The following is a 45,072-nucleotide window of genomic DNA, read 5'->3' on the forward strand; positions in this document are numbered from 1 at the left end:
CGTGGATCTGCAACGAACCCTCGACCAGCGAAGTAAAACCATGTCTTTCTCGGAGAAGGTACGACGGCTGCTGGAGGAAGATCCTGGAAAGCGGAGTAAAGACTGGGTCGCGCACGAGCTGTCGATATCGACGAGCACACTCAAGCGGCGTCTATCCGGGGAGGGGACCACCTTTCGCGAGTTGCGCGAATCATTTCTGCGTGACCGTGCGATGCTGCGGCTACTCGACCGATCGATGTCGGTGAGTGAGATAGCTGCCGATCTCGGATATAGCGACCTCGCGAACTTCTCGCACGCCTTCAAGCGATGGACCGGTCGCTCTCCCAGCGAATTTCGACACGAATAGGACCACCCGTCCCGTCGTTGGTGGATGGAGTCTGCGCGAACTGGTGCAGATCGGTTGGGGCTGGCCCCAGGCAGGAACCCGCTGCGGCATACGACAAAAACTCGCGACTTTGCCGAAACCGTGCAGAACTTTGCCGAACTCGTTGCTGCAGCCAACGGCTATCAGCGGCGTAGCCAACACCTAACACGGCGAGTAGTGAGTCGGCACCGGTCTGAATGATCTCAGCGCGTTGCCACCAGGATCCTGTCGGTGACGGCTGCGCATGAGATGGACGGAGTCGAGTCTCTCAATCGTGAAGCACATCGACTCGGTTAGCCAGCCCTAACTGGTCCAGTTGCGATGCGATGCAGGACTGCAGCACGAATCGATCGTGCCCCGCATCCAGGGCCGGTGTTGACGAGAAGGCGACGATCGGTGCCGAACCGACAGTCTTACCCGCTAGGTGGAGGGGATCGCCGGTGAGCTGGGTACTTGATCTTGTCGGCCTGCTTCGAAGCGGCTCACCCGTTATCCACGGGCGGGTATTCGGTCACTGGCACTGATCGGCGGTCGGTCCGTTTCCGACCGCGACCCTTGGGTGGGTAGCGAGAAAGTTGTCGACCAGTTGGGTGCAGTCGTCATGATCGATGGTGCGTAGTCCGGTGAGGCGCGCGAACACGATCGGGCCGAGGAGTTCGATGATGGCGAACGTGGTGTCGAACTCGCCGAGCATCGCCCGCGCGTCGGGGCCGGTGAGGATCCGGTCGAACGGCTGGCGATATTGCTCGATGACGCGGGCACGCAGCGAGGTTACCGCTGCCGGGTCGGTGTGGTCGTCGCCGATCGATCCCATCGCCAGCCAGGCCAGCGTGGTCATCTGCACTGGGGCTTGTTCTACGAGGTCCGCCTGAGTAGTGAGTAGCGCGATGAGTTGATCGCGCACGGGCCCGTCGCCGGTCGGTGTGTCGACATGGGGAAGCAACCGTTCGAAAGTTGCCGCGAGCAGTTGGGTGGTGCTGCCGAAGTGTCGATAGAGAGTGGCGCGCGCGACCTTCGACACGCGGGTGACGGCATCGACTGTGACCGCTTCGACCCCGCCGGTGGACAGCAGATGACTGGCCGCGTCGAGCAACCGGTTGCGGGACCGCGCCAGCCGAGGATCGGCCTGCTCGTCGGCTACGGTGCGCGGATCGGCCGCGGCAGAGTCCGGCTCTGTCATGGCCGCCCCTTCCTCGATTCGTATCGCTCAATTTGATCGTGCGTGGACGTCATCTCGCTCGCCGACCCACTATGATACTAATAGTCTCACACAGAGACTATCGATCTACAACGGCGGGAGGTGCACCGGTGAACACTTCCCGGACGGGCGCTGTCGAGATCGCCCGGTGGACCAGGGCCCAATACTGGGTGCTGGCAGTATCGTGCCTGGGGGTGGCGCTGGTCGTCGCGGCCATGGCGGCGTTGTACTCGGCGTTGCCTCAGATTGCAGTCGCGACCGGGGCGACCCAAGCCCAGCTCACCTGGATCGTTGACGGCTACACACTGGTGCTGGCGTGTCTGGTGTTGCCCGCCGGAGCCATCGGTGACCGCTATGGGCGCCGCGCGGTGCTGGTGGCGGGACTGGCGGTGTTCGCGGCCGCCTCGGCGTTGCCGCTGGTGCTGACCGACCCGGTGTGGCTCATCGCGGCACGCGCACTCGCCGGTGCTGGCGCAGCGTTAGTGATGCCATCGACCCTGTCGATTCTGACCGCAGGCTTCGCACTAGCTCATCGCGGCCGAGCGGTGGGGGTATGGGCGGGCGTCGCCGGATCCGGAGCTGTTCTGGGGATTCTCGGTGCCGGGATGCTGCTTGAGCGGTGGTCGTGGCAATCGGTATTTGTCGGGCTGACCGTGGCGGGGATTGTGCTGGCCGGGTTGGCTTGCACGATCGCGGAGTCTCGCCAACCCGAGCATCCGCCGGTGGACGGAATTGGCGCGGCGACGGTGGCTGTCGCGATCGCGGCGATCGTGTTCGCCGCGGTCGAGGTTCCCGCACGCGGCTGGGCCGACCCGCTCGTCGCTGTCACCGCCGGTGTCGGAGTCGTGGCGGCGGTGGCGTTCGTGGCCGTGGAGCTACGGATCTCGGCACCACTGTTAGACGTGCGGTTGTTCGGACGCCGAGGCTTCGGTGCTGGCTCCCTGTCCGTGACCATTCAGTTCCTGGTCACCTTTGGGGTGTTCCTACTGCTGGTCCAGTACCTACAGCTGATTCTCGGATACGGGCCGCTGGCGTCGGCCCTGGCGCTGGCGCCGATGGTGGCGCCGCTGGCCATGATTTCCGTGATCGCGCCTTGGCTCTCGAGCATGGTGGGATTGCGGGTGATGACCGTGACTGGCCTTCTCACCATCGCTGCCGGGCTGGTGCTGGTGAGCCGGTTGGACCTCGCCGCGAACTACCTCGACCTACTGTGGCCGCTGCTGATCATGAGCGCGGGCCTGGGATTGTGTACCGCCCCGGCGACTTACGCCATCGTCGCCGACACCCCCGAGGCCAAACACGGGGTCGCCGCGGCGGTGAATGATGCCGCCCGCGAGATCGGCGCCGCGATCGGGATCGCCGTGGCCGGCAGCGTGCTGGCCGCCGGCTATACTCAGCGTATCCAGCCCGCCCTACCCCGCCTGCCCGAGTCCGCTCGCGAACCCGTTGCCGATTCCCTGGCCGCCGCCCTGCAGGTCGCCGAGAAGGGCGGACCAGCGGCCCAGCCGCTAGCCGAGTACGCCAAGGCCGCGTTCGTGCACGGCAGCGGCGAGGCCGCGCTGGTGTTGGCTGCTATTACCGCCGCAGGCGCGATCGTGCTGGCTGTGCTTGCACCCGGGCCCACCACTCGCCGATGCCGCGCACAACCCTCGTGCACGATGGCTCCTGCCTCTCGCACGTCCCCTACCCGCGAAGGACGCCCGGCATGACGGCCTATCGCACGATCCTTGTGGATACCGATGGATCCGATCGCTCCTACCGCGTGGTCGACCGCGCCGCCGAATTGGCCCACGCCACCCACGCCCGACTGGTTATCGTCGGCGTCCGCCACCACATCGACGAACGCACACTCGGAGTTGACCTCGACCGGCTGGGACCCGAGGCCTACCGGCTGCGCGGCACCAACCCGGTCGAAGCGATATTGCGCACGGCCTGCCAGCACGCCCTAGCGCACGGCGCCATCGACATCGACACCCGCATCTTGTCCGAACCCACTTTGCGTGCCCTATTGCGCCTTGCCGCCACTGCGGCGCCGGACCTCATCATCACCGCCGACTTGTGCCGGTCGAGTCCGCTGGCCCGGCTGCTGTCCAATACACCGACCGAGCTCGCACGCAGAGCTCACTGCGACATCCTTATCGCCACCACCCAATGACACACATATGCAGAAAGCACCCATGAGCCGCACATCCGATACCATAAGATCCGTATCGTCCGAGGCCGAGGAGAGTACGCCCCTCTTCCCTGTGGTTCCGCCGGAATGCCAAGACTTGCCGCCCCATCATGATCATTGCCTCGGTTGTGGGCCAGCCAATCCGCACGGCCACCAGTTGAGCGTCCGACGTGACGCGGAAGGTGTCTACGCCCGTCACACGTTTGACTCCCGCCACGTTGGCGCCCCAGCGATCGCCCATGGCGGCGCAGTCGCCACCGTCCTCGACGACCTGTTCGGGTTCCTCCTCTACACCGTGGGAGAACCCGCCGTCACCCGCCACCTCTCCATCGACTACCTCTCCCCGGTTCTACTCGACACCCCGTATATCGCCCGCGCCCATCTTCATTCCCGCCAGGGTCGCAAACTGAACCTTCGGGCCACCATCGAAGACGACCATGGCCACATGGTTACAACCGCTACTGCCCTCTTTCTCGTCGTCAACATCGACCACTTCTTCCTGGCCTCACAGCGTGCCACCTCTTCAGACGTGCCACCAACGGCCTAAGCGGCGATCACGTACTGTGGCCGGCGCGATCAGGCGATGAGGACGACTTGGGTCGGGACCGCTATGCCGCCAGCGCACTCTGGGGTGCAGGCTGCTGTGGGACGGTGACCTACGGGCTTCGCTCACGAGTATGCGCTGTCTGACACGATCCGCCAAAACACTACGCACAGGATGCGGCTGTTATGACTCTAATGGGCACGCACGGTCCGGAAATCCCGGAAACGCCAAGCTTCGGTGGCCTCGTGACCACCGATGACATGGTCGCTGCTCGGAAACGATTAATGGAATTCACCGATGAAGACGAGGCATTGCTGCGGCAGTTTAGCGGAGTCGCGACACCCGGTATGGCTGAGATCGTCGACGAACTCCGCGCCTACCTAAACGAACACCGGGACACTGCCGCACTTCTTTCTGGGCGCGACACTGAGGAACAGGTCGAACATCTTCGAAGCGATCACCTTTCCGGTTTGACGGCGGGAACCGTCGATGCTGACTATCTCATCGAGCGTATGCGTATGGCCGCGCGTCACGAGCGACTCGGCGTGAAGCCGACATGGCTTCTCGGCGCGTACAATCGGTTTCTTTGCTCTGCTGCGAGCCGGATCTGTGAATCCAGCTCATCTTCCGATCCCGAGCGTGCGTTGGCGACGCTGCTGGCGCTACAAAGGCTGGTGTTCCTCGATATCGGCCTCGCCGCCGACATCTACCTCGCCAAACGCGAGCACTCGAATCGCGAGCAGCAGAGGGCGGTGAGCGAACTCCCGACTCCGGTACTGCAGTTGATCCCAGGGCTTCTGGTGGTCCCGATCGTAGGAGAATTGGACGATCGCCGGGCTCTCAATTTGACCAATCAGCTGATGGCGCATATCCGCAATTCGAGGGCGCAGGCCGCCGTCGTCGATATCACCGGACTGCCGTCGATCGATCTCGACGTTGCTGCCCATCTGATCACAGCAGTAAAAGCATGTGCGCTTTTGGGTGCGGAGGTTATTTTCACTGGGCTTTCCGCCGAAGTCGCCCGGACGCTTGTCGACATCAGTCCACAGAAAACTACGCTCATTACATTTGTCGACTTGCAGAGTGGGGTCGAGCATGCCACACAGACACTTGGGTACGAGATGGTGATGACGTGGCCATTACGCAATACCTGATTTGGCGAAGTGCTTGGCCAGTTGCGCAGTCCCGGCTGCGGTGGGCGATCCGGCTCACCAGCCTGTGTACGTGCCGACGCGGTGCTGATTGCGAAGTAAGTCCGCCGTCGGTGAAGATGCTCAACAGCAACGTTCGCGCGCACCGCCAAACATGCCGCGCGCAGTATCTGCGGTGGGCCACCGCTGGTATCGTACGGAGCTTCGGCGGCATTCGAGTTCGGGTACCGGTCCTCATAGCTCCTAGCGTGAATCTGCATGTGTCACCGAGACACGTTGCGATGCAGGAAGTTTCGCAGCGGACCTATGTGACGGATGATTGTGGTGGTTAGCGAACCGCAACTCCCAGTGAAGCCGCCGGGAATAGCCAGCCCTCACCACACAGCCCGAGGTTGGTGTTCAAGGGGGAGTGGGGGAGGGCTGTACGTGCTGTCGGGGGCCGCTCATTCTCGGGTTCGTGTCCGGATGACCTTCTGGCGCAGGCTAATAGCTTCTGTCGGTGCGGTTGCTGTGCCGTCGCCATCAGATCAGTGCGGCATCGAGATTCAGGAATCCGTAATGGATGTCGATGCGGCGTGCCCACCGGATGGCCAGGCGCCGGTACCGGGGGAGCGGGCGCAAGTCTGCTCCACGATCCACCGGCCGCAGTGACTTTGTCCCGGGTTCCGCGGCGGGATGTAATTCGACGCAGTAAATCCCCTTGCCTGGACGGCCGAGGCCACTGGGACGGCGGATCGATAAAACTATCACCGACACGGGTTGCGAGCATGTAGTCTGTACGCCGACCTGCGACAGCGCCGGGATCGACGGCCCATTCCCATCGCGGAACCCGAGACAAAGGTCACCGCCAGTCGGCTAGTCGTGGAACAAACCATGGCCCGACCCCACCAATATCGGCGAACGGTGATCGATGGAACGCCGCATCGACATCCACTATCGATTCCTGAATGTCGGTGCCGCAGTATCAGACCGCGACGACTCAGCAACTGAACCTGACAGGAGCTCCTAGGGCACAGCGTGGTAGTCGGATAGGGCGAACTGAGTCATTTGGCTACGGAATTGTCGAGCCAAGCCCGGGAAAGCCGCGGGATTAAAACCATCTTCCCCGACAGGCCAAGTAACGCATCCAGAGTTCCAAGTCGTGCGAGCCAAGTGCCGTTGAACAACCGCGTTGAATCGGTCCTGCGCTGACTTTCGTACATCAATATATCGGAGCCCCCATCGCTCCAGCGTCCGCACCGACTCTACGATGTAATCTATCTGCGCCTCCAGATAGGCTAGGGCTGTGTAGAAATACGGACCGGAGTTCGGTCCGAAAGTGAAATGTAGGTTGGGATACCCAGAAACATGTATGCTCTTGTACGCGTAAACTCCTTCGACCCATTCTTCCTGGAGGAGTCGTGCGCCACAACCACGAACCGGGAATGGTACTCCAGCCTCGCCGGGTGCATCGAAAACGATCGTATCGAAGCGGCGCTCGACGCCATCAACCGTGAGGATTCCGTGCTCCGTAAGCCGAATGATCGGGAAGGTGAGGAGTCTGCAGTTGTCCCGATCTAGAGCCGGTAAGAAATCATTTGAGATGAGCAATCGCGGACGGCACGCCCGGTTGTCCGGTGCGAGCTGCCGTCGCGCCCATCTATCTTTGACCTGAAGCCTCAACTGGATTTTAGATACCTGTTCCAGCGCGGTGGTGAGACCTGTTGTTCGAACCAAACCGTATCCGATAGACTCGTACGCCCAGAAGTGGGCACTCCGGGCTAGATCCTCGGCCAGCGGTAGTTTCTCGAATAGCGAACGTCTCCACCCTGCCGTCCCGTACTGCGGGTGGGGAAGAACCCATCGCGGTGCACTCTGAAATACGGTGACGTGGCGGGCTCGGTCCACCAACTCCGGGATCATCTGGACTGCATTGGTGCCGGTACCGACGACTGCCACCGTCAGTCCGGTGACATCGATACCGGCGTCCCATCGGGTACCGTCTATCTTGTGGCCACGAAAGTCGTCGGCGCCCACGATCTCGCGCCTGCTTGCGTTCGAGAACGGCACAGTCGCCACCACGACCGAGCGGGCAGTGATGCTCTCCTCCTCGCCACTGCTGGTCGAGACACGCACATGCCAGGTCCCTCGAGCCTCGTCGAAGTCGAGTCCGTTTACGTTGTACCCGTAGCGAATCCGTCCATCGAGACCATGCCGGGTGATCACGCCGCGCATGTAGGCGCGGACGTCTACGCCCGGCGTATACCTATGGCTCCAGGCGGGATCCCGCGTGAACCAGAACGACCGCAGTACTGACGGACGACCGCAGGATGCGTCCGGATGAACGCTGTCGCGCCACTCACCGCCGGGCTCAGGTGCGCGCTCGAGAACCACGACGTCCTCGATCCCCGCGCACCGTAATCGGATCGCGGTGCCGATTCCCGAGAACCCGGCACCTATGATCACGACTCGTGTGGGACCGGGAATTGTTTGCCCGGGGTCATCGTCTGTCGGCCGCCCCTCGTCGATCATGCTGCGGCCACCGGTTGGTAAGTGAGCTCGTTGATCCAGGAAGGAGTCGAACCGAGCCATTGTTTAGGGTAGTGCTCAGTGATCGTCAACAGGGCATTGCCGAGTAGTCGATGATAAGGGTGCGACTGGTCCATGACCATTTCACCGTAGTACTTGACGAGTTGGTAGATCGGATTGCGGCGGGTGGCGACGCTCCGGTCACCGATAATGCCGAACTTCCGAATCGCGTCGAAGAGCTTCTGTTCGTCGAGTCCCATCGCGATGATGCTGTCGTGCATACGGGTCAGCAGGGGCAACCCGGTGAGGATGCCGATGAGTAGGGATGGGCGCAGCGCGGCGCCGGCGGCTTCGATCAGCAGTCGGTGTATCGGCCCCGCTCCAATCATGTCCAGCACATGGAAATCCACAGCTAGGTGACGGGACTCATCGGCATTGATCCGCTGAAAGACCTTGTGGCACAGGGGATCCTGGATCTCCTCAAGTAGGAACTTCAACAGTGCTCCGTCGAGTGCCACCTCGAGCATCGGAATCGCTGAGCCTAGTACGGACAGCGGCAGATCATCTGCGTAGCTGTCCAGCCATTCTATGGCTAGTCGGATATTGATATTCGGTTCTGGGATCTCGTCGTCATCGAGCATTCCCCAACGGCGCATGAGGGCCAGCTCGGCGTTTGCGTGCTTTTGTTCCTCGGCCTGGAAGTAGCGGTAGATCTCAGCTAGCGTACTGTCCTTGGTTTGACGGCCGAGCGCGACGAAGGCGCGCGAGCCGACCTGCTCGATCCAGACCAGATCGGACATGAATTGCTTGACCTGCGGGAGCTGCTCGGCCGTTATCGTGTCCGCGCCGGGCTCCGCCCAGTCGAAGTCGCCGAGTGCCCATTGGCGTTGTTTTATGATTTCCAAGGTGTGCGGCAAATCGATTGACATCGCTCTACTCCTTCGCGAATATGGACACAAAATCTTGGCCTGGTGTCCGGAGGCCGTGCATTTCGCAGCGGTAGCCGCTCACGTGTGGCATTGTCGGACAAAACTCTTGGAACTCGTTCCAGTAGACGAAAACGCTCGTCGCTGGCGCATGCTGGCCGTGAGTAATCCGGCGCCGGGCGAAGGCCGCGGCGCAGCGGGGTCTCCTGAAATCGCGGGCCCGTGCGCGCCATTTGCGTCCGTTAGCGAGGTCGAGGCCGGCGAGGGGGGAGGTGTCAGGCGATCGCAGCTGCGATTAGGCGTACGTCCTGGCCATGAATCGACGGGCAGAGGCCCCGCCTCGGGTACTCCGCGATGGCGATTTGAAAGCCGTCTAATCGCGTGGCCGACCACCGACAGGCACGCCATCCATGGTCGTGCGCACCAGGAGAGCGACACCGTCGGGGCGTTCGGCGCACGACCGAGGGCACCGGGAAACGCAGATCGTGCGGAGAGCTCAGACGTCAGTCTGCTGTGGGCGGGCAGTGAACAAGCCGCGAGCGTAGCGGCGTGAACGCAGGGGAGTGTAGGTCCGCAATGCTTGACACCGGGAGCGTGAACTGCGCCACCAAGTGAGCAAGCAGCCCCGAAACACGTGCGCACAAGCGAGACCGCCGACGCCCACACCGCACTTCGGACACCGCTTCCAATGATGACTGTTGCAAGGCCAGAGCACTCCCTCTCCGATAGGGCCAGTCCCGAGGCGACGACATCCGACGATGAGGACCCGCGCGTGTTGGTCCTCATCCATTCGTTCGTCGTCAGCCCGGACTTGCACCGGGGCGCCCCGTTGCGTACCACAGGAACGATGGTACTCACCTAGTATGATCGTTTCAATGCCCACGTCAGGGGTTTGAAAGTATGGCGTACGGAGGTTCATTGGGTGCATACTCAACGGTCGACCAACGACCCCTGCCCACATGACACCCGGCGACGTTGCCCGGCTCGAAGGATCCGATCACGACGATGAACTACACCAGGTTGCTTCTGAAGGCCATCGCGGTGATCCGGACGCCGTCGCCGTCTGGGACCTCGGAACGTATCCTCGACGCCGGGCTAAGGCAATTCGAGGTTGTCGGGATCAGCCGCACACGTATCGAAGACATCGCTCGTCGCGCACGGCTGGCACGTGTGACGCTGTACCGACACTTCCCGAGCAAGGGGCGCATTGTCGAGGCGGTGATTCTGCGAGAACTCGCCAGGTTCCTCGTTGAGTTGGAAGCAGAGGTGTCAAATCATCAGGATCTCGAGGAGAAGATCGTCGAAGGATTCGTTTTCACGCTGAAGGCAGTACGGGGGCACGCCCTGCTCAACAGGCTGTTGGAGACCGAGCCGGAGTCACTACTGCCGTTTCTCACGATCGAGGCAGGGGGTCTTGTCGCGACCGCGTCGAACTTTCTGGCCGACCAACTCGCGCAAGAAGTTGATGCTGCCCGCACGGATGTCGAACTTCACGTGGTTTCCGAGCTGACTGTCCGCGTGATCCTGTCGTTCGTGCTGACCCCATCGACCCGCATATCCCTCGATACCCCTGAGGGTGCGCGCCGATTCGCGCGCCGCCACCTCCTGCCTCAGCTGCGTGACGACTCAGTTGGCGGTAGCGCGACATAATGTCAGATCTGTATCGCTGCCCGGCCGCAGAGATGCGCACCGGTAGAGGACAGAGGGGGATGCGCTCCTCGACGAAGTAGCGGCATACTCGTTGTGGTGACGACGAAATCTGCACGTCGCGGCGCGCGATTCTCGGCCCTGGGTAGCACCCGGGATGCCCTACTTGATGCCGCAGAGTTCTGCTTCGAAGAGGTCGGATTCTCGGCGACGACGATGGAGGACATCGCTCGGCAGGCCGGCGTCTCTCGGGCCACCGTGTACCGGCACTTCGCGAACCGTGAATCGGTGGTCTCGGGCGTCGTCCTGCGGACGGCCGGCCGCTACCTCGACGGGATTGGCGGGCCACTCGCCGGACAGCCTGATCTCGCATCTGCCGTGCTGGTCTTCGTAGAGACCACTGTTCACGCCGCCAGCCGAGAGAAGTCGATTTCCGCTCTGTTCGTCAGCGATGATCGCCTCGCTGGAATCGGTCTGACAGAGTCCACATCGGTCGCCCTCTTCGAACTCGTCACCGAGTTCCTGCGACCGGTATTCACCCGTCACCGCGATGACCTGCAGCCGGGGATCTCAGTGGACGACGCCGCGGAGTGGATCCTGCGGACGATCCTCAGCCTGCTCACCGTGCGCGGCCCGAGACGGCGCAGCCCTGAGGGCCTACGCGCGTACCTTTGCCGCTGCCTCCTTCCTGCCATCGTCGTACCAGGGTCTACCGAATTGGATCGGCACCGCGGTCATGACGAGCGTGCAGATCGCAATCCAGGTGACACAAATCTGCAGTAGTGTCACCTTGGGGCAGGTCAACGCAGAGACGGAGGAGGCTCCGATGGAATTCCCGCAGTTCGACCCCCAAGTTGCTGGGCAGGTGCTCGGCGCGGCAACGGATGTGGGCGGCATCTCGGCATATCTCGGATTTCGTCATGCTGAACTGAGCGCCGGTCGGTTGATCGCCGAGATGGAGGTGCGAGACGAGCTCCTTACCCCCTTCCGTACATTGCACGGTGGCTGCCTGTCAGCCATGGTCGACCATTGCCTGGGTGTTGTCTTTTATCCGGTGATCCCGACCGGCTGCTGGGTCGCGACAACCGAGTTCAAGATCAATCTTCTGCGGCCGGTCACGGCTGGGGTATGCATCGCCACGGCAGATATCATTGCCCTGACCAGGCGATCGGGCGTCGCACGCATCGACATCACCAACGACGGCAGGCCAGTGTGTGCCGCTCAGGGGACCGTTACGATCGTCAGCGACGGGGGCGGCAGCTCGTGACGGAGGGCATGATCGAGATGCAGGTGCTGGCTCGTGACGGAATCACGCTGGCAGCCGACTACTATCCCCATGGTTCCAACCATCAGGTTGTGATCCTGTTGCATGGAGGTGGGCAGAGTCGTCACGCCTGGACCACCTCAGCGCTCCGCCTGCGCGATCGCGGCTACACAGTAGTTGCATACGATGCACGTGGGCACGGCGACAGTGACTGGGCCCCCGACGGACGATACGACGTCGAGCACCTTGTCGATGACCTGCTCATGGTGCGAGAACGATTCTGCACCGAGGACGCGCCCGCGGTCGTCGGAGCATCGTTGGGCGGGATGACCGTTCTTGCCGCGCACCTGCTTGCGCCACCCGAGTTGTGGGGAGCGGTGGTGCTGGTCGACGTGACCCCACGGATGGAATTCGATGGCGCTCGACGCATCGTCTCGTTTATGTCTGCGCATCCTGACGGATTCGCGAACCTCGAAAACGCTGCCGACGTCATCGCGGCATACAACCCGCACCGCGAACGACCGGTGCGGCTTGAAGGCCTTCACAAGGTACTGCGGCAACGAGCCGACGGTCGATGGGTGTGGCGATGGGATCCCGCCTTCATCACCAGTCGTTTCCAGGCGTTGCAACAGGACGCGTCCGCCGGTGCCGAGCAATTCGAGACGCTTGTAGAATTGCTCGTCGCGGGTGCGGGTCGAGTCGTCGCGCCGACTCTGCTCGTGCGCGGTGCCCTGTCCGATCTGGTATCGCATGAGACCGTTGCAGAATTCCTGGAAATTGTGCCGCACGCGGAGACGACCGATGTCTCCGGAACTGGCCACATGGTGGCAGGAGATGACAATGACGCATTCACGCAGGTTGTCACCGACTTCCTCGGACGCACCCTATAGGCCCGATCGCCTCCGGGAGTTGGGTGCTGGTCATGGCGTCTTTGCGCGACACCATTGCCAAGGGATCGACTGCTGACGGGCTGTTCTCTGATTGCAAGAAGGCACACCGCGACTTGCAAGGCCAGGCGGCTGAAGGGTGAGAGGCCCATCGGCCGCATATGACACCGGCCAGAGATAACGGGAGAGGCGCGGACTCCAGGTCGCTAGCGATGGCCAACTGGCGATACCGCGCGGCCTGGGCAGCATTGAATGTGCTCTCCGTTCGTGCTACTTGTGCTGGCACTAGCCTTGCCCGTTTAAGCCCAGTTCGGACAGTTTATAGACCAATCTCAACTGTGTCACAGAATGATGCAGGGCCGGCGGCGAACCGCCCCGGGTTGAGTACCGCTTTGGGCTGTCTCGGAATTCTGTCCGCTGAGTTGTGAGATTCCAACCGTTCGATGGAAGGATCTCCGCTCGTGCCGATGATGTACTCACCGCAGTTCCGTGAAAGCGCTGTCGCTCTGGTCGTCGATGAAGGAAGCAGGGTCGCCGACGTCGCCCATGATCTGGGAGTCACCGAGGCCACGCTGTAGCGGTGGAAACATCAGGCCCGCGGTGAGGCCCACGGGACGTCCACGGTCGAATCGGCGCAACTGAGGGATGCGCTGAACAGGATCAAGCAACTCGAGGAGGAGCTGCGAGCGACTCGGCTGGCCGCGAAGGTTTTCGACGACACCACGCTCGGCTCAAAAGGCGGTTCCCGGCTGTCACGACCTTGACCGGGCAAGGAATCAGCATCCGCACCGCCTGCCGTGTGCTCGGCGTGTCCGAGCGCGGCTACCGCCATCACGGCAACCGATTACCCAGCCAACGCCGACTGCGCCACGAGATGCTCGCCGAAACGATCCGGTCTATCCATGCGGCCTCGCGCGGCTGCTACGGCGTGCGCCGCATGCACCCCGAGCTCACCATCGGCATGGGTATCGAGGTTGGCTCTGGACGGGTGCGCTCGATCAAAGCAGCCAAACGTTGGGCTGGTGTGTCGCAGTCGAGAATTTTTGTGGACGGCCGGTGAGCTCCTCAGCGACCTCGCAGTGCGCATTTGGATTGTAGATGCGTAAGTCTATTCGTCGCGGCAGGTTCTGCCGCAGAGTACCATTAGTGTCTTCGTTGCTGTCGCGCTGTCGCGCTGTCGCGCTGTCGCGCTGTCGCGCTGCCGTGCTGCGCCGGGATCGGCGAAGTAGACGCGAATGTCGGTGGCCATGGGAAAGGATCGGTGCTCGGCTATCTCGGCATCCTGGTCCCGAGTCGCGGTGCGGTGGAGGGTCGCGGGTAGTTCGGTGCCGGCGGCGATGAGGCTGTCGCGGACGACTTCGGCGGTCCGTTCGGCGCCGAGGTGTCCGAGGACGAGATAGCGCTTCAAAGTTTCTGGATCGAGGAGCCACGAACCGGGCCCTGCCGCGGCCGCGGGAGTTTCGCCTGATGTCGGCTATCGGTGGGTTCACCGGGCTGGAGGCTCGACGCCGCGCCCGACGCCACGGGTGTGTATGCGGAGCAAGACGCGATGTTCGATACCTCGAGCTCTTCCGCAACCCTGTCAGCGGCGTCACAGCGGCATCGGAATGCTGACCTCGATGGAGTACGAGAACGCAACCATCGTGGCGTGAGGTCCACGACTCCGTGAAACCAGGGTAAGACCAGACCTAGAAGACCGGCCGAGCCAGATTCCAACATGGCTGGCGGAAGCACTCGCGTCAGCCATGCAGTTAACTGTGGTGTTGCTGCCACTATCTCGGTCACCTTGTGCGAGTGGTGATGGGCCAGGTCTTCCCCGGACCGCTCTCCCGGCAGATTCTGTTGTGTATGCATGGAGACGGCCCGAAAATGGAGTTACGGGAAGGCTTCGAGACGGTCGGGCGGCGACGAAGGGGCATATCGCGGTCGGTCAGACCGCGCTGATGGGTCTGGCGTGTCGGCGAGCTTGCATCCGGTGGAGGTCGCGAGCGACTCGAAATCCATCGCCAAGCGGCGATCGTCGGATCGAATCGCGAGTTTGCGGATCAATTGCTGTCACGCATCCGTTGGAGTCTGATGGTCTATTGACAGGGTGTGACCCAGGACGCATACTCGTACCTCAAGTATCTAGTACTTGCCGTAGCACACATGGAGGTGTCGTGGTCGTGATGGCGCACTTGGTCACAACTCAGCAAGGCACAGCTTTCCGGCCAGCACCAGCCGAGCACGTCGAGTGCAAGATCAGCCGAACCGATGCGTTCTTTGCGCCCGCCGCGACGTCGGGCAACGATGCGAGAGACGAGATGGGAATCTGCCGTGGTGCCTGCGCGTAGTGAGTTGTCGGCGTCGGCCCGAGTAATTCGCGAGAATTTATCCGGAACAGTGGTCTCTGGCCTCCGAACGTTTGGTCGGACTACGCGGATGGCGTATTCAGCCGTGCTGGGTGCCGCGAGTGACATTGCCGGATCTAAGTTTCAATGGCGTGAGGCGCTGTATCAATCCTGGTACTTGATTACTGTTACCGCAATTCCGGCAATCCTAATGGCCGTGCCATTCGGGGTTATCGTCTCGGTTCAGGTCGGGAATCTGATCCATCAAATCGGCGCAGATTCACTGCTCGGTGCAGCTGGCGGTTTGGGGGTAATTAAACAGGGTGCCCCCATGGCGACAGGATTGTTGCTGGGCGCGGCTGGCGCGGCCGCGATCGCGGCCGACTTGGGCGCCCGCAACATCCGTGAAGAGATCGACGCCATGCGAACAATGGGCATAAGTCCTATGCATCGCCTCGTAATTCCTCGGATGGTGGCGATGATTCTCGTTGCACCGATGCTCAATGTCTTGATCATCTTCGTAGGGGTCGTGGCGGGATATGCAGTCGCGGTCGGTCCTCAGGGGGTGACGCCCGGAAGCTATTGGGGAACCTTCGGATCCTTCACCGTAATGGCGGATATCGGCGTGTCGATTGTCAAGTCTGTCCTGTTCGGCTTCATCGTCGTGATGATCGCGTGCCAGCGGGGTCTTGAGGCCAAAGGTGGTCCACGTGGAGTAGCGGATGGCGTGAACGCGGCGGTTGTTCTCTCCGTCGTCTCTGTCGCTGTCGTGAATCTATTGGTCACTCAGTTGGTCTCAATGTTCCTTCCAACAAGGCTGGCATAGATGTCGGAGATGAAGTACACCCCCCCGCGGCTAGTGAAGGCCCGGCGAACTGCGACGTCACTCGGGCACCGTGTCGTTCCGGTGGAGCTCCTAGGTTTCGTCCTCAATTTCATCTGGCAGGCATTGTCGGCGATACCGTTCACGCTCAAACGATATCGAGCGGAGACAATGCGCGCGATCACGGATATGACGTGGGGGCAAGGCTCGATCATCGTGGGCGGTGGAACGGTCCCGATGCTGGTGGTGCTGGGACTGGTCATCGGCGGCTCGGTCGGCGTCGAGTCATTCGCGACTCTGGATCTCATCAGTATGGGGCCAGTGTCAGGCATTGTCTCAGCCTTCGCCAACACCCGAGAGCTGGCGCCGATCGCGGCAGGAGTCGGATTCGCCGCACAAGCTGGGTGTCGTATAACAGCGCAAATTGGATCGATGCGGATCTCAGAGGAGATCGACGCCATCGAATCGCTTGGATTGCGATCGATACCTTTCGTGGTAACGACCAGGATTATTGCCGGCGCGGTCGCCATCGTTCCGACTTTTCTTATTGCTCTAATCCTCAGCTATGCGGCGTGCCGGACTGTGATCGTCCAGCTGCACGGCCAGGCCGCAGGTGTCTACGATCACTACTTCTATCAATTCATCAGCGGGTGGGATATCACTGCTGCGGTGATCAAGGTTCTTGTATTCGGAACGGCTGTAATTTTGATTCACAGTTATCAAGGGTTCTTCGCGACAGGCGGTCCGGAAGGCGTCGGAATTGCGTCCGGCCGCGCCGTCCGGGCAAGTTTTGTGGCGATCATCAGTCTGGACATGGTATTGACCATGCTCTTGTGGGGTGTCAACTCCGCGATCGAATTCACAGGGTGAGCGCCGATGTCTCGATATGAAATGCCGGGAGTATCGGCAACAAAGCGATCGTCGATTATTGTCGGTATGGTCGCCGTGCTGACGGCACTGTCAGTAGCGGCCGCTTGGACAGTTGGCAACGCGGCCCGCGGCGACAACCGAATGCTTGTGGTGTTGCGCACCGAGAAAATCGGAGACGGCGTCGGGGTGGGTACGCCGGTGCAGTTCGACGGTGTCGGCATCGGTGCCGTCACTGCCATCGGTTCAGGTGATGGGGCGAAACAGGTGACTTTGATGCTTGATCGAGCAAACTCGAGCGGGCTCACCGACAGCCTTCTCGTAGACTACTCGCCGTCTAATCTTTTCGGTATCAGCGAGGTTGCGCTGAAACCGGGCGTTGGGGGCGCGCCCCTGCGAGACGGCGTTGTTATCGACCTGACGGGTCCTCGATCTGACAGGCAGCGAGATGCGACCATGGGTGTACTGATTCGGACAGTCGCCGAGACCACGGGAAGCCTTCTTACCCCGGAACTCACCGACGTGCTGGTGCGGGTTGCTACAGCGGCCCGCCAATTCACGCCACTCATGGAGGCGATTGTGGTATCCGGCCGGAACGTTGCTGAGACACGCTCTGTGCCGGTATCGGAGTTGCTGGAACAGTATGGCTCGATGCTTGTCGGCAGCGCATCGATGATCGACGGCACGGTAGGCCTGATATATCGGCTCACCACCATCGAGATTCTGAATAGCCAACGCGAGCTATTCGACGCCACAGTCAGTGTTGTAGGCCAACGCTTCTTCCCCGCCCTCGCAGGAACGCTATTCACGGCGCAGGCTCATCTGTCAGAGTACGCGGTAATGCTCACGCCGGTTCTTGCAAGTGGCAGCCGAATGGTTTCGACGCCTGGTGTTTCGAGCATGCAACTCTCCGAGATACTGTCGCGTCTGGATCGGTCGTTCACGTCGACACCTAGTGGCCCGGCACTGAGTATCAAACTGATTCTCGATCTAGTGCCCGCGATTGCGGCGTCCTCGCCGGGAACGTTCGTTCCGTCACCGTATTCCGGAGGTGGTCGATGAACAGGCATGGCAGCCTATTGGTGGTAGTCGCGAAGCTCGCGGTTTCTGTAGTCGTGATCGCAGTGCTGCTCGCAGCAATCGCGCAGACTGTGCAACGCCCCGTCTCAGGAGGGACTAAGCAGTTCTCATCGGAATTCGTCGATGCGAACGGTCTCAAGTCCGGAGACGATGTTCGGATGAACGGTGTCCGCATAGGCAAAGTGCTTTCGATCTCACTTGAGGATGGTCGCGCAATCGTTACGTTCATGGTCGAACGCGATCGGAATTTATACGAGAACACCGTCCTGGCGATACGATATCAGAGTCTGGTGGGCCAGCGTTACGTCGATGTTCAACAATCATCGCCAGTCACGGCGGAGTTGGCGGCAGGCAGTAGGATCGGGGCTTCCAGAACCATCCCGTCATTCGACATCACAGCCCTATTCAACGGGCTGAAACCGGTTCTGAGCGAGTTGTCGCCAGCAGCAGTAAATAAGTTCGCTACTAACATGATCGCCGCTATAGAAGGAGACGGCTCGGGTATCGGTTCGGTTCTCGACTCTATCCAGACGTTGTCCAGCTATACGATGGACCGACAGGCAGTGATTACCGCATTGGTGGCTAATCTGAAAAAGATATCTGACCATCTCGGCGGTCGATCCTCACATCTGGTGCAGCTTGTTTCGGAGCTGTCGGTGGTTGTCTCAACGCTACGTAGCAAGGTGGATGGAATCGTCGAATTCGCTCTTATGGCTCCAGACGTGATCGCGCCGCTGAACAGCCTCCTCGACGCGATTGGGTTGACTCCTGGTAGCAATCCGGACGCCGATACGCTGCTGCGGGCGATATTTCCAGATCCTCAACAGGCAGTCGAAGTACTCCGAAAACTGCCAGCGATGCTCCAGACCCTGAATAGTTGGATTCCGTCCGATAGTCCTGTCGTGAACCGAAACTGTTCGAACGGGAACGTAGACAGTCCGGATCCTTTCCAGGTGATGATCACGGGACAAAGGATATCGATATGCAAAGGATGATAGCCAAACTAGTAAGGATAGCCGGGAGATTCGCTGGCTGGGCGCCAACGGCCGCCTCATCACGTGATTTGCGGGAATTGCGATGGGGCTTCGTCGGAGCGTTCCTGATGGGTGTCGCGTTGCTAGCGAGCGTTTTGGTGTACGTGGTGCCATTCGGCCAGTCGACGTACTGGGCCGAGATGTCGGAACTCGGGTCCATAAAGGTCGGCGATGACGTCCGTATCGCCGGTGTTCCGGTCGGTGCCGTGAAATCGATTGAGCTGCGTCGGAAGGACGTCCGCGTGAGCTTTACGATTGACGATGATATTTTCATAGGCGATCAGACAAGTCTCGACGTCCGAATGTTGACTCTGATCGGTGGGCACTATCTCGCCGTGACATCAGCAGGGACTTCATCGCTTCGCGCCCCGATACCTTCTGACAGAGTGCATCTCCCATACAGCCTCGGTCGGACCTTTCAAGATGCAGCACAGCCGATCGCGGATATCGAGGGCGACACCTTACGGCAGAACTTGACTAACATGAATCGCGCGATCGCCTCCGGGCCGGCAGGGATCCAGCGAGCAGTCGATGCGTTCACATCGCTCGTCGAAATTCTCGACCGTCAGAGTCGGGACGTGTCGGAAACGCTTGCGATGGCCGACGAGTACATCAGTGCGATCAATAACTCGAAGGCGATCCTCGGGGAACTAATCGCAAGTGTCAACCTTATGGAGACGGTGGGGCTCGGCAAAAGGGCTGAGATTTTCGAGGCAGTCCGGTTGATGGAACAGCTTCTGTCTCGGATCGCGGCACTCGAGCCGGTGTACCGGTCAAGGCTGGATTCCATCGCCCGAAGTCTGGCCGAGGTCATACCCGAACTGAACCGTCTGGGCGAAGGTATGGGGCAGATCATCACAAGCACTCGGGACTTGATGTCGAGACTGCAGCCGATCGCTTCCTCAGAAGATGGCGTCGTTGTTGACCAGTCTGCATCAGTTGTCGTTGCGCAATCGGTTTGTATTCCCGTCCCTGGAAAGGACTGCTAAGGATGAATAGGATTCTGGCCTCCCGCGGTCTCATATCCGTCCTGGGCGTCGGGGCTATGTGCACGATATTGGTTGCTGGGTACTTCGCGGTACTCAATCCGCCCAAGACGATGCGGCACTACTGTGCAACGATGCCGGACGCAATTGGGCTGTACACCGGAAACCACGTCACCATTCGTGGCGTCAGAGTTGGCACGGTGACGCACATCGAACCCCGTGGTGATGCGGTGCAGGTTGGTTTCGAGGTGGACGCCAACTATTCGCCGCGTGGTGAGGTATCGGCCACTACCCTGTCAGACACCATCGTTGCTGATCGCTCCCTTGCTATTCTCGACAACAGCGAATCCGATGCTGAATGGGATCCCCGGAAGTGCATTTCCCGTACATTGACTCCGAAGAGCATGACACAGACACTCGATGCGTTGGGTGCCCTCGCAGCAGAAATCGACAATGGGAGTGATCCGGCACAGCGAGGGCAGCTATCCGAGGAAATCGCCGCACTCGACAGCTCGTTGTCCGGCACCGGTCCGAGAATGAACGAAATAATCCGCACACTCGATCGAGCGCTCGGCTCTTCCAGCGCTGCCGCCGGACACCTCGGGGCACTCATAGATTCGCTGCACATCTTGATGAATAGTGTCGCGCGTGGATGGGGAGATATCGAATCCATGATCACCCGTTTGGCGCCGGGGCTGGCGGTGATCGACCACGGAATCTTCGCGCGAACAGTCTCGATCATCGACTCATTGCGAATTATCGTGCCATGGCTGAACGAAATCACCACCATGTTCGGTGACCAAATCCTCCAAGGTCTCGATGCGACAGTTCCCCTCGCTCGCCTCGCTAGCGCGAATATCGGTACAATGAGGGACATTGTCGACATGGCGCCGCCGCTGCTGCAAGCCTTCGTGGACGTAACCGACGCGCACAGCGGTCGACCCGTTCTGACGTATGCAGCACCTAGGGTGGCCATGCCCCAAGCTGATGCTGACCGAATATGTGCTGCGATCGGCCTTGTCGCACAGGGCCGTTGCGATACTGCCGAGGACGGGTTGACGAATGTGTCTCTGATTCCCTTGGTGCTCGGAGTGGCAGGTGCGCGATGATTAATCTGAGAGTACATGCGGTGGCCATTCCTTCCCGGACCTGCCTGACGCAATTCGTGACCGCGGCCGCTGTGGCACTTGTATGCCTTGTCCCCGGCTGCGGATTCGATCCAGCTGCGATTCCTGTCCCTGGGACTGGGATATCGGGGGACCGCTATGGTATCCGAATCGAGTTCGCCAATACGCTAAACCTGCCGTCACAAGCACGAGTGACGGTCGACGGTCTACGTGCCGGAATTGTCCGCGATGTTGCGGTGATCGATGCCGGGAAAGATAACGACGGATACGTCGTGGTCGACGTGGAAATCATCGAATCGGTGCGGTTGCCTGTTGGAACTACGGCTGAGCTCCGCCAGCCGACCATATTGGGTGACGTCTCCATAGCGTTGATCACGCCGGAGGCCGACGGAGGTGGCCTCATCGCGCCGGGCTCCACAATCGATCGAGGACAAACTAAGCCGTTGCTTCAGGTTGAGGACACCATGAACGTCTTGGCGACCTTTGTCCAAGGGGGTGGAATACAGCAGGCTCAGGAGATCATCAACCGCGTGAACTCGGTGCTTCCGGCGGATACACGGGAGACTGCCTCGATCTCGGAGGTGCTGGGTGCCGATATCGAAGACTTGGCACAGCACCTGGATGCTGTCGACGCCTTGCTGGGTGGACTGCGGGCCAGTACCGATGCTGTGCTGAGCCGAACACCCGAGTTGGAGTATCTGCTTACAGATTCTGGAGTGGATCAGGCGGCTGCGTCGATGACGTCCATGATCGGTTTGATCTCACTGTACGATGGATTCACGCTACTGGCAGATTCCCTCCGATGGATCGGTCCACTGGCGCAGTCAGGCGACGCGGCTGCCCGTGCCTTTATACCACTCCTTTTCACGTCCCGGCCGTTGGACCTCTCAGCCCCGTCGAACTTGAACAAGATCATTGCGTTGTTGCGCGAAAAGGTCATTCCATTCGTGGAGCACGGACCGAAGGTTAATGTTATCGGCCTTGAGACTGCCGAAGGCTCTCCCGGATCCGAAGCCGACCGGATCGCTGGGATTTTATCGGCATTGCGTATGATCGGAGCAGTGCGATGAAACTGAGTTCGGCACTATCCCTCGTTGCGATCATGTCGGTTTTGACTCTGGGCGTCGGTTATCTCGCATTCGGTGTATTGCGAATAGATGTCTTCAGCGACTCGATCAACGTGACGTTGCGTGTTCCCCAGGCGGGAAGTCTGCTGGTGGGTTCACCGATACTTCTACGTGGTGTGAAGGTGGGAGAGATCGCGTCGATAGAGAAAGTCGAACGTGGTGTCGAAATGCAACTAGCCCTCGAGTCGAGATACCGAATTCCGGCAACGGGGACCGCGACAGTCGAAGACCTATCAGGTCTCGGTGAGCCGTATATCGAGTTCGTGCCCAAGAACGGCGCCGGTCCCTACCTAACCGATGGCCAGCGCCTCGACGCGGTACAAGTAGTACTGCCCCGTTCGATTCCAGACGTGGCGCAGACTGTTACGGGGCTGCTTGAACAACTGAATCCACAGGCGATCAGCAACATCGTCAAGACGTTGGATCAAGCGCTGACGGGAACAGACACCGTTATGCCGAGGCTGGCAGCCTCGACGACACTGTTGTCGGAGACGATTCTGAGTAGGTCGCCCGCCATCCGCAGCATCCTCGTCGATCTACAGACGATGGGCGCGGACATGGCTTGGGCCGGGCCCGGGATGGAAGCCGCTGGTCCCTTGTGGGACGAGGCAGGAATGTGGGGTGCTCTCATCGCCGATTCCATCGCCCGGCTGGCCCGTATCGGCACCATGCCGGACGACTACTTGCAAGGCAACGGCGTCGTACCTTTCCTCGGCGAGGTCACGGAATATCTCAGCCGCATTGGACCCGACTTGCAAGAATTGGCACCAGCCGTTCAGCCGCTGGCGGACAGCGCGGCGATGTCCATACCACAGATAGACATAAGCGATTTGATATCACGTGCTCTCAGCGCGACTGGAGACAGTGCATTAAATGTGCGTATCGGCATCAAATAGGACTGAAACACGCTATCCGAGGAGATATTCATGCCCATAGAAACCGCTGACAACATCGACGGCCGAACGGAGAGCGTATCCAGTAAGTTGGATATGCCGCCAGAGTCGGTCGTAGAGATCAGGAACCGGTTTGGTCCGGGAAGAACGCTGTCGGTGGACTTGCGCTCGATCATTGTCGGGGTGATAGTGGTAACACTTGTCGTTGGGATGTCTGTTAGCTTTTTGTTGTGGCTCTCGACGAGGAATGAGCTGCGAGAAACTGACTCCATTGCGTCCGCGGAAGAAAGGGCTGAAGAAGTAGCCTCCGAGTACGCTGTTGGCGCGTCCAATATTGATTATCAGAACTTCGATGGATGGGTACGTAATCTGAAATCGAATACTTCCCCCGCCCTAACGAACAAGTTCGACCTCACTGCCCCTCAACTCAAAGACATAGTACTTCCGCTTAAGTGGAGTTCGAACGCGACCCCCATCGCCGCGAAAGTGAAATCGGAAGACGCTGGTGTTTATGTTGTGAACGTCTTCTTGAGTGTGACATCGACCAGTGTGCAGACCCCGGAGGGTGCGCAAACAACCGTCACCTACACGGTGACGCTAGACAAGAACGCGGATTGGAAGATCACGGATGTCGGCGGTGTTGACATGGCCCTTCCGATCAAGTAGCCGGCGACACTGTCAGTAGCAGGGAACTGAAATAATGACCTCGAAATCTACGATCTTTGTTGCTCCCCGAAACTACACGCTGGAGCGGGACTCTGGGCCTGCTTTACATATCGCCGAGTGGGGATCGACGAGCCCGAGAGTGACAATCATCCTGGCACACGGGTTGGCTCTTTCTCATGGGAGTTGGGAAGACGTCGCACAACTGGTCGTCACGGCGGATCCCACCGTACGTGTACTCGCCTACGACCATCGAGGACACGGGCAGTCGCAATCTGCTCCAGCGAGCCTGGAGCTTCTCGCCGACGATCTCGCTGCAGTCATCTCCGCATATGCACCCGTCGGCCCGATCGTGCTCGGCGGTCATTCCATGGGCGGAATGACATTGATGGCGTTGGCCGAACGCGACAGCATGGTGCTCGAAGCGCGAGTCGTCGGCGTCGCGTTCGTGGCGACTGGAGCCGGAGATATCCTCGGACGACTGATGCGCCGCGGGTTCTGGTCATGGTTGGTATCGCTGGCGTTGACTGTGGCACCGCTTCTCGTGATCCCTTCCCGGCCGCTGCTCATCGTGCGACAGCTGACACGCGCCGTCTTGTTCGGGTACCGACCATTCCGCCACGACCTGAACCGAGCGGTAGGGCAGCTGGCGAGCAGCAATCCTCGCAGCGTCGCACAGCTGACTCGTTCGATCCTGTCCCATGATCGGTACTCGGCACTGGATCGATTCGACTGCCGTGTCGTCGTATTCGCAGGTTCGCGAGATCTGTTGACTCCCGTTTATCACGCTCGTGCGATACACCGTCGCGTACCAAGGAGCGGCCTGGTCATCTTCCCGAACTCCGGACACTTCCTACCCTATGAACGTTGCGGTGAGATTGCGGCCCACCTACTGGGATTGACAATGCCAATGGCGTACTCGGACAGCGACGTTGCATAGCGGCATGGAGGCTCGAGTTCGTCGTAGGCCCAGCCGGTGTCGCCGGACAGCTCTTAGGTCTTGCCCTGATGCTCCTCGGTGGTGACCACAACGGCGATGATTTCAGCCAGATTCCGGCGCGACGCCGAAGCGACCACACCGTCGCCGGTGCTCGACAGCGGCACCGGTCTCGCGAACGGTGGGGATGATGTCGCGGCCGTAGTTCTCGCTGTACCAGCCGCTGCGCAGGATCGTGAACGACACCCCGCTGGCACGCACGCGTCTTCTGTGGGCAGGTGCATGGCCGCGGTCGACAGCGCGGTGTCGTCGGCTTTGAGGCCGCTGGTGTAGATGATCCGCGCGGCACCGGCTTTGGCGACGGCAGCGATCTCCTCGGTGTGCTGGCGGTCGCGGTTGGCCAGGGCGGTGCCCGAGATCAGCACGAACATATACACCGGCGTAATGGTGGTGGGGTCGTCGTAGTCGATGACCGCGGTGTGCACCCCTCGGGCGGCGTGGTCAATGATCTTGGCCAGGTCGCGGGCACCGGCGATTACCTCGGCGGGGTCGGTGCTGCGGTCGAGGACGGCTTCGACGGCTGCTCGGCCGAGGTGACCGCAGGTAACGGTGATGACGATGGACACAGGTCTCCGTTCAGGTTTCGACGGTGGTCAGTTGCTGATGGCGGCTGCGCGATGCAGGTAGCGACTCTCGCCGATCTGATCGGCGGTGAAGGCGGCGATGCCGGCGCGGGTGATCGCGAAGCCGAGCTTGTCGGTGCCGAAGAACCTGACCGGATATGGCCCTTCGGTGCACAGTCCTTGGGGGGCGATGAACCGCACGATCGTCCTATCCAGCCCCGAGGGCATGATCTTGTTCGACATGCCGGTGATCTCCTCGTAGGCGCGGGGCATGAACGTGCGCGGCATGAACTCGATCAACCCGGTGATCAAGGTCGGGGACCCCCGCGGGTCCAGTACCGCAGGAGTGGCGTGGCCGATGAAGCGGCCCACACCGTGACGCTTCATCGCCGCCAGGATGTGGCTGGTGCCCTCGATCAGCGGGGTCCCGGTTGGCTTTGCGGTCCATGCTCGGGCCCAACGCGCTGATCACTGCATCGGAAACCTCGCCGACCACGACTTTCACCTGCTCACCCCAGCGAGAAGGGATCTTGGCGGGTTGTGGGCGTAGGCGGTCACGGTCTGCCCGGCCGCGAGCAGCCGTTCCACCATCAGCGAACCGGTGGCCCGAAAACAGTGACATTCATACGAGTCCTCCTTCGGGAATCGGGGTGGTCAGGAGGCGTAGGGGCCGAAACGTCCCCAAGCGACGAACACCGCGGCTTCCAGCAGGGCAAGGTTGAACACGATCGCGGCGGGCTCCTTCCAGCGCGCGTGGGCCACCATTGCCAGCGCCATGATCACCGCGAGGCCGACCGCGGCGCTGAGACGTCGATGCCTTCAGCTTCTACCGCCGCAATACTCCGTTCGTTTTCCTCGACACCACCGCCGAGCGGCTACGGTTCGATGCACCTCACGACCTCGGGCACCTGTGTATTCACGGCATTCATGCTGTGCCGCACGGGTGCGAGGCAGAAGCTGCGGCGATCAGTTCGCTAACGCGTTGCTCAAGTCGCCATGATGTTCTATCGGTGGGACTGCGAAACCCTAGCGTGGCGCAGGTCATCCGTGCCAAGGCTCGATGGAACGTGTCCGCGACAGCGCTGGCGAACCGGCTGCATGCGCTGGGTTTGATAGCTGACTGGACGTATCGCGCAGCGTTGGTGGAATTGAGCAAGCGCGGAGTCCGCTCCGCGCGCCCAGGCTCGGCGCTTGTCCACGAATCGTCACAGGTGCTGGGTAAAGTGCTCGCCGGCCTGCATGGGCAAGGGATGACGGTGCGCGACATTGCCAAGGAGTTCGGTCTCACTCCCCAAGGGGTGACCGAGTACCTGTTCGGACTGACGACGACCCAGCACGAAGGTAACGGGTCCGGACGGTCGCGGATGGATCGCTTCGCCCGTGCCTCCCTGTCGTGCGAGATTACGTATCTGCTGGGTGCAGCGCCGAGAACATTGCGTTGCAGGGTGTGCGCACGGCAGAATTTCTCGGACTTCTCGGCGTGCGCACCGGTCGAGTGCGGGTGCACACGGTCAGTTGCACTGTGCGCACGGCTGAACGAGCGTGCGCACAGTGTCGATCTTGGGGGTTAACGTGCGTATGCACCCTGATCGGGGGAGCACAGGATCAGCTGTGGTGGGGCGGGTGAATCCAATCGCGCGAGAAATGGCTGTTGTCCCAGCTCTCGATGTCGTCGGGCGGGCGTCGGCCACCTCACGTTGCGTGCTCTGAAGGCGCCTGCCGCGCAGGCGTGGCCTGGCGGGGATCGTGGGGGTCGGCGCCACGGCATTAGCGTCAATCGGTCTGCGATCGTGGCTCACGTGATCTTGGCCCCGCTCGCCGGAGTAAGAGCTTTCGTCCCTCGATCTGCTCCCCGTACAGAGGACGATCGTCGAGAGCCGTTGATGCCGTGTAGACGGCTCCTGCATGTGAGCCATTCGGGAACTCAGCTCGACTTCTCTGCTTGTCCGCACGGCGTCTTTCGAGAAGGTCGTGAGTGCGATGCTCGGGTGTGTGACGCGCGATCGCTGGGTGCTAGTGGCTGTCGGCGATGCGGCGTTGCGGCGAGATACACGGCTCGGCCAGAAGGTGGTGTGTTGATCATCACGTGTGGATCGGGTCGGGCGGGGCCGTGCCGATCGCTCGTATGGCTTGGCACACTCTCAGGCGGCCTCGATCTGGGGTGCGCGATCGTCGATCTCGACGCAGGGCGAGTGGCTCTCCAACGCGGTGGCAGCGGGCGGGGACCCCACTATGTCACCACTAATTTGGCTGGACACGCCGTTGTCGAGCGTTGTCCAGCGTTGTCGATAGTTGTCGTATCGGAGCGTATTTCCCCAGGTAGGCATGCTGATTTGGTAGACGATGGTTGCCCAGAGTGGGCCACGGTTGTCTATGCCGCGCGCTCCGAGAAGGTCAGGGGTTCGATTCCCCTTAGCTCCACAACGAAGGGCCCGGTCGGCAGACCGGGCCCTTCTGCTTTTCCGGCCGTCGGCCGTGCCCGGCAGCGGGTGGATCCTACGCGGCGGGCCCCGTGCGAACATGCCCATAAAAATATGGTTTGCGCCGTTTACCGCGCGGGTACTTCGTTTCTGTCGGACCGATGAATAGTTACCGACGCGTATGCGAATGACTCGTTCTGCGTTCCGCATTTCGAATGGCCCGATATGAGGGCTGGGTCGTATAGACTCACCTGGAATTTATTACCCAGGTCACAATTTCACGGCCACCTCGTCCTGCTCACTTACAGCGAACCGCTATCGGTGTGCGGTGTATTTGCGGACCCTGCCGGCAGGCATTAACGTTTTCGGAAACTGGATAATCCGAGCAGGACCGCGAGCGCTCGCGCTCATCAAGTTCGCTGCCGGGGAGGAATCGGTTCATCAGCGAACAGAGGTGACGGCACCAGCGGGAGAGGTGCCGAACGCGTCTGTCGGAGTATCAGGGGCAATTCATGACAGCGGTCGTCGCGGTTCGCGCCGTGCCGGAGGAAATTCCGAATACCAACCCGTCGTTCGCTTTTCGCGGGGTCGCGGTGCTCGCCACGATCGCCGCGATCGCGCTGACCGTGACGGCGGGACGCTACGAGTTCTTCGGCGACGAGCTCTACTTCCTCTCCGCGGGCAGGCGGCTCGACTACACCTACGCCGATCAGGGCGTGGTGGTGCCGCTGTTCGCCTGGATCGCCGACCTGCTCGCGCCGGGATCGACGACGGCGCTGCGGTTCCCTGCGGTCGTGATGGGCGTCGGCTCGGTCGTCGTGTCGGCGCTGATCGCCTACGAACTGCGGGGCAGCCACCGTGTGCAGCTGCTGGCCGCCGGCACCTACGCGACGTCGTATCTGGTGGCCACGCAGGTCGTGCTGAGCACCTTCTCCTTCGACGCCACCTTCACCGCCGTGATCACCTGGCTGTTCATCCGCTGGGTGCGGACCCGGCAGGACCGGCTGCTGATCATCGCCGGACTCGTTGCCGCCCTGGACATGCAGGTGAAGTGGATGATCCCGCTGGTCTGGGCGTGCCTCGGGCTGGCCGTCGTGCTGTGCGGCCCCCGCGAGATCCTGCGCAGGCCCGCGCTGTGGGTGGCGATCGGTATCCTCGCCGCCTCCCTGATCCCGATCCTGATCTGGCAGTCCCAGCACAACTGGCCGCAGCTGGCCATGGGCTCGATCATCGGCGCGGAGCAGGACGCGACCGGCTACGGTCCGCCGGGATTCTTTCCGCAGTGGCTCGGCTTGGCGGGCGTACTCGGCGCGTTGTTGCTCGCCTTCGGATTTTGGGCGGTGTACAAGCAGGAATCGCTGCGCCCGTATCGGTTCATCGCGGTGGCGCTGGTGATCATGACCGTATTCGTCGTCGTCACGCACGGTCGGCCTTATTACCCGACGGGCTTCTTTCCCGCCATGTTCGCCCTCGGTGCCGTCGGCCTCTGGCAGTTCGACCGTAAACGGTGGATGAACTTGGCATTGATTCCGCTGGCTGGAATCTCGGTGGTGACATTCATTGCCATGATCACCGTGACGCCGCTGCCACCGAGTTGGCGCATTCAGGCCGAGGACGCCATCGATCTCGGCTTCCGCTCGGCATTCTGGGGAACCACCAATTGGTCGGAAATGGTGTCCGCCGTCGGCACCGGCTATCACACGCTGACGCCCGCGGAAAAGGCGAACTCCGCGGTGGTCGTGCAGGGGTACTGGCAGGCGGGTGCCGTCGAGCAGTTCGGGGCGCGGTACGGGCTGCCCGCCACGTACAGCCCGAGCCGGGGCTTCGGTTTCTTCGGCCCGCCGCCGGACTCGGCCACCTCGGTGATCTACCTCGGGCTCGACACCGCCGAGGCAGACCTGCGCGCCCGGTTCACCGAGGTGGAGCGCGTCGCACACCTCGACGATCCGATGGGGATCCCCGGCATCGACCGGATGGTCGCGGTCTGGCGCTGCAAGGGACCGAAGCAGCCGTGGTCGGTCATGTGGGACGACATGACGACCCTGTACTTCGACCTCGGGCTCTGGCGCGACCCCAGGGCCACCACCCGGCCCACCCGCTGAGCGGCGGGCGGCTCAGAACACCAGGCCGCGCAGGGCCAGGAAACGCAGGCCGCCGACCAGCGCCATCACGACGAGCACGGCGCCCGCCTGCGTCGTCTGACCGAGGCCCGGCGCCAGTGATTCCAGCCCGGCCAGGGCGGCGGAGCTGGTCAGCAGGCCGATCAGGGCCAGACCGCCGCCCTGGCATTGCGCGGTGAGCCGGCCCACCCGGTCGGCCGCCCGGAAGGTGAGCTGACGGTGTAGCTCGTTGGCGATAACGGTGCTCACGAGCGAGCCCGCGATGTTGGCGACCAGCGGTCCCAGTCCAGCGCAGGCCACGAACAGCGCGACGTAGGCGATATTGCTGGCACCGCCGACGAGCGCGAAGCGGATCAGCTGCGCGAGGGGGTGATCGCCGCGCAGGAACGGCCACGCGCGGCCGGACCGGTCGCCGCGCGGCAGCACGACGAGGGCGGGACGCAGGGGCGAGGCGGCGAAGGCGGTGCTGTTCACGAGGACTACCGTCGCCGTCCGCGCTGACGCCGACCTGACGCCGGACTGACATGCCGCTGGCGCGGCGCGCGGCGGCGGCGTCAGCGGGGGTGTCAGGGCGGTGTCAGCCCGGTATCAGGTCCACCGGCGACGGTGATCACCATGAACAACACAGCAATCGCGGCCTCCGGGCTGCGCAAGGCGTACGGGGACAAGACGGTCCTCGACGGCATCGACCTCCACGTCGACGCGGGCACGATCTTCTCGCTGCTCGGCCCGAACGGCGCGGGCAAGACCACCACCGTGAACGTGCTGACCACCCTGCTGACCGCCGACGGCGGCACCGCGCGGGTGGCGGGCCACGACCTCGCGACCGACACCAAGGCCGTCCGCAAGGCGATCGGCGTCACCGGCCAGTTCGCCGCCGTCGACGACCTGCTCACCGGCGAGGAGAACCTGCGGCTGATGGCCGACCTGCACCGCCTGCGCGGGCAGGCGGGCAAGCGGGTGATCACCGGACTGCTGGAACGCTTCGACCTGGTCGAGTCCGCGCGTAAGCCGGCCGCGAGCTACTCCGGCGGGATGCGCCGGAAGCTGGATCTGGCGATGACCCTGGTGACCAGGCCCGAGATCGTCTTCCTCGACGAGCCGACCACCGGCCTCGACCCGCGCAGCAGGCGCACCATGTGGGACATCGTGCGCGAGCTGACCGCCGACGGCGTGACGATCTTCCTCACCACCCAGTACCTCGAAGAGGCAGATCAGCTGGCCGACCGGATCGCCGTGCTGGACCAGGGCCGCATCGTCGCCGAGGGCACCGCCGAGGAACTCAAGCGCCGCATCCCCGGCAGCCACATCCGGCTGCGCTTCGCCGACGCCACGGAATTGGCGACCGCGGCGCGGATCCTGCCGGGCGCCATTCCCGACGAGGACGCGCTGGCCCTGAACGTCCCCGGTGACGGTGACTCGACATCCCTGCGGGCCCTGCTGGATCAGCTGGCCGCGCACGCGCTGGAGGCCGAGCAGGTCTCCCTGCGCACCCCTGACCTCGACGACGTCTTTCTCGCCCTGACCGGGCACCCCACCACGGAGGCCGAAGCACGATGAGCACCCGCACCGCACCTAGCACCCTGTCCGCCGCGCTGTTCGACGCCTCGGTCATGTTGCGCCGCAACTTCACCCACATCACCCGCTCGCCGGTCACCATCTTCAACGCGGCGCTGATGCCGGTGATGATGATGCTGATCTTCGTCTATGTCTTCGGCGACGCCTTCGACGTCGGCGAGAACTACATCGACTACGCGGTGCCCGGCATGCTCATGCTGGCCATCAGCTACGGGCTGTCCGGCACCGCGGTGTCGGTGAGCTCCGATATGACCAAGGGCGTCATCAACCGGTTCAAGGTCATGGACGTGTCCCGGGGTGCCGTGCTGACCGGGCACGTGGCCGCGAGCATGCTGACCAATGTCGTCGCGATCACCGCCGTGCTCGGGGTCGGTTTCGCGCTGGGGTTCCGCTCGCCGGCGACCGCGGTGCAGTGGCTCGGCGCGCTCGGGGTGCTGCTGGCGACGGCCTTCGCCGCCGCCTGGCTGACCGTCGCGCTCGGCATGGCCGCGAAGACCCCGGAGGCGGCCGGGATGTCGGTGGTGCCGTTGATCATGCTGCCCTTCCTGAGCAGCGCGATCGTGCCTGCCGACAAGATGGGCCAGGGCATCCGGCAGTTCGCCCAGTATCAGCCCTTCACCCCGATCATCGAGTCGGTGCGCGGCTTCCTGACCGGGCAGCCCTCCGGCGGCCACACCGTCGCGGCACTGGCCTGGTGCGCCGGGTTCGCCGTCGTCGGTTACCTGTGGTCGCGGGCGAGCTTCACGAAGCGAGCGTGATCGCGACCAGCTCGGCCGGATCAGCGTCCGCACCCACCCGCATCGCCTCGGTGAACTCCTTGTCACCGAGGCGATCTCGTGCGGTCGCCTCGATGCGGGCCGCGTCCGGGTGGGACAGATCGGGGACGCCGCGCGTGGCGGTGCTCGCCGCCAGTAGTCGCGCGGCCTGCTCGTATTGCTCGGACCGCAAGGCCAGGTCGGCGACGCCGATGAGGACGTGGGCCATCAGGGGAGCGTGGCCGGCCAGGGTCGCCGCCCGCACGGCCGAGGCGTGTCGGGCACGCGCCTCGTCGAGGTCGACGGCCAGGTAGCCGAGCAGGACATGCAGCAGCGCACTGACATTCGGCTGGTCGGCATCGCTGCCGAGCAGGCCGCGCGCGAGGTCGATCTGCTGATGCGCCGGTTCGGTCTCGCCGTTCCAGCGGGCCAGTTCCGCCCGGGTCAGGGCGACTTCGGCCAGCGCGGTCGGCCAGCCCGCCCGGTCCGCGCAGCGCTGCGCGTCGGCCAGCGCCGCCGCGCTCGCCTCGGCGTCGCCGAGCCGCCAGTACAGCTGGGCCTGCCGGGTCCGCATGCCGACCACGTCCTCGATCGCGCCGACCTCGGTGACCACCGCGATCGCCTGCTCGTAGAGCTCACTCGCGGCGGCGAATTCGCCGCGCATGGCGGTCCGGCTCGCCAGTTCGGTCAGCGCGAACGACATCCCCCAGCGCTCACCCAGCGCGCGGAACTCGGTCAGCGCCTGCTCGAGGTACTCGTCGGCTTCCGGGCCGTCGTGGCCGAGCACGGTGCGCAGCTTGCCCAGTTGCAGCCGCGCCAGGGCGCGGGCCCAGGGGTCCTCGTCGGTGAGCACCGCTTCGAAGGCGGGGAGATAGGCGTCGGGGCCCTGGAGCATGTGTTTCAGCGCGGCGGTGAAGCGCAGCGCCGGATGGCCGCCCCGGCTGTCGCGGCCGTACTCGTAGGCCTTGTCGATCCATTCGGCCACCTGGTGCTCGTCATTGCGTCCCGAGGTCACGAAGTGCACGACCAGGCCGTAGACGGTGGCCCTGGTCTCGTCGTCGACCTCACCGGACAGTTCGGCGGCCGCGATGACCAGCTCGGTGCCCTCGGCCTTGTGCCCGCCCAGCCACCAGTACCAGCCCGCGGCTGCCGCGAGCCCCATCGCCCCGGCGGTGTCGGCGGCCGCGAGCGCGCCGCGCATCGCGGCCGCGATGTTGTCGTGTTCGGCGTCGAGCACGGCGAGCCACTCCAGCTGTTCGGCGCGGCGCAGGTGCGGTTCGGCGGTGGCGGCCAGGCCGGCGAAGTACGCCTGGTGGGCCCGGCGGGCCGACTCGGCGTCGCCGGCTTCGACCAGGCGGTCGGCGGCGTACTGCTTGATCGTCTCGAGCAGGCGATAGCGCGGGGCGGGGTCCTCGGTGACGACCAGCAGCGACTTCTCGGCCAGCGCGGTGAGCAGGTCGAGCACCTCCCACTGCTCGACCTGCGCACCGGCGCACACCTGTTCGGCCGCTTCCAGACTCGCGCCACCGGCGAACACCGACAGCCGCGACAGCACCCGGCGTTCGGCGTCGCTGAGCAGCTCCCAGCTCCAGTCGACCACCGCGCGCAGCGTCCGGTGCTGCGCGATCGCGGTGCGGCTGCCACCGGTCAGCAGCCGGAACCGGTCGTCGAGCCGGTGGGCGAGCTGATCGAGGGACATGGTGCGCAAGCGCGCCGCGGCCAGCTCGATCGCCAGCGGAATGCCGTCGAGCGCCCGGCAGACGCGCGCCATGGTCGCCCAGGTGTCCGGATCGGTGCCGAGGTCGGTGCGCACCGCGCTCGCCCGGTCGCGCAGCAGGGCGACGGCGGGGGAGGACTCGATCTCGCGCGGCTGCGCCACGGCGGCGGGCAGGCTCAGCGGCCGCACCTGCCACAGGGCCTCGCCGGTGATGCCGAGCGGTTCCCGGCTCGTGGCCAGGATGCGCAGCCGGGTGCACTCGCCGAGGATCCGATGGGCGAAGGTCGCCGCCGCCTCGATCACGTGCTCGCAGTTGTCCAGGATCAGCAGGGTCTCGCGGTCGCGGATCGCCGCGACGAGCCGGTCCATCGGGTCGGCGGTGGAGGCGCTGCCCAGCAACGCGTCCCGGAGACCGAGGGCGGCCAGCGCCGCCTGCGCCAGGTCGCCGTCGCTGTCGGCGGCGGCCAGTTCCACCAGCCAGGCGCCGTCGGGCAGGTCACCGAGCATGGTCCGGGCGGTCTCCACGGCGAGCCGGGTCTTGCCCGATCCGCCCGGACCGGTGAGCGTGGTGAGCCGGTGCGCCGCGATGAGTTCGCGGACCACGGCGATATCGGCCTCCTTGCCGACGAAACTCGTCAGCTCCGCTCGCAGGTTGGTCGTGCGCTCCTGGGGTCGCGCGCCGACCTCGCCGCGCAACAGCGCGACGTGCAGCGCCGAGAGCTCCGGGGAGGGATCGACCCCGAGTTCGTCGGCCAGCGCTTCCCTGGCGCGCTGGTACACGATCAGCGCCTCCGGTGCCCGGCCCGCCGCGCCGAGTGCGCGCATCAGCGCGGCGACCAGCCGCTCCCGCACCGGGTGCCTGGCCACGAGCTCGGTCAACTCGGCGACCAGGTCGGCGCCCTCGCCCAGCTGGATCTGCGCCTCGTAGCGGTCCTCCAGGGCGGCCAGGTACAGGCCGTCGAAGCGGGTGATCACCGCGTCCACGGCCGCGCTGTCGCCGAGGTCGCGCAGCGGGTCCCCGCGCCACAGGCCGGTGGCTTCGCGGAGCAGCCGGGCCCGGTGCGCGACCTCGCCGCCGCGCGCCCGATCGACGAGCTGCTCGAAGCGCACGGCGTCGACGGCGTCGGGCGCCACCGTGAGCCGGTAGCCGCCGGTCTGCACGTCGATGGCGCCGTCGGGCAGGACCCGGCGCAGTCGCGAGACCAGCGCTTGCAGGGCGTTCGCCGCGTCGGCGGGCGGCTGTTCGCCCCAGATCCAGTCGACCAGGCGCTCTTTCGAGACGGCGCGGCCCGGTTCGAGAGCCAGGGCGACGAGCAGCGCCCGCAGCCGGGCGCCCGGTACCGCTATCGATCCGCCGTCTTTCGTCCGGATCTCCAGCGGCCCCAATATCCCGATCTGCACCCGGCCCATTGTGCCTCGCGCGTCAATCGGTCGCCGGTCCGGATATCGCGTCAGCGCGGGCGTCAGCGCGGTGTCAGGTCGGTGTCAGGCGGGCTCGCGACAGTAGTGCCATCAACAACGCAGCCCCCGGAAACCGGGCGGCCCGATCTCCAGGAGACAACCATGAACACCTTCCCGACCCCGCAGCCGATCGCCGTCACCGTCGACGTCCTGTCGGCCGGCGTCACCGTCGTCGCCTCGGATCGCCACGACACCGTCGTCGCGATCCGGCCCGCCGACGCGGCCAAGAAGGCCGACGTGCGCGCCGCCGAGCAGACCAGGGTCGAGTTCACCGACGGCGTGCTGACCGTGACGACACCGAAGAACTGGCGCACCTACACCCCGTTCGGCGGCAACCCGTCGATCGAGGTGTCCATCGAGGTCCCGACCGGCTCCCGGCTGACCGGCACCGCGGGCGTCGGCAGGCTGCTGGGCGCGGGCGAACTCGGCGAGTGCGACCTGACGGTCTCCCTGGGCGACATCGTCGTCGAGCGTCCGCTGGGCTCGGTCACCGCGAAGACCGCCAAGGGCGACATCCGCATCGGCGAGGCCGCCCGTGGCGAGCTCCGGCTGGAGACCTCGGTGGGCGAGCTGGAGGTGGGCATCCGTCCCGGCAGCGGGGTACGGCTGGAGACCGCCGCCACGGTGGGCACCGTGCGGAATCTGCTGGCGCCGGTCGCGCCGTCGGGCGACACCGTCGCGGTGTACGCGCGTAACTCCCTGGGCAACATCGTCATCCGGCACACCGCCGCCGTCTGAGCGCCGAATCGCGAATCCTCCTACCCGACAAGGAAATGACCATGAGTGACACCGATTCGATCCCACACGGCCTGCCGCTGGACCGCGACGCCGGCCCCTTCGACCCGCCCGGCGAGATCACCCGGCTGCGCGCGGTGCGGCCGGTCAGCCCGCTGATCTTCCCCGACGGGCACGAGGGCTGGCTGGTGACCGGGTACGAGGCGGTGCGCAGACTGATGGCCGACACCCGGTTCAGCTCCCGCCAGGACCTCGGCGTCGTGCACGTGCCCTACGAGACGCCCGGGATGCCCGTCCCGACCGAGCCGTCCCCGCAGATCCCCGGCCTGTTCGTCGCCATGGACCCGCCGGACCACACCCGCCTGCGCCGCAAGCTCACCGGCGCCTTCACGGTCAAGCGCATGCGGGAGCTCGAGGAGCACATCGTCGAGATCACCGAGCGACAGCTCGACGAGATGGCGCGGCTGACCCCGCCGGTCGACCTGGTCCAGGCCTTCGCGCTGCCGGTGCCCTCGCTGGTGATCTGCGAATTGCTCGGCGTCCCGTACGAAGACCGGGCGACCTTCCAGCTCAACTCCGCCCAGTTCCTGGTCAAGGATCAGGAACTGGCGCAGAAGATGGCCGCGCTCGGCGCGATGAACAGCTATCTGGCCGAGCTGGTGCAGCGCAAGCGGGCCGAGCCCGGCGAGGACATCCTCTCCGACCTGGCCCGCCACGACGACCTGAGCATCGAGGAGCTGACCGGCGTGGCCTTCCTGCTGCTGCTCGCCGGTCACGAGACCACCGTGAACATGCTGGCGCTGGGCACTTTCGCGCTGCTGGAGCACCCCGAGCAGCTGGCCCTGCTGCACGCCGATCCGGAGCTGATCCCCGACGCCGTCGAGGAACTGCTGCGCTACCTCTCGGTCGCCGACATCTTCTACCGCTACGCCACCGAGGACATCGAGCTGTGCGGCGAGACGATTCCCGCCGGGTCGACCGTCGTCGTCTCACTGTTGGCCGCCAACCGCGATCCGCTGCGCTTCGACGATCCCGACACCCTGGACGTGCACCGGAAAGCGCGGGGCCACCTGACCTTCGGCCACGGCATCCACCTGTGCCTGGGCCAGCAGCTGGCCCGCATCGAGTTGCGCGCCGGCTTCGCGGGCCTGCTGCGCCGCTTCCCGGCCCTGGAACTCGCTGTGCCCGCCGAGGAGGTGAGACTGCGGACCGACATGAACATCTACGGCGTGCACGCGCTGCCGGTCCGCTGGACGGACCGCTAGCGTTGCCGGGGCGTCCGAGCCCGCAGCAGCGGTTGGTCCGAGCAGCGGAAGGCCCGCCGACAGCATCGGATCGGGGTACGCAACGCCGGGCCGACCGAAGCAAGCCCCCGGCCGCGCGAGGCGACCGGGGGCTTGCTACCAGCGACGACTCAGTTCTTGACCAGCTCCGGCGTCTCCGGCTCGTCGACCGGCTCCGGCGCGTGGGCGCCGCCGTGCGGGTCGCCCGCGGCGCGGTTCGGCAGCAGGACCGCCATGGCGATCACGATCAGGGCCAGGCCCGCCGAGACCGCGAAGGCCAGGCGCATGCCGTCCAGGCTCGCGGTGACCGGGTCGGTGCCCTCGGCGATGAGCGAGGTGCTGCGGGCGGACATGATCGTCACCACGAGCGCGGTGCCGAAGGCCGCGGCCACCTGCTGCAGGGTGCCCAGCATCGAGCTGCCGTGCGAGTACAGGTGCATCGGCAGCGCGCCCAGACCCAGCGTGAACACCGGGGTGAAGGCGGCGGCCAGCGAGATCATCAGCAGGATGTGCAGGCCGAGCAGCTGCCAGTACGGCATGGTCAGCGAGATCTGGGTGAAGCCGGCCAGCGAGACGGCGATGCCGATCGAGCCGGGGACCACCAGCAGTCGCCCGCCGAACTTGTCGAACAGGCGGCCGACCGTCGGGCCGAGCAGGCCCATCGCCAGACCACCGGGCATCACCAGCAGTCCGGTCTCCAGCGGGCTCAGGTGCCGCAGGTTCTGCAGGTACAGCGGCAGCAGGATCATCGAGCCCATCATCGCCAGGAAGGCGATGGCCATCAGCACCAGCGCCTTGGCGTAGGTGCCCGACAGCAGGACCCGCAGGTCCAGCAGCGGGGTGCCGGTGCGCTGCAGCCGGATCTGACGCCAGGCGAACGTGGCGATCAGCAGAGCGCCACCGGCGACGATCAGCGCCGGGGTGGTGTAGTTGCCGCTGTGGAACTTGCTCAGGCCGAACACGAGTCCACCGAAGCCGAGGGCGGCCAGCGCCACGCTGGGCAGGTCGAGCACGCCCGGCTGCGGTTCGCCGACGTTCTCGAGCTGCCGCAGCCCCAGCCAGGTGACCACACCGGCGATCGGCAGCATCACCACGAACAGCAGCCGCCACGAGTCGATCGCGGGGACATCGATCTGCAGGATGAGGCCGGAGATGACCGGGCCCATGGCGGGTGCGACCGAGATGGCCAGGGTGACGTTGCCCATCACCCGGCCGCGGTCCTGCTCGGCCACGACGGTCATCAGGGTGGTCATCAGCAGCGGCATCATCACCGCGGTGCCGCCCGCCTGGATGATGCGGCCGATCAGCAGCACCGCGAACGTCGGCGCGAGCGCGGACAGCACGGTGCCGGTGATGAAGACGCCCATCGCGATCGCGTAGGCCTGACGGGTGGTGACCCGCTGCAGGAACCAGCCGGTGGTCGGGATGATCGCGGCCATCGTCAGCATGAACGCGGTGGAGACCCACTGCGCGGCCACCTCGGTGACGTGCAGATCGCTCATCAGCCGCGGGATGGCGTTGATCATGATGGTCTCGTTGAGGATCACCACGAACGTCGCGAGCACCAGCACCCGGATGACGGTCGGCGTCCCGCCTTTCGTCGTCGGCGGGGATAGTTCGGCGGGCATCGGGGTACCTCCAGGAGCGGGGATCGGCTGGGCGAGCGGTGGCCCGATGCCGGGTCTGCTGTGTCCCGGCACCACGTGAGAGAAGACGGAGTCCGTCGGTCCAACTCATCGGGCGCGGGCCAGTATTCCGCTCACCTACGACACAAATCACCTCGTTTTCGCCGTTCACGGCTCTATGGTCGGGAACGAAACCGCAGCTGAGAGCCGAATCTGGACTGTCGATCAGATCGTGGGTGACCCTCGTCACTCCCGGGAACTTGTGACGGGTGGGGCGCATGTGGTCCGGTGTGTGCGCCGATCCGGCGGGGTATACCGGAAGAGTGACTGCATCGAGACTGTGGCTTGCTGTGGTGTGCGCGATCGTCGCTTCGCTGGGGAGTGTGCAGGCGAAGGCCGATCCGGGGGCGTACGTGGCGGGGGAGACACCGCTGGGCGGGCGGGCCGCCCAATTCGATGTGTACTCGCCGGCGATGGGCCGGGTGATCCAGAACAGGGTGCTCAGGGCGGCGGGCGCGGGCGCGCCGACGCTGTACCTGCTGACCGGCGCGGGCGGCGGGGCCGACGGCATCTCCTGGTGGGACAACACCGATGTGCGGGACTTCTTCGCCGACAAGTTCGTCAACGTGGTGATGCCGGTCGGTGGGGCGTTCACGCTCTATACCGACTGGATCGCCGACGATCCCGGCGTCGGCCGGGTCCGCTGGGAGACCTACCTGACCGAGGAACTGCCGGGCGTGATCGACGGCGCGCTCGGCACCAGCGGGCGCAACGCCATCGCGGGAGTGTCGATGAGCGCGTCGTCGGCGCTGGACCTGACCATCCGCGGCGGGCCCCGCTTCGCCGCGGTGGCCGCGCTGAGCGGCTGCCCCTGGGCGGCGGATCCGTGGGGCATCGCGATGGTCAGCGCGCAGGCCGTCCGCGGCGGCGGCAATCCCGGCAACATGTGGGGCGTGCCCGGCGGCGCGGTCTGGCGCGAGCACGACGTCTTCGCCAACGCGGGCGCGCTGGCGGGCAAGACCATCTTCCTGTCGGCCGCCACCGGTCTGCCGGGCGCGAGCGATCGCGGTCTGCCCATGCCGCCGCTGGAAACGATCGCGGGGACGTGCACAGCGGCCTTCGCGGGGCGGCTGGGTCAGCTCGGTATCCCGGCCACCTACGTCCACCGGCCGACCGGCGCGCACACCTGGGGCCAGTTCCAGGCCGACCTGCACGAGGCGTGGCCGCACCTGGCCGCCGCCATCGGCGCCTGAGCGGGGCTCAGGCCTCGACGGCGACCGGGCGCTGCACCTCGGTGTCGGCGGCCGTGGTGTCGGCGGGCACGACCGGGGCCGGCTCGGGCACGCGCCTGCCACGCCGGAACCACCACTGCAGCAACCCGATCCCGAGCACGGCCAGCACCGCGCTGGTCAGGCTGATCGGCAGGCCCGGCGGTCGCCAGGTGACGGTGAGCCGCGCGTTGTGCGTGCCGGGCGGGATGTCGACGGCGACGAAGGTGCCCGCGACGGCGCGCACGGGGATCTCGCGGTCGCCCAGGGTCGCGGTGTAGCCGGGCCAGGCCAGGCGCGAGAGCACGATCCGGCCGCCGGTGCCGGAGGAGACGGTGGCGCGGTTGGTCAGGCCCGCCTCCGGCATCACGGTGGCGTGCACGCCCGACTCGTGCGCGATCAGGTCGCCGGGAGAGGGCAGCGGATTGACCCGCTCGAGCACCCAGATCTGTTGTTCGTGCCCCGGGTAGTGGACGAACTTCCAGCCCAGCGGCGCCGGCTTCGTCCCCGCGTCGGGGTACTGGGCCCGTTGCAGGACAACACGATCCAGCCGCATCAGGTCGACGATCGGGGTGTCGGTCGACGGCTCGACCGCGAAGACCTTGCGATACGCCTCGGGGCAGGTGCCGCCGTCCCAGGCCATGCACAGCAGCCCGGCGAAGGCCGCGTGCCCGACAGGGGTGTAGCCGTTCACGTACTGCAGCCCGAGGTTCTTGGCGTAGCTGCCGAGCGCGATCGAGCCGTAGGTCGCCGCGAGCGTGCGGTCCTCGTCGCGCACCATGATCCGGTCGGCCAGTTGCAGGGTGCGGCCGCCGAAGTCGGGGAACGCGGCGGTCATCTCGGAGCGCCGCTCGGGGAAGCCGTACGACAGCGGTGTCGTGGGGGCGACGGCCACCTGGACGAACGCGATCGGGAACGTCGCGAGGATGGTCAGCGCGGCGGCGGCGCCGATCCCGCGGGTGCGCGCCAGCCAGAGGACGCCCGCGCCGAGCGCGACGACGAAGACCACCGCGATCAGGTGCCGTTCGAGCAGTTTCGGCGCGGCCGAGAACGACCGGATGAACAGCAGGCCGATCAGCACGCCCGCCGCCGCGTACCGCCGCCGCGACGAGGCGAACGCTCCGTGGCGGCTCAGCAGCACGCAGACCAGTACCAGCAGGGCGATGGCCAGCATCGGCAGCACCCGGGCCGGCCAGCGCAGCGGGCCGATCGCGCCCGGCCCGGCGGTCCACATCAGCGCGGCGACGGCGAACAGCGCGATCCCGCTCCATTCGGCGGCGGCGCGCGCGGCGGCCTTCCAGTCGATGAACGCCAGCGCCGGGATCACGAACCAGGCGATGTAGACCATCGGCAGCGGCTGCACATGGCCCCACCACGCGGTGAACGCGGGCACCGTGCTCGGCAGACTGGCATTGAGCGATTCCGACCACGGCACGGTCAGGAACGGGTCGTTGTGGATGGTGGAGACGTCGCCGCGCCAGGTGGCCTGCGAGGAGAGCAGGATCGGTAGGTTGGCCACCATCGAGGCCGCCACCGCGAGACCGGACGCGGTGAGCAACCGCAGCACCGGCGCCCAGCGGCGCTGGTAGAGGTACTCACCGGCGGCGACCGCGGCGATCATCAGGCCGGATTCGACCGCGGGGAAGGCGTATTGGATGGTCAGCGCCAGATACAGGAACACGAACAGCGGGATCGGTCCCGAACGTCCCCTGGCGTAGAGCACGGCCGAGGCCCACGCGTGTACGAGCCAGGCGGTGCCGGTGTGCGAGGTGAACCAGCTGGCCGAGTCGAAGAACAGGAACCAGCCGCTGAACGGGAACGCCACGCCGGCCACCGCCGCCCAGGGGGCGCGGGCGCCGTAGGCCAGGCAGATCCGGAACACGCCGAGCGCCGCGATCGTGGAGAACACCAGCTTGACCGCGGTCGCGTAGAGCGCGAGATCGTCGAAGGAGGGCGCGAGCAGGTAGACCAGCAACTGCGGCGGGTTGTAGAGCCCGGCTTCCTCGAGGCTGTAGTTGCCCGCCATCCATTCCCACGGCACCATCGCCGGGAACCGGCCCGCCCTGAGTTCGGTACCGAGCAGCTGCCACATCGGCACGTATTGCGCCTCGGTGTCGTCGGTGTAGAAGTGCCGTGAGTCGCCGAGCAAGACCGCGACATAGCCGGCCAGCACCGCGATCACGACGACGATCGCCCACTGCACCACTTGTTTTCGCGGTTCGAGCGCCGCGCGTACCCACACGAGCGCGGGAGCATAGGGCATCCAGGTGAATCCGACAATACGTCGGGGTGTCGCGGCGTGGTGGTGGACGTTTGTCCAGCTCAGGTGTGGTTAGGTTGGGGTAAGAACAACTCGGTGTGTCATGGCTGTCGAGCGCGAAGTTGGTAGCATGGCCGGACCGAGCCGACCCTTCGAGAGAGTCTTCAATGCAGTTCGAAATCGTCGAGCGGGACGAGACATGGGTGGCCGGTCTGCCGGTCCGCAGTCCCAAGCGTGCGCTCGGAGAGCTGCGCGACCGGGATCTCGAAGCCGCGTGGTCTGCCGTCCTGCATCAGGATCTGGGCGGCCCGCTGGCCAGTGCCTACACCGACTACACCGGTGAGCTGAGCACCTACAACACCCAGATCGTCGGGTACCAGTGCGCGTCGCTGGATCAGGTCACCCGCGGACATCTGGCGGCCCGGCTGCCGCGCGGCACCTACGCGCGCTTCTCCTCGGTCGGTAACTTTCCCCAGGTGATGACGGATCTGTGGACCCAGATCGCCTACGCCGAAGAACACAACCAGATCAAGCGCACCTTCACCGGCGATTTCGAGTGCTACCCGCACGCGTACAAGATCGACCTGTACCTGGCGGTCGATCCGCGATGAGCTACACGATCGTGGTGCGCGGTGGCGCACTGTACGGCGGTCTGGCCGTGCCGCGGGTCCATCCGAGCTTCAAGGTGAGCAACAGCGATCTGATCGAGTTCCTCAAGGACCGGCTGCGCGACCGGCCCGGCGGGCGCGAGCCGCTGCACACCGTCTACGTCCCGGATCCGGCGGGCAACTGGAACGCGCTGGTGGCCCGCGAGTACGCGACGCCCGACGAGGTGCCGGTCGGCGATCTTATGGTGCGGGTGCCCAAGGGCATCTACGCCCGCTTCGCCCCCAACGGTGATTACCACGATCCGGTCGAGGATGTTTGGGCTCAGGTCGACGACGCGACAGCGTCGGCGGAGATCTCGCGCGCCTATCGCGAGGAGATCGAGGTCTGGCACGGTCCGGACACCGTAGAATTGTTCGTTTCGATCACGGTAGATAGCTGATAGTTAGCCAAATTCGAACCGATCGGTCTGGAATCCGGGGCTTACCGTGCGTTCATGCCGTTTGACCTGGGCATAGTTCACCCGCGGCCGGTGGTTATCGGAATATTAGCCACTCGCCTGGTGCAAACGTTCGGGATGACGGATACTGCACCAGTCGGCCTCGGTAGGACGCCGACCGCGCGCGGGCGCGTAGCACGGAGCTAGGAACACGATGGCTGTCGAAGCAGCGCGCAACGAGAACAGGTTGCGGCGCGTTCACCGTCGCGTCGGCCGGAACGCGATGGCGCGATTCGTGAGTCGGATCCGTTGATGAGCGAACCGGACCCGCCGGCGGCGGACTACCGCCCCCTCGTACTCGATCCGGCCGACCCCACCGACGCGGCAACTCTGCGGCAGCTCGCCGCGGCCCCCGGCGTCAGCACGCACGACCTGCGTGCGGGCCTGCGCGCCGAATTGGACCGGCTCACCGGACTCCCGCCGGGTCTCGACCCGGCCGCGGAACGCTGGGTGTACTACCCGTGGCGACACGCGCTGGTCGTGATCCTCGGCCCCGACGCGTTCCGGGTGATCCGCTCCGATCGCAACCGCAACAAGCTCACCAGGGCCGAACAGGAACGCCTCGGCGGGCTGACGGTCGGCGTGGTCGGGCAGAGCGTCGGCCATTCGGTCGCCTACACCCTGGCGCTGGAAGGCGCGTGCGGGCTGCTCCGGCTGGCCGACTTCGACACCATCGAGCTGTCGAACCTGAACCGGGTGCCGGGCGGGCTCTTCGACATCGGTGTCAACAAGGCCGTGGTCACCGCGCGCCGGATCGCCGAACTCGACCCCTTCCTGCCGGTGGAGATCTGGCCCGCCGGCGTGCTGGCCGACACCGCCGACGACTTCCTCGACGGGCTCTCGGTGATCGTCGAGGAATGCGATTCGCTCGACATCAAGTTCGCGGTCCGCGAGGCCGCGCGCAGGCACCGGATCCCGCTGCTGATGGACACCAGCGACCGCGGGCTCTTCGACGTCGAGCGCTACGACCTGGAACCGGGCCGCGAGCCCTTCCACGGGCTGCTCGGCGCGACCACCGGCGCCCAACTGGCCGACCTGGACACCAGGGCGAAGGCGCCGCACGTGCTGCGCATCCTCGATCCGGGCCAGCTGTCCTCGCGGATGGCGGCCAGCATGGCCGAGATCGGTGAAACGATCACCACCTGGCCGCAATTGGGCAGCGACGTGCAACTGGGCGCCGCCATCGTGACCGCGGCGGTGCGCCGGATCGGGCTCGGCGCCAAGCTGTCCTCCGGCCGGACCCGCGTCGACCTGGAGGCGGCGCTGGATTCCCTCGCCGAGCCCGGCTACCTCGACGACGGCGTCGAGACCGCCCCCGAGCCGCCCGCCGACGAACCTCCGCCCGCCGACCCGGTCGCCGCGATCCTGGCCTGCGCCCAGCGCGCGCCCTCGGGCGGCAACGTGCAGCCCTGGCGGTTGCGCGGCAGCACGGAATTGATCGAGATCGCCCTGGACCCGGCCGGTTCGACCGCGATGGACATCGCCCTGCGCGGCAGTGCCGTCGCGGTGGGGGCCGCGCTGTACAACGCCCGCGCCGCCGCGGCCGCGCACGGCCTGCTCGGCGAGCCGGAGCTGCGCGTCGACGACCCGGCC

The 45,072-nt window shown here is 64.5% G+C and carries 42 protein-coding genes (1 of these 42 running past the window's edge); 31 read left to right on the forward strand and 11 right to left on the reverse strand.

The genetic code is table 11. The annotated features are described in order from the left end of the window. Positions 1 to 346, forward strand: the final stretch of a protein-coding gene (locus tag ATM97_RS31255; RefSeq protein WP_062984985.1) for an AraC family transcriptional regulator. Its footprint begins 656 nt before the window's first position; only the last 346 of its 1,002 coding nucleotides appear in the window; its start codon lies off the left edge, out of view; its stop codon occupies positions 344 to 346. Positions 347 to 875: 529 nt separating this feature from the next. Here ATM97_RS31255 and ATM97_RS31260 read toward each other — a convergent pair. After that, the gene (locus ATM97_RS31260) at positions 876 to 1,544 is read right to left on the reverse strand and encodes a TetR/AcrR family transcriptional regulator (RefSeq protein WP_062984865.1); all 669 of its coding nucleotides are present in this window, start codon (positions 1,542 to 1,544) and stop codon (positions 876 to 878) included. Positions 1,545 to 1,672: 128 nt separating this feature from the next. Here ATM97_RS31260 and ATM97_RS31265 point away from each other — a divergent pair, with 128 nt between their 5' ends. The 4 genes from ATM97_RS31265 to ATM97_RS31280 all read left to right on the forward strand — a co-directional run bounded on the left by ATM97_RS31265 (position 1,673) and on the right by ATM97_RS31280 (position 5,433). Further along, entirely contained in the window at positions 1,673 to 3,271 is a 1,599-nt protein-coding gene (locus tag ATM97_RS31265; protein ID WP_062984859.1) for an MFS transporter, read from the forward strand. Then, entirely contained in the window at positions 3,268 to 3,717 is a 450-nt protein-coding gene (locus ATM97_RS31270) for a universal stress protein (protein WP_062984857.1), read from the forward strand. The genes ATM97_RS31265 and ATM97_RS31270 overlap by 4 nt, the downstream gene beginning before the upstream one ends. 22 nt (positions 3,718 to 3,739) lie before the next feature. Continuing rightward, positions 3,740 to 4,282 carry a PaaI family thioesterase gene (locus ATM97_RS31275; protein WP_062984983.1) on the forward strand — a complete coding sequence of 181 codons (543 nt, stop codon included), beginning with the start codon at positions 3,740 to 3,742 and terminating at the stop codon, positions 4,280 to 4,282. 242 nt (positions 4,283 to 4,524) lie between these two features. Next, on the forward strand, positions 4,525 to 5,433 hold the full coding sequence (locus tag ATM97_RS31280) for a protoglobin domain-containing protein (protein ID WP_170112136.1): 909 nt from the start codon (positions 4,525 to 4,527) through the stop codon (positions 5,431 to 5,433). A gap of 1,002 nt (positions 5,434 to 6,435) precedes the next feature. Here the strand turns inward: ATM97_RS31280 and ATM97_RS31285 are convergent. Together ATM97_RS31285 and ATM97_RS31290 are read right to left on the reverse strand one after the other, a co-directional pair. Beyond that, positions 6,436 to 7,941 carry an NAD(P)/FAD-dependent oxidoreductase gene (locus tag ATM97_RS31285; protein ID WP_084503717.1) on the reverse strand — a complete coding sequence of 502 codons (1,506 nt, stop codon included), beginning with the start codon at positions 7,939 to 7,941 and terminating at the stop codon, positions 6,436 to 6,438. Further along, on the reverse strand, positions 7,938 to 8,867 hold the full coding sequence (locus ATM97_RS31290; RefSeq protein ID WP_062984851.1) for a hypothetical protein: 930 nt from the start codon (positions 8,865 to 8,867) through the stop codon (positions 7,938 to 7,940). The genes ATM97_RS31285 and ATM97_RS31290 overlap by 4 nt, the downstream gene beginning before the upstream one ends. 1,002 nt (positions 8,868 to 9,869) lie before the next feature. Here ATM97_RS31290 and ATM97_RS31295 point away from each other — a divergent pair. The 6 genes from ATM97_RS31295 to ATM97_RS31320 all read left to right on the forward strand — a co-directional run bounded on the left by ATM97_RS31295 (position 9,870) and on the right by ATM97_RS31320 (position 13,722). After that, positions 9,870 to 10,514, forward strand: coding sequence for a TetR/AcrR family transcriptional regulator (locus ATM97_RS31295; protein WP_022565909.1), 645 nt, complete (start codon positions 9,870 to 9,872; stop codon positions 10,512 to 10,514). Between the two features lie 96 nt (positions 10,515 to 10,610). Beyond that, entirely contained in the window at positions 10,611 to 11,294 is a 684-nt protein-coding gene (locus ATM97_RS31300; RefSeq protein WP_084503727.1) for a TetR/AcrR family transcriptional regulator, read from the forward strand. 43 nt (positions 11,295 to 11,337) lie between these two features. After that, a complete protein-coding gene (locus tag ATM97_RS31305; protein WP_062984982.1) occupies positions 11,338 to 11,778 on the forward strand; it encodes a PaaI family thioesterase in 441 nt (146 codons plus the stop codon). A gap of 8 nt (positions 11,779 to 11,786) precedes the next feature. Continuing rightward, positions 11,787 to 12,665 (forward strand): alpha/beta fold hydrolase, encoded by an 879-nt coding sequence (locus tag ATM97_RS31310; RefSeq protein ID WP_062984981.1) that lies wholly within the window; start codon positions 11,787 to 11,789, stop codon positions 12,663 to 12,665. A gap of 467 nt (positions 12,666 to 13,132) precedes the next feature. Then, positions 13,133 to 13,240 (forward strand): transposase, encoded by a 108-nt coding sequence (locus ATM97_RS35120; RefSeq protein WP_374104923.1) that lies wholly within the window; start codon positions 13,133 to 13,135, stop codon positions 13,238 to 13,240. 182 nt (positions 13,241 to 13,422) lie between these two features. After that, on the forward strand, positions 13,423 to 13,722 hold the full coding sequence (locus ATM97_RS31320) for an IS3 family transposase (RefSeq protein ID WP_063816137.1): 300 nt from the start codon (positions 13,423 to 13,425) through the stop codon (positions 13,720 to 13,722). Positions 13,723 to 13,770: 48 nt separating this feature from the next. Here the strand turns inward: ATM97_RS31320 and ATM97_RS31325 are convergent, their stop codons facing one another. Then, a complete protein-coding gene (locus ATM97_RS31325) occupies positions 13,771 to 14,070 on the reverse strand; it encodes a hypothetical protein (RefSeq protein WP_062984847.1) in 300 nt (99 codons plus the stop codon). 1,013 nt (positions 14,071 to 15,083) lie between these two features. Between ATM97_RS31325 and ATM97_RS31330 the strand changes: the two genes are divergently transcribed. The 10 genes from ATM97_RS31330 (at position 15,084) to ATM97_RS31375 (ending at position 24,532) form a co-directional block, all read left to right on the forward strand. Continuing rightward, complete coding sequence (locus ATM97_RS31330; protein WP_084503715.1) at positions 15,084 to 15,818, forward strand: ABC transporter permease; 735 nt, start codon at positions 15,084 to 15,086, stop codon at positions 15,816 to 15,818. Then, positions 15,819 to 16,685, forward strand: a complete 867-nt coding sequence (locus tag ATM97_RS31335; protein WP_062984843.1) for an ABC transporter permease — start codon at positions 15,819 to 15,821, stop codon at positions 16,683 to 16,685. Positions 16,686 to 16,751: 66 nt separating this feature from the next. Further along, positions 16,752 to 17,744 carry an MlaD family protein gene (locus tag ATM97_RS31340; RefSeq protein ID WP_062984841.1) on the forward strand — a complete coding sequence of 331 codons (993 nt, stop codon included), beginning with the start codon at positions 16,752 to 16,754 and terminating at the stop codon, positions 17,742 to 17,744. Then, a complete protein-coding gene (locus ATM97_RS31345; protein ID WP_062984839.1) occupies positions 17,741 to 18,757 on the forward strand; it encodes an MCE family protein in 1,017 nt (338 codons plus the stop codon). The genes ATM97_RS31340 and ATM97_RS31345 overlap by 4 nt, the downstream gene beginning before the upstream one ends. 107 nt (positions 18,758 to 18,864) lie before the next feature. After that, positions 18,865 to 19,785 (forward strand): MlaD family protein, encoded by a 921-nt coding sequence (locus ATM97_RS31350; RefSeq protein ID WP_169812774.1) that lies wholly within the window; start codon positions 18,865 to 18,867, stop codon positions 19,783 to 19,785. A gap of 110 nt (positions 19,786 to 19,895) precedes the next feature. After that, positions 19,896 to 20,891 (forward strand): MlaD family protein, encoded by a 996-nt coding sequence (locus tag ATM97_RS31355; protein WP_255284530.1) that lies wholly within the window; start codon positions 19,896 to 19,898, stop codon positions 20,889 to 20,891. Between the two features lie 20 nt (positions 20,892 to 20,911). After that, positions 20,912 to 21,979: an MlaD family protein gene (locus ATM97_RS31360; RefSeq protein ID WP_245914573.1), complete on the forward strand. Its 1,068-nt coding sequence runs from the start codon at positions 20,912 to 20,914 to the stop codon at positions 21,977 to 21,979. Further along, positions 21,976 to 22,932, forward strand: coding sequence for an MlaD family protein (locus ATM97_RS31365; protein ID WP_063816134.1), 957 nt, complete (start codon positions 21,976 to 21,978; stop codon positions 22,930 to 22,932). The genes ATM97_RS31360 and ATM97_RS31365 overlap by 4 nt, the downstream gene beginning before the upstream one ends. Before the next feature lie 30 nt (positions 22,933 to 22,962). Next, positions 22,963 to 23,595 (forward strand): hypothetical protein, encoded by a 633-nt coding sequence (locus ATM97_RS31370; protein ID WP_084503714.1) that lies wholly within the window; start codon positions 22,963 to 22,965, stop codon positions 23,593 to 23,595. A gap of 139 nt (positions 23,596 to 23,734) precedes the next feature. Then, positions 23,735 to 24,532, forward strand: a complete 798-nt coding sequence (locus ATM97_RS31375) for an alpha/beta fold hydrolase (protein WP_169812772.1) — start codon at positions 23,735 to 23,737, stop codon at positions 24,530 to 24,532. A gap of 53 nt (positions 24,533 to 24,585) precedes the next feature. On the opposite strand, the gene ATM97_RS31380 is transcribed toward ATM97_RS31375, so the two are convergent. The 3 genes from ATM97_RS31380 to ATM97_RS31390 all read right to left on the reverse strand — a co-directional run bounded on the left by ATM97_RS31380 (position 24,586) and on the right by ATM97_RS31390 (position 25,935). Next, positions 24,586 to 25,155: a hypothetical protein gene (locus tag ATM97_RS31380; RefSeq protein ID WP_062984825.1), complete on the reverse strand. Its 570-nt coding sequence runs from the start codon at positions 25,153 to 25,155 to the stop codon at positions 24,586 to 24,588. 27 nt (positions 25,156 to 25,182) lie between these two features. Continuing rightward, positions 25,183 to 25,539, reverse strand: a complete 357-nt coding sequence (locus ATM97_RS31385; protein ID WP_211300397.1) for a hypothetical protein — start codon at positions 25,537 to 25,539, stop codon at positions 25,183 to 25,185. Positions 25,540 to 25,806: 267 nt separating this feature from the next. After that, on the reverse strand, positions 25,807 to 25,935 hold the full coding sequence (locus ATM97_RS31390) for a hypothetical protein (protein ID WP_218721772.1): 129 nt from the start codon (positions 25,933 to 25,935) through the stop codon (positions 25,807 to 25,809). Positions 25,936 to 26,183: 248 nt separating this feature from the next. Between ATM97_RS31390 and ATM97_RS31395 the strand changes: the two genes are divergently transcribed. Both ATM97_RS31395 and ATM97_RS31400 read left to right on the forward strand, forming a co-directional pair. Continuing rightward, positions 26,184 to 26,723, forward strand: a complete 540-nt coding sequence (locus ATM97_RS31395) for a hypothetical protein (RefSeq protein ID WP_062984823.1) — start codon at positions 26,184 to 26,186, stop codon at positions 26,721 to 26,723. Between the two features lie 1,361 nt (positions 26,724 to 28,084). Further along, a complete protein-coding gene (locus ATM97_RS31400; protein WP_218721773.1) occupies positions 28,085 to 29,674 on the forward strand; it encodes a glycosyltransferase family 39 protein in 1,590 nt (529 codons plus the stop codon). Positions 29,675 to 29,686: 12 nt separating this feature from the next. On the opposite strand, the gene ATM97_RS31405 is transcribed toward ATM97_RS31400, so the two are convergent. Next, a complete protein-coding gene (locus ATM97_RS31405) occupies positions 29,687 to 30,136 on the reverse strand; it encodes a GtrA family protein (protein WP_374104924.1) in 450 nt (149 codons plus the stop codon). 171 nt (positions 30,137 to 30,307) lie between these two features. On the opposite strand from ATM97_RS31405, the gene ATM97_RS31410 reads away from it, so the two are divergent. Both ATM97_RS31410 and ATM97_RS31415 read left to right on the forward strand, forming a co-directional pair. Next, the gene (locus tag ATM97_RS31410) at positions 30,308 to 31,252 is read left to right on the forward strand and encodes an ATP-binding cassette domain-containing protein (protein WP_218721777.1); all 945 of its coding nucleotides are present in this window, start codon (positions 30,308 to 30,310) and stop codon (positions 31,250 to 31,252) included. Beyond that, the gene (locus ATM97_RS31415) at positions 31,249 to 32,028 is read left to right on the forward strand and encodes an ABC transporter permease (protein WP_218721779.1); all 780 of its coding nucleotides are present in this window, start codon (positions 31,249 to 31,251) and stop codon (positions 32,026 to 32,028) included. The genes ATM97_RS31410 and ATM97_RS31415 overlap by 4 nt, the downstream gene beginning before the upstream one ends. Here ATM97_RS31415 and ATM97_RS31420 read toward each other — a convergent pair. Next, positions 32,012 to 35,152: a BTAD domain-containing putative transcriptional regulator gene (locus ATM97_RS31420; RefSeq protein ID WP_218721781.1), complete on the reverse strand. Its 3,141-nt coding sequence runs from the start codon at positions 35,150 to 35,152 to the stop codon at positions 32,012 to 32,014. The two genes, ATM97_RS31415 and ATM97_RS31420, sit on opposite strands and share 17 nt — an antisense overlap. A gap of 153 nt (positions 35,153 to 35,305) precedes the next feature. Between ATM97_RS31420 and ATM97_RS31425 the strand changes: the two genes are divergently transcribed. Together ATM97_RS31425 and ATM97_RS31430 are read left to right on the forward strand one after the other, a co-directional pair. Beyond that, the gene (locus ATM97_RS31425; RefSeq protein ID WP_218721783.1) at positions 35,306 to 35,941 is read left to right on the forward strand and encodes a DUF4097 domain-containing protein; all 636 of its coding nucleotides are present in this window, start codon (positions 35,306 to 35,308) and stop codon (positions 35,939 to 35,941) included. 41 nt (positions 35,942 to 35,982) lie between these two features. After that, entirely contained in the window at positions 35,983 to 37,203 is a 1,221-nt protein-coding gene (locus ATM97_RS31430) for a cytochrome P450 (protein ID WP_218721785.1), read from the forward strand. Between the two features lie 149 nt (positions 37,204 to 37,352). On the opposite strand, the gene ATM97_RS31435 is transcribed toward ATM97_RS31430, so the two are convergent. Next, positions 37,353 to 38,849 (reverse strand): MDR family MFS transporter, encoded by a 1,497-nt coding sequence (locus ATM97_RS31435; protein ID WP_218721787.1) that lies wholly within the window; start codon positions 38,847 to 38,849, stop codon positions 37,353 to 37,355. 320 nt (positions 38,850 to 39,169) lie between these two features. Here ATM97_RS31435 and ATM97_RS31440 point away from each other — a divergent pair, with 320 nt between their 5' ends. After that, the gene (locus tag ATM97_RS31440; RefSeq protein ID WP_308248687.1) at positions 39,170 to 40,099 is read left to right on the forward strand and encodes an alpha/beta hydrolase family protein; all 930 of its coding nucleotides are present in this window, start codon (positions 39,170 to 39,172) and stop codon (positions 40,097 to 40,099) included. A gap of 7 nt (positions 40,100 to 40,106) precedes the next feature. Here ATM97_RS31440 and ATM97_RS31445 read toward each other — a convergent pair whose 3' ends face one another. Further along, positions 40,107 to 42,377, reverse strand: a complete 2,271-nt coding sequence (locus ATM97_RS31445; RefSeq protein WP_255588681.1) for a hypothetical protein — start codon at positions 42,375 to 42,377, stop codon at positions 40,107 to 40,109. 164 nt (positions 42,378 to 42,541) lie between these two features. Between ATM97_RS31445 and ATM97_RS31450 the strand changes: the two genes are divergently transcribed. From ATM97_RS31450 to ATM97_RS31460, 3 genes are all read left to right on the forward strand, one after another. Then, positions 42,542 to 42,985 (forward strand): GyrI-like domain-containing protein, encoded by a 444-nt coding sequence (locus ATM97_RS31450; RefSeq protein WP_019049207.1) that lies wholly within the window; start codon positions 42,542 to 42,544, stop codon positions 42,983 to 42,985. Beyond that, positions 42,982 to 43,422: an AraC family transcriptional regulator gene (locus ATM97_RS31455; RefSeq protein WP_218721789.1), complete on the forward strand. Its 441-nt coding sequence runs from the start codon at positions 42,982 to 42,984 to the stop codon at positions 43,420 to 43,422. Before ATM97_RS31450 ends, ATM97_RS31455 begins: the two co-directional genes overlap by 4 nt. 309 nt (positions 43,423 to 43,731) lie before the next feature. Then, positions 43,732 to 45,072, forward strand: a 1,341-nt coding sequence (locus ATM97_RS31460) for an Rv1355c family protein (protein WP_218721790.1), incomplete at its 3' end; no start/stop codon positions are given.

Origin of the sequence: Nocardia sp. MH4, assembly GCF_019266065.1 — a bacterium.
GTDB lineage: Bacteria > Actinomycetota > Actinomycetes > Mycobacteriales > Mycobacteriaceae > Nocardia > Nocardia canadensis.

Coding starts and splice junctions, on each gene's coding strand:
- ATM97_RS31260 (WP_062984865.1), bottom strand. CDS start 1,544: ATGACAGAGCCGGACTCTGCCGCGGCCGATCCGCGCACCGTAGCCGAC.
- ATM97_RS31270 (WP_062984857.1), top strand. CDS start 3,268: ATGACGGCCTATCGCACGATCCTTGTGGATACCGATGGATCCGATCGC.
- ATM97_RS31275 (WP_062984983.1), top strand. CDS start 3,740: ATGAGCCGCACATCCGATACCATAAGATCCGTATCGTCCGAGGCCGAG.
- ATM97_RS31285 (WP_084503717.1), bottom strand. CDS start 7,941: ATGATCGACGAGGGGCGGCCGACAGACGATGACCCCGGGCAAACAATT.
- ATM97_RS31290 (WP_062984851.1), bottom strand. CDS start 8,867: ATGTCAATCGATTTGCCGCACACCTTGGAAATCATAAAACAACGCCAA.
- ATM97_RS31295 (WP_022565909.1), top strand. CDS start 9,870: ATGAACTACACCAGGTTGCTTCTGAAGGCCATCGCGGTGATCCGGACG.
- ATM97_RS31305 (WP_062984982.1), top strand. CDS start 11,338: ATGGAATTCCCGCAGTTCGACCCCCAAGTTGCTGGGCAGGTGCTCGGC.
- ATM97_RS31310 (WP_062984981.1), top strand. CDS start 11,787: ATGATCGAGATGCAGGTGCTGGCTCGTGACGGAATCACGCTGGCAGCC.
- ATM97_RS35120 (WP_374104923.1), top strand. CDS start 13,133: ATGTACTCACCGCAGTTCCGTGAAAGCGCTGTCGCTCTGGTCGTCGAT.
- ATM97_RS31330 (WP_084503715.1), top strand. CDS start 15,084: ATGGCGTATTCAGCCGTGCTGGGTGCCGCGAGTGACATTGCCGGATCT.
- ATM97_RS31335 (WP_062984843.1), top strand. CDS start 15,819: ATGTCGGAGATGAAGTACACCCCCCCGCGGCTAGTGAAGGCCCGGCGA.
- ATM97_RS31340 (WP_062984841.1), top strand. CDS start 16,752: ATGGTCGCCGTGCTGACGGCACTGTCAGTAGCGGCCGCTTGGACAGTT.
- ATM97_RS31345 (WP_062984839.1), top strand. CDS start 17,741: ATGAACAGGCATGGCAGCCTATTGGTGGTAGTCGCGAAGCTCGCGGTT.
- ATM97_RS31350 (WP_169812774.1), top strand. CDS start 18,865: ATGGGTGTCGCGTTGCTAGCGAGCGTTTTGGTGTACGTGGTGCCATTC.
- ATM97_RS31355 (WP_255284530.1), top strand. CDS start 19,896: ATGCGGCACTACTGTGCAACGATGCCGGACGCAATTGGGCTGTACACC.
- ATM97_RS31365 (WP_063816134.1), top strand. CDS start 21,976: ATGAAACTGAGTTCGGCACTATCCCTCGTTGCGATCATGTCGGTTTTG.
- ATM97_RS31370 (WP_084503714.1), top strand. CDS start 22,963: ATGCCCATAGAAACCGCTGACAACATCGACGGCCGAACGGAGAGCGTA.
- ATM97_RS31385 (WP_211300397.1), bottom strand. CDS start 25,539: ATGAAGCGTCACGGTGTGGGCCGCTTCATCGGCCACGCCACTCCTGCG.
- ATM97_RS31400 (WP_218721773.1), top strand. CDS start 28,085: ATGACAGCGGTCGTCGCGGTTCGCGCCGTGCCGGAGGAAATTCCGAAT.
- ATM97_RS31410 (WP_218721777.1), top strand. CDS start 30,308: ATGAACAACACAGCAATCGCGGCCTCCGGGCTGCGCAAGGCGTACGGG.
- ATM97_RS31415 (WP_218721779.1), top strand. CDS start 31,249: ATGAGCACCCGCACCGCACCTAGCACCCTGTCCGCCGCGCTGTTCGAC.
- ATM97_RS31420 (WP_218721781.1), bottom strand. CDS start 35,152: ATGGGCCGGGTGCAGATCGGGATATTGGGGCCGCTGGAGATCCGGACG.
- ATM97_RS31425 (WP_218721783.1), top strand. CDS start 35,306: ATGAACACCTTCCCGACCCCGCAGCCGATCGCCGTCACCGTCGACGTC.
- ATM97_RS31430 (WP_218721785.1), top strand. CDS start 35,983: ATGAGTGACACCGATTCGATCCCACACGGCCTGCCGCTGGACCGCGAC.
- ATM97_RS31435 (WP_218721787.1), bottom strand. CDS start 38,849: ATGCCCGCCGAACTATCCCCGCCGACGACGAAAGGCGGGACGCCGACC.
- ATM97_RS31445 (WP_255588681.1), bottom strand. CDS start 42,377: ATGCCCTATGCTCCCGCGCTCGTGTGGGTACGCGCGGCGCTCGAACCG.
- ATM97_RS31450 (WP_019049207.1), top strand. CDS start 42,542: ATGCAGTTCGAAATCGTCGAGCGGGACGAGACATGGGTGGCCGGTCTG.
- ATM97_RS31455 (WP_218721789.1), top strand. CDS start 42,982: ATGAGCTACACGATCGTGGTGCGCGGTGGCGCACTGTACGGCGGTCTG.